Source organism: Ottowia thiooxydans DSM 14619, from assembly GCF_000422885.1.
Classification (GTDB): Bacteria; Pseudomonadota; Gammaproteobacteria; order Burkholderiales; family Burkholderiaceae_C; genus Ottowia; species Ottowia thiooxydans.
The window spans coordinates 1-44728 of the sequence record NZ_AUGX01000040.1; the positions used below are offsets into that span (position 1 = coordinate 1).

Consider the following 44728-nt stretch of genomic DNA (forward strand, 5'->3'; position numbering starts at 1 on the left):
GCACCAATGGATGAAACCGACCACGGTTTGACGCCACGAATCGCAGATTTGAAAGTGAACAGGAAAGTCAATGAAATCAACGATCTACCAACACCACCTCCGCGCCAGTGCTAGCTTTTCGTACCGTCACTTATTGCACTGAAAACGAGGAGACCCCTGGTAGCGGATGCGGTCTTCAATCTTTTGATCGCATCGAGTGCCTCACGACCCAGCCCCTTGTCATCGCAAAGAGTGCGCAACGTCATAAGGTCTTCGGCGTCTCCAAACTGCCTTGATACCGCCCGCTTGGTGGATCAACCTCGATAGAGGACACCCTGCGCAGGCTATGGAAGCTGAGCTTAGCCTTGCGCTCCGATGGCAATTGGCTGACTAATTCGTGCACGAACTTGGTTGTAGATAGGCAGGGCAACGCCTTCAGCGACCTCAAGTGAGACGCACAGGGCGAATTCAACGGGCTTCAACAGCCGACCAGCATCCGCGACACAATTGACTCGAACCAAGAGGTGCTGACCTGCTACAACCGGCACAGCGCCTTCGCCTTCAAAAGTCTCGTGCTGTAGTGTTCCCAACTGAAGTTGCCGCGCCTCGCCTTCCAAGCGAGTCAAATTCAGAGGATCGCTCGGTAAGTCCATCCACAGCTTTGCGGCGCGGTACTTAGAGTGCCGTGGATTAGGCGGCGTCAGCCATGCCAACGTTACAGTCAGCCGTCGGCGAACCAATGTCGCATTGAGTGCCTCGGGAATAGGTACTTTGAACTCCCAAGCCTTGTCATTTCGAAGTTCGCCCACGCCAAGCATAGTTGCGCGTTGCTCAGTGCAGGTCAGCGCACGCTGGACATCGGCCACGCCGTAACCTGCATATCTACTGACAAGGCGACGCTGCGCATGCCAATGCTCGACATCAGGGCGCGCGGCCAACACTTGTGACTGGATGTCCCCAAGATTTGCACCATGAGCGAGCAACGCCTTAATCATCACAGCGTCGTAGCGGTGAGGAAGGTTCTGAGGATTGCCCGCACGCAGGGCTTCCAGCACATCGAATGCTTGAGCGGCCCCGCGCGTCGCCAGGGCTGTCGCGTTGCTGGTGCCACGCGTGTAGGCCGTATCGCCAACCGCATCCGGGGGGGATGCCACGCGATGACCAGGTGGTTGCGGTGTGCTCCAAATGCCAGCGACATGTGTTTCATTCGCCGGAGAAACAGGTCGCTCTCGGTAAAGCGCGCGGCCTCCTGGCAGCAGAATTTCAGGCTTAATCGCTCGTTGGAAGCCCGGTCCGATGCGGGAGTACGGCGCTACACCTTGCTCTGGAAACAAGGTATGTCGTCCTGTCACAGCGGGAAAGATCGATCCGTCGCTGTAGCTTGCGCCGACAGTGAGCGCATTCACAGACTCCGCCGGTGAAAGCAGCCGACGGTGCATGTCCAGGTCCATCAAGGCCTGCATCGAATGGCCCGCTTGCTCCTCTGGCGGCATCGCTCCCAAGGAATCTCGCGCCACCTTCAGGATAAGGTCGTCTGAACAGTTACCACAACTGACGATGAAGAGCACTTTGTACTTGTGGCTCAACCAATCGAGCAGTCGCGCCCACGGCGACAGTTCGCCAGCAAATGGGCGGTAGCCGTCGCCGACCGAGAGGTTGATCACCTTCACCGTCGGAGCTGCAGCCGGCACTGCTGGAGTACCTTCAAACATACGGCGCACAGCGACATGTACAAGATCTATGAGCAGCCGATCATCAGGTGTGCATTCCACCTGCGAATTGCTACCCTGTTCAGGCCGCATGATGGGCCGTACGTAGATTGGCGCAGCCAACGCCCCACTTGCGCTATCAAGTTCACCCCAAGCAATGAGGGACGCCATGGCCGTCCCATGCACTCGTGCGGCTACTGGGTATGTGTCGGCCCATTGATCCGGGTCATCGACGATCAAGCGCCCCTGCAAGCGTGGATGGTTCGCCAAAGGCAGGCCATCCAGCATGGCCACTATCGGACTGCCCGAGGTCAATTGCTGAGGCACAGCAGCATCCGGCAGCTGCGGGGCTGTATCGGAAACCCGCGACATGGCCTGTCCTTGTGGTCGCAGCAGCATAACCCGCTCGGATCGCAGCAGAGGAGCAGGTACGGCGTCCAGCAATCGCTGAACGCCTGGTGCCGGCATTTCGACCAGGAACCCTAGGTAGGCGATGTCGCCGATCAACCGCTCGTCAAGAACCTGTCCCCCAAGCTCAGTGACGAGGGTTCTTATCTCGGCAGACGAAGCCGCATTCTTTGCGGCCGACGCAAAGCACCAGGCTTCGATCTCAAACCTCAGAGCCGGGGTGCCGTTCTCCAACCGAAAGCGCCAAGCTTGCCTAAGGTCGTCGCTCAGCCGATCTTGTGGCCCCCAGAAACGCACATCCTTCAGGTGTTTGAATAAGTCCTTCCAGGCGCTGAGACCGGTGCCCAGATTTCCTGTCGGCGTCTCCTTATATATGCCCCACAGGCGAACGACCTCGTCGAGCGCTTGCCTGTTACTGCCCATCAAGAACAACCTGCCACCGAGCGCTTTGGTGGCGTCTTGGGTCGAATAGAAGTCCTCATCGGGCTCAACTTGCGCGTCGACCATACCTGCCAGCCATTCAAGCCCCGGTATGCGTTCGGCCGAGCTGATGAAGTCGCCCACAGCACCAACCGTTTCAAAGACCACTACAAGATCGGGATCGCTGTTGTTTGCGGCAGTCTGAAGCTCGAGGCGCCGGGCCTCAAAGGCAGCCTGGAGAGTTTGAAATTGCGGCGTCAGTCGCTCTGCTTGGCGCCCATGGCCTGGCACATGCAGGGTGGGAACCATTCTCTGTCCGCCCTGCCGCCCAACTGCCGACGGTTGAGGGAAGATGAGTAGGGGCAAATGCCCGGTTGCGCCTTCTGGCAAGTTTTAGCGCTCGATGGCGTCGTCGATGGCTGCTCGCAGTTTCCACTGCACGATGCGTTCGGCAATGATTTCCTTGAGGTCACCAGATGGCAGCGCTAAAACATAGCGCCTGTGAATGTCCTGGCAGAACTGCTCCAGGTCGGAAAAGTTAGCCACCTTGAGGCGACTTGCCAAGGTCTTCGGAGTCATGCCAAGAGACACGCCGAGTCGTCGCTGGAATCGGTCAAACCACTGCGTACGCTGTTCAAGCGTGGGGGCTGGCAAGGTCAGTCGCAATTGGAAACGGCGCCACACCGCACGGTCCAGCAACTCGGCATGATTGGTGGCGGTCACTACGACCACATGGCTTGGAAGTCCATCGATCTGCAAGAGAAGCGAACTGACAACTCGCTTTATCTCACCGGTTTCGTGTGTATCCCCACGCTCCTTGCCAAGGGTGTCAAATTCGTCAAAGAAGAGGACGCAATGATGTGTACGCGCGAAGTCAAATAGCCGTTTCAGCCGCCCGCTTGTTTCGCCGAGGAAGCTGCCTACAACCGCCTCATAGCGCACGACGAACAGCGGAACCATCAATTCGTAGGCCAGGGCCTCAGCTAAAGTTGTTTTCCCGTTCCCCGGCGGCCCAGACAACAACACTTTATGGCGTGGCTCAAGTCCGTAAGAGCGAAGCAGATCTTGCCGCTGTTGCTCCTCGACCAGCTCCCGCGCCGCAGCCCTAACTTCTTCGGCAAGTAGGATCGACTCCAGGCTCCGTTTGGGCTGAAGTTCGTAGAGAAGCCCGCCGTGTCCGCCGTCAAATGTGCGAACGATCTCGGGCGCTTTCTGAGGCGCCGCGATAAAACGCAGGTTTTCTTCTAACCTGTCGGCCAGCAATGTATGGCGCTTAGCGCGCTCCTCGGCAGCGATGGCTTCAACGGTCGACCTGAACATCTTCTGATCGCCTTGTGTGCCAGCGCGCACAAGATTGACGATTAGATCGGCTCTGGGCATGTGTTAGCTGCTTAGTTTCGTCAGTATACCCACCGGGACGGGTCGACACTCGGTAGATGCCTTGGCTCAGTGGGCGAACCTGACTCAGTTGGGTGAGGTGAATGACATCTCACTGGGGCAGGCCAGGGACGCCCCTTGCCTCAACTCAGGTTCGAGCCCCATCAGCCGAGCTGACGCTCACCCCGCCGGCTTCAGCGCCTCGAACCGGCGATGCAGATCTTCCGGCCGGATGTTCGTGTACCCCTTTGCAGCAGTCGGTAGATGCTGGAACCGTCAAATTCGCGAATCCAAAGCAGTCATTGGCTGAGGTCAGCTCTTCGCCGAGACCGTGATTCCGCCGGTGCGCGCCGAAGCGGCCTGTCAGCGCGACATGGTGGTTCGAGAGTGCCCCCTATGAGCCCCTGAACTCGATCGGAGAGCGTTCAGGCTGTCCAGTGTTTCGGGTCAGGGCGGTGCTGTATGAAATGATGCGGTATGCCATTGAGTTCCGAAGACCTGCAACAAGTCGCCGCGCGCACCCTTGCGCACTACGAGCAGAACGCCCAGAGCTACTGGGAAGGCACGCGCGACCACGACGTCAGCCAGAACATCGCGGCGCTTCTGAAGCACATTTCCGGGCCACCGCCCTTTGACCTGCTGGATTTCGGCTGCGGGCCTGGGCGCGACCTCCACGCCTTTACCGCGCTGGGTCACCGCGCCGTGGGTCTGGAAGGCGCACCAAGCGCGGCGGCGCTGGCGCGCCTTCACAGCGGCTGCGAGGTGCAGGAGCAAAGCTTCCTGCACCTCAAATTACCCGCGCAGCGATACGACGGTGTGTTTGCTAACGCCGTGCTGTTCCATGTGCCCCGCCCGGCGCTGCCGCAGGTGCTACGGCAACTGCAGGCATGTCTGCGGCCGGGCGGCGTGCTGTTCAGCTCCAACCCGCGCGGCAATGGCCAGGAAGGCTGGAACGGTGCGCGCTACGGCGTGTTTTACGACTGGCCAACCTGGCGCGCCTTGGTGACGGCCGCCGGCTTCGACGAGTTGGATCACTTCTACCGTCCCTCGGGCCTGCCGATCGAGCAACAGCCCTGGCTGGCGAGCGTGTGGCGCAAGCGCTGAGACCTAGATACGACTGCTGTATGGCTGACAGTTTCGGCGGGCGGATGCTTGGTTTGGGTCGGCTATCGATCGTATTGGTCATGCACCGGTCCTGCGATACGGCGCATGACCCTGGACCGCTGTCGGGCTCACCAGCGAACTGACGGAGCCGGCCAAGAGCGATCGTCTGCCATGATGGGCTGAAATACGCAATCAATCGGCCGAAACGCCCGTTGAACGACTGTTCGTGTTACCTGTGACCAAAACGATGTTGCTTGGCGTTCGCGATGCGGGTTCCAGTTTCTGTGACTCGCTCGAAATCCTCGTTTCTCCACTCGACATCGGAGCCAGAGAACCTAGCGTTTAGACCAAGAAATGTGGATTCGGCTTGACTCACGACACCGAATGTCCTTGCAGGCCCGCTCCTGTAGAGGCCTACGAGCTGTGGCGGACCGCCCGACTGCCTGTCTTCAGCAGCGTTGAGCGCATCACAAAATGCCCTGAAAACAATGCGGCTCGTTCGCGACTGCGGATCATCAGCGACACGCGTTTGATGATTTTCGACCCACTTCTTCCCGGTCCCATCTGCGGCGATGTGCTGCGAATGTTCGTGCGGAGTTTCAAGATACTCACTGGTTAGGTGCACACCATCCCACGCAATGGTTTGGCAACCGAACCAAGATCCGAGGAATGGATCGAAATCGGGTCGCATCGCGGCCTTTTGCCTCGCTCTGCTGTCTGGCTTGGTGCCATTACCAATACGAGTTCCGTAGAAAATCACATATGGCCTAAGGTACTGCGTGGGATAGGCTTCATGGGCCTGACGCACCATATTTGACACCCATTGACAACGTGTCGTGAGCGAGGACCTCTCAGCCTCAATCACCAAGCAATCGTCGATCAACGTGCAAAGCCTACTAATCACGGTCACCGCGAACAGACCATCCCCTGTAAATGCGAAAAGATCCGGCGCGGAGCGGCAAGCGAATACTTTTCGACCTAAATCCCAATAAGGAGGATTGACAGACCAGCTAATTCTGCTGTCAGTCGCGAAATATAGCGACGACTGGCCGTGAGGGTCCATGCCTGCCCAGGCAACAAGCGATGTCATCGTTTCCCCAAATAGTCCGATCCGACTAGAATAAACGAGCGAGTCCGCAGTCCTCCACCAAAAGTGCAGGCCCCCCTGCTTTTTTGATGGGGGACTAGTCTTACTGTGTCACAAACGTAGTCGAACGTTAACCGTGGCGCAATGCGGGCAATGTCCCAGGGCGCCCGCGAGTGCGACGCTCAACTGAAGGCGCAGCGTCCTGATCGAGTCCGGGACGTGACGCTGCGCGCGCTGGGCTTCCCCGAGGGATGTAATCCGGGGAAACGGAAGGCACTTGGCGTTGGGCGAAGTTTTTTTTACCGCCGGCATCACTGCCGGCTTTCAGCCGCTGCGCCATCAGGAAGCCGTACGCCGCAATGCTGAGTGTCGCGTGGTGGTGAAATCCTCTCCATCCCCGTCCCTCATAGTGGCCCAGCCCCAGGTCCTGCTTGAGATCCTGGTAATCGCGCTCGATGCGCCAGCGCATGTGCGCGGCGCGTACCAGGTCGTTCAGTGCCGTGGTTTCGGGCAGCGTGGACAGGTAGTACTTCTCCGGCTCGACCTGATCTGCGGGCCACTCGATGAGCAGCCACTGCTGGGGCAGAAGACGCGCCTTGCCGACGTTGCCCCCGGCGCAGCGTACCCGCAGCGCCGCAAAGCGGCCCGTCAGGCGCTCGTTTGTGCCTTCGCGCCAACTGATGTTCTGGAATGCGCTGTCGGGCAAGGACTGCGCCAATGCCTTGACGCTCACCGGCTGTCTCTTGGCGGTGCGTCGTGGCATCACCGGTGGACGGCCCATGCCGCTGTAGGGCTTCGGTGGCAGGGGCTCCACTCCGGGTGGCCAGGCCACCACGGCCGAGGTGATCCCGACCACGTAGGGCAAGCCCAGATCGGTCAGCCCCTGACGAAACGCGTAGTCGATCCCGTAGCCGGCGTCGGCCAGCACGCAGTGCCTGGGTGCTCCTTCAGAGAGCAGGCCCCGTAGCTGTTGCAGGGCGATGTGAGGCTTGGTCGCAAACTCGATGTCTTCGGGAATCCCGGCCTTGAGTCTGCGCTCGGCGTCTTCGGCCCAGTTCCGGGGCAAGTACAGCTGCCAGGCCACCGGCAGGCTGCCTTGTTCGCAGGCCAGCGAGACGCTGACGGCCACTTGGCAGTTGTCCTGCTTGCCCAGCACACCGCAGTATTGGCGTGTCACGCCTACCGAGTGGACGCCCTTCTTGGGAAAGCCCGTGTCATCGACGATCCACCAGCCGCCAGCGCTGAAGTCCATGTGCGGGACCACCCACTGCGCCACGCGATTGAGCAGTTGCTGGTCGCTCCATTGGGCCTTGGCGACAAAGTGATGCAGGGCTTGGTGCCGGGCGCTGGCGCGCAGCGGATCGACGCGGGCGGCCATGGGCTCGACGCTCTTGCGCGACAGGGGCAGCATCAGACCGGTGCAATACCCGGCCAATCCTGCGTGACGGTCGGCATGACCCAGTCCGTCGGCTAGGTGGGCCATGTAGAGACCAAACTCTTTGGGTATGTCCATCGCACCCCCATCACAGGGAAAAGATGGACATATCATGCCTTACTTTTTATGACACAGTAAGACTAGGCGATAAGAGCTGAACCCCTATCCGGCGAAAGCCGGATAGGGCTGGCGGTAGCGCCATTGCAGTCGCATCGGGAGTTGACCCGCTTCGTCGGCATATCGAGCACCGAAATTGAGTGGAATGCAAAAGCTTTCGCAGCGCTTCGTGCGCGAGCACGAAGTTAAGTATGGCATTGCGGCAGTCTCGTGTGTATCGCGCTCACGCCAGCTAAGCGCGGCCTCTTGATGTCCGTTTCGGGTCGACAGTGTGAGTTCGGCCCTTCGAGCAGCAGACATTCGACCGCGAGTTGGCGGAGCAACCTGCGGCCTGCCACGCTGGATGACTGCAGTCCCCCCCGATACCTGTCGTTGATGCCCTCGTGCCGCTGGGTGAGCCGATGACGGCTTCGTGCCAGGCACCGTGAAAACAGTTCCCGGGAACGACCGACGGCTGTCGCTGCTGACCGGCCCGTCGATACTCGGTGTGCAGGTCAAGGCTGACTGCCGACATCCAGTCTTAGTGATCCTAGACAGCTCACACCGGTACCCGTCATTCGACTGCGCGCGGGCTGAGTGACCGCTACACATCCAGGACCTGACGGTCGACAGAATACGTCCCTGCGGCCGTGATCACGAACGCGTCCAAGCGGCATGATCAGGTTGTGTTGGTAGGAGAACGGCCGGTGCTTAGATGTGCCGAGTCAACTTCGGGCTGACACTACCGCCACGGCTCTTGGCCGTAGGGCATCGGTGCAATCCACAGGAGAGCCATTTCATGAGTTCGATATCCGCCGAGTTGCGTCTGCGTCCGACGCGCATTGGCTTTTTGGTAGACCCGACCGATGCCGCTTCGGTCCGGCTTTGTATGCAGGTCTGCGCCTGCCTCTGGGGCGGCGTCTACAACCCAATCATTCCTGTCTGCAGCACGATTCCGGACGCATGGGCGTCTGGGCTGTACGGAAACATGACTGGCGAAGATCTTGCCAAGGGCTACGTTCGTTTCTTTGAGCCCGACGTTTTCGTCGAGGCGACGCCTGGCCTTGCCGCGAGATTGGGTATCAACGATGTGGAGCTGGAATTCAGCCAGAAGCGAATCGGCCCGCTATCTGCATTTCTGGAGGCGGCGCCAGAGGGGCGGTCTTGGCCGCCTCTTGGGATTGGCGTCGTTGCGTTGTACAGGGCGCTCTATGAAAAGGAGTTCAAGTTCGTCGCACGTCAGAACCACCGAGTCGCACTGTGCAAGCCTTCAAATGACATCGACGCAGCGTTTGTCGATGCCGTGTTTGGCTCATTTCCCGTGGAAGGATATCTAGCGCACCACGCCAGAGACTATCAGGAAGCTTTCGACCCGATCACGATCAAGGCGACACCCAAGAACTGGGAGAAAGCGCTCCGCGAGGGCTATCGATTCCCGCTCAGCATGGGTCGCCATGGCCTTGAGCGGTTCGGACGTGGGGCCGGCATTGGCGGTCCGACGCTATTCATTGCAGATCCGTCCAGCATCCTGGATCTCATCGATCTTTGGAATCTTCGACTTTTCCAGCCCAACGTAGTCCCCATCAACTCGAGGTGGCTTGCTGCCTTTGCGCCGTTTATGGGCGAGTTCATCAAGGCGAACTACCGCGCGCTCCCTGGCAACCCCAACGGCGTCATGCTACGGACAACGGTCGAGTTTGCCAGGTCCATTGGTGAGTCGCGCGCTGATTCCATGAGGGAAGAGGCAAAGCTTTCCAAGTTGCCAACTGGGTCGTGGTCCTACAAGCTTTGGTATCAGCGGATTTGGGAAGAGAACCTGAGCGACGTTGTGTTCAGCCCCACGCGCGCCCGCATCACTGCACGAAGCGAGTCCCTTGACTTGGCCATCACCGACACCGAGCGAGAGCGCAAGGTCCGATTTCGTGGGCTATCGCCTGACTTTGCTCCTGAGTTCAGATCCAGTTCTGCTGGATGGGTGAATGTTCTTCAGTTCAAGTCGTATGGGGCGCACTCTGAATTGGCATTGAGTCTTCCAACAGACTTTCAGCCGGTCCGGACGTACAAGCTGCGAAGCGGTGGGGTCATCCTCTCATCCCGCGAGGGCTGGGTGCTTCCACAGCGCTACAGGGACCACACGGAGTTTTTCACCCTCTGTACCGGTCGGGAAGCGATCACGGACTGGCTAAAGCAGCATGGGATCACCGCGGACATCTCGAAGGCTGGACGCGTGGCGGAACAGGTGATTGGTGCCTTGAAAGGGTTGCACGGTGGCCGTCTGCTGGCGCACCGCGACACCATCCAACTGTTGGAACGAATGGCAAAGAGCGTCCGGCGGTATCCCGACGGAACGGTCGAGGAGTATCAAGATCGTACGGCCGCTGCCACGACCTGGACGGCGTTGATCGCGAAGAGGTCCAAGGAGGTCTGGTCGCGGAACCTGTCCCTCGACGACTTCGTTGAACGGAACATCCTCAAGCTAGGCTTGGGCATCCAATGCAGCCATTGTTCCAACTCGAACTGGTACAGCATCTCCGAGCTGAACGAGTCCGTGGTTTGCGACAGGTGCCGCAAGAGCTACCCGTTTCCGCAGGGAAGTATCGGCTTCACGAAGTCGCCGTGGAAGTTCCGTGTCGTCGGGCCCTTCAGTGTTCCGGACTATGCGGACGGCGCGTATGCCACGGTCCTAACGCTGCGCGTGTTCTCGCAGTCATTGACGGGCATGCACGCCACGGTTGTCTACACGCCAGGGCTGGACTTGGCAGTGGAAGGCGAACCTCCGATGGAGGTCGACTTTGCGCTCTGGTACAGCGGCGAGTCGATGGGACTCGATGAGAGCGAGGCCATCACCGTCTTCGGCGAGAGCAAGAGCTTCGGCACGAAGTGCTTCCATGAGGAGGATATCGCTCGAATGCGCAGGCTCGCTGAGCGGTTCCCTGGCGCGTTCATCGTGTTCGCTGCGCTCAAGGACGAACTCCACGAGGACGAGAGGAGGGCAATTGCCGAGTTCGCTGCATGGGGACGCGAGCCCATCCATAGCACGGGCAGGCCTCGTGCACCAGTGATGGTGCTGACGGGGATTGAGCTGTTCGCTCCATGGAAGATCGATGACGCCTGGAAGAGTCTTGGAGGGGTTCGGCAAGAACTCGCTGAAGCAGGGCACGTCCGACTTGAGAACCTGTGGGTGTTGGCGGATGCCACGCAGCAGGCCTATCTGGGGATGAAAGGACACTCTCAGGAACTAATGGAGCAGTGGGAAGCACATCAGGCGGCAACTCAGGCAGCCGTCCGGCCTCCATTCAAAAAGCAGAAGTCGGCCGCGCCGCGGAGAAAGCCAGCGTTGAAGAGGGCCGCGAACGGGCCTGCGACAACGGGAAAAGTGGCTGGCAAGCGCCGGCGTGCGGCCGGCGACTAGAGTCGGCCCGCGGCAGCGACCAGGATCGCACTCCGTGCAGCCGACGATCGCACCGTGCGCGATCGCGAATTCCAGCGACTGCTTGCTGGCTGTCAGCGTGAGTTCGCCCGCAGCGGCTGAAGGGCAGGAGCCGCTGCACTTCGGACTTTCAGGTAGTCCACCACGTCTGCGCAGGGTACGGCAATACTTCTGGCGAAAACCCCGCACTCGCCACCACCTGAGGCCATCGCTTCTCCAGCTTCAATTGATGGCTGAGCATATGGTTTCGTGCTTCATCTTTGTCCAACCCCAGCAGCACAGCGCACTCGAGCAAGTTGCTCAGGCTGGACGCGCGCGCTCCGCTTTTCGTCACACTGAGTGCATGGATGCCGGACGGCTTGTGGTACGGGGCGATGTCAAATGCAGGTGACAGCCCCCACTGGCCAGCGCTGTAGAGCAAGCCGTGGTTTCTCGCATGGTCATCGAAGTTGCCACACAAGGAGTTGTAGGCAACGCGGCGCCACAACTCGTGCTTCATTGCCGACATATCCACGCCCGCTCGGGCGCACCAACGCTGCAGCTCATGTGCGAGCACCACAAATGACCGATTGCGTGCGCCAGCTGCTTCCTTGTCCAATCGCAGCAAGGTGTGTGCACTGGCGTAGAGATGCCGCTGTACGTCCCCACTGGGCAAGACGTCCCGGTCAAATCGCTTGACCAGAACCACCTGACGATGGCCTTCAAGGTGGAATTGCACCTCCGCCGCATTGACCCCGCACTCCCGCGCCAGCGTCATGGCCACGTACTCTCGCAAGGGGTTGTTTGGTCCGTCGCCACGGTCCTGTAGCTTGGCAATCCACAACTGCCCCTGGTGCTCCACGGTCAGTTTGGGCCGCTCGCCCCCCAGGCTCGTTCCGTAAATGCCTTGCACTTCGCGAGCGGCCTGGCTGCTGGGACGCTCTTCGGGCAGGTCACGCAAGGCATCCAGCAATTGGCTCAGGTGCGGTGCTTTGAAGGCAGTCTTGCGCTCGATGTCGTCACAAACTTCCAGCGCACCGACTCCATCACCTTCTGACAGCTCCAATATCTCCATGTTGCCCAGGTCTTCGCGGGCATGGAGCTTTTCCAACAACGCCAGTCCGAAGCCCTCCGGACGTGCGTCACGTATCACCCCAAACAAGCCTTCTTGCCGCGTTTCCCTGGCCCAAAACTCAGATCGCTTCAGGGGCAAGTGCAGGGAGTCCAGTGCCACGGCATCGCCACGCTTGAGGTAATCGGCCACGTAGTGGAACCGCCCGACCTGACCCTGCAACTCGAATTCACCACACTGGGTAGGTTGTACCTGCCCGGGGAGCCAAACCCACACCGGCTTCAAGGTGTCGCTCATGAGCGTGTCCCACGAATCCGTTTCGGCAGTGAGCGCTCAAGCAGGCTCACCGCTTCTTCGGTTTTCCCCAACTTGGCCAACGCCGGCAAGAGTTCACCAATCAAATCCAAGGCCCACAGAATGTTCAACAGGTGCCCGATCCCCACGCTGGGCCGACCATGCTCCACATTGAGGACCGTCTTCTTGTTCACCCCCGCCTTGGCCGCCAAATCCTCTTGCGTCCACCCCAGCGTGCGACGCACGGCACTCACCCGTCCACCCAATGTGGTCAACCCCTCCTCGACCTCATAAGGAAGCATGACTGGATCAGGTGAATGTTTCATAAAAGAGGCTAGTTTGTCATTCGTTTCCATTTTTACGGACTTTATAAGCAAACCTGGGGCTGGTCAAGATCGCGTTGGTGCACTGGGCATCTCGATGGCACCTCCGCGCCACTTCGGACACTTTTGACTTTTTGTGCGGCTGGGTGGGCGCGCGCCTGCGTGAATCGGCTGGTCACTCTAGCCAAGGCGGATAGACTGGACGGCATACGCCGCGTCATTTTTGAACCCTCGTGGATTGCAGGTCTGAAAGTGCAAGCCGTAACTGCAGGCCCTGCCGGCGGCGGCAACTCAATGCGAACACATGCCTGACCTGCTGCTACCACCGCCCAAGAGATCCCGAAGCCGACGCCTGCGCAAGAAACTGCACATCGGGGAATTTCAAACGCTGGGCTTTGAATACGGGCTGTTGTGGTCCGAGTTGCCATCGGCCGAGGAGCAAGAACGGTTTATCGACCGGCTGCTGGAGGAGTTCGTTGGGCCACGCTCCCTGTCCGTCGGTGGCGGGATCAACTGCGGCTTCATCTCGGCTCGCCGCGGAAGCGCGACCGACGAAGACCGCGCGGGGTTCGAGTCTTGGCTACGGCAGTGGACCAATGTTTCTAGCGTTCAAATTGGCCCACTCCAAGATGCCTGGTACGACTCACGCCCCTGAAGCAGGCTCGGCTACGCCCGTCGCCCGTGGCGGGCTCCATCGCTGAAACTCAGACATTGAATGACTTCTTGGGTTATGCCCTTGCCACCGGCACATCGTCCCATCGCGTCGTGTACTGTGGCGTGCGCCGCTCCTGCCGCATGCCCCATGTCCGCTGAGCACCTGGCATCCCGGTAGACCCCACGTGCAGCGTGCCCTTGCCGAACCGCCCGTTGAGCGCGTCCATCGCCGCCATCAGCCTCGTCCGGTCACGCCCCTCCTCGGGCTCCAGTTCCAGCTCTCCCTGCTGCACGCTCGCTGGCTGCAGGTCCATCAGAAACACGCCCGCCTTGATGAGCTGAAACCCAGGCACGTACATGAACCGCATGCCATCGGCCGCCGCCTTGGCCAACAACCGTGAGTCCGCCGTGGGGCGCCTGAGCGGTACCGTCACGCTCCTAGACAGCTGCTGTCCGGCCCGATGCGGCGACGTGTGCATGAACACCTGCAACGCTCCAGCCTGACTGTTCTGTTTTCTGAGCTTTTCCGCAGCCCGGCTGGCGAACTCGCTCACCGCCTCCATCAACGGCGCCAGGTCGGTCACAGGCCGCCCAAAGGAGCGCGTGCAGGCGATTTGCTGCTTCGGCGCAGGCACATCGTCCATGTCGATGCAGGGGAAGCCCTGCACCTCACGCACCGTCCGCTCCAGGGTGACGTTCCAGCGCCTCCTGACCGTGGCCGTGTACATGCGGGCCAAGTCCAGCACCGTCTGGATGCCGCCTTCTCTCAACTGTGCAGCAATGCGCGGTCCCACACCCCAGACTTCGCCAACATCGGTGGCACCCAGGATGGCCTCCAGCTCACGTTGGCTCAGTGCCGCCAGATTGCACACCCGGGCCAGGTGCTCGGGGTAGCTCCCTGGCTTTCGCTCGGCCGTCTTGGCGATGAAGTTTGCCAGCTTGGCCAGGGTCTTGGTTGGTGCAATACCGATCCCGCAAGGAATCCCCGTCCAGCGCAGGATGCGGTCTCGGATGATGTGGGCTCGCCGGGTCAGATCCCCCCGCACCCCATGCAGCCCGATGAAGGATTCATCGATGCTGTAGATCTCCTGGGTAGGACCAAGGCCGGCCGCCAGGGTCATGATGCGGTCGCTCATGTCACCGTACAGGGTGAAGTTGGCCGAGAGGGCTACCAGTCCCTCCGTCTTCTCCAGGTGCCGGATCTGGAACCAGGGCGCCCCCATCTTGATGCCCAGATCCTTGGCCTCGTTGGATCGGGCGATGGCACAGCCATCGTTGTTGGACAGAACGATGACGGGCCTGCCCTGCAGCGAGGGCCGAAACACCCGCTCGCAGCTCACATAGAAATTGTTCCCATCGACCAGGGCGTACATGGCGGCGGCCGGTCCATGCGGCTCAGATTACGAAGCGTTTGATGCAGGAGCTCACCACGCCCCAGATCTCGACCGTCTGGCCGTCCTTGGGCTCGATGTCGGGGAACGTGGGGTTAGCGGCCTTCAGGCGCATCCGGCCCGCCCGCTGGTACAGCTGCTTCACAGTGAATTCCCCATCGACCACCGCCACCACGATGTGGCCATGCCGGGGTTTGATGGCCCGGTCCACCACCAGGGTGTCACCATCGTCGATGCCCGCCTCTCGCATCGAGGCGCCTGCCACCCGCAGCAGGAAGGTCGCCTGGGGGTGGGTGATGAGCAGCTGGGTCAAATCAAGCCGGTTGACCGCAAAATCCTCAGCAGGCGACGGAAACCCCGCCCGCACCGCCGCCACCGGCATGGGCAGCACCAAAGAGGTAGCGGTCAGTGCGGTAGGTGAGGACGATTGCAAAATACTGTTCATTCATCCAGTATAAATCCGGCTGACAACAAACTCACACCACCATGTGCTCCAACTACGACTCGGTGACCAAAACGGAGCGGCTCAAGCTGCACTTCGGGGTGGATGCGCCGCCAGGCATCAAGGGCCAGGTCTGGCCGCTGTACCACGGGCCCTTCATCCGCCGCCACCCGCACCACGACGTGGGCGATGAGGCCGTGCCGCCGCGCGAGGCGCTGGCTGGTCTATTTGGGCTGATCCCGCACTGGGCGGGTGAAATCGCGTTCGGCAAGCGCACCTACAACGCCCGCTCGGAGACGGTGGCGGAGAAACCCAGCTTCCGGGACGCCTGGCGACTGGGCCAGCACTGCATCGTGCCGGTAGAAAACGTCTACGAGCCTGACTGGCGCAGCGGCAAGGCTGTGCCCACCCGCATCCAGCGCAAGGACGACAAACCCATGGGCATTGCTGGGCTGTGGGCAGTCAACCGCAAGGCCACTGGAGAAGAAGTGATGAGCTTCACGATGCTCACCATCAACGCCGACAACCACCCTGTCTTCAACCAGTTCCACCGCCCCGAGGACGAGAAGCGCATGGTGGTGATCCTGCGGGAAGACCAGTACGACGAGTGGCTGGACGCCCCGGCAGCGCGCTCCATGGCCTTCATGCAGCCGTACCCGGCTCAGCTGCTGATGGCCACGCCGGAGCCCGAGCGGGGGCGCAGGAAGGCGTGACAGACCCAACAACATCACTGCGCATCACCCGCAAGCACCTGACGCGGCTGCGGGAGGTCTACCGATCCTCGGGCTGGCCCTGCCGCGACCCGCTGGAGGTGGACCTGATCGTGAGCGGGTTGGTGCAGCCCGAACGGGATGACCAGGGACGTGAGACGTTGCACCTGACACCAGACGGTCTGCAGGCGTTGGCCGGCGCACACGCCAGCAACCGGGCCAACCGTAGCGCGCACGACGAACTGGTGATGCAGGTGGCCCAGCGCATGCAGCAGGAGGGGCGCATTGCATGGACGCAGTTGCCGCTGCGCGCGCAGGTGGACGGAGCCTGGACTCAGGCCATCCCAGACGTGTTCAGCATCCGCCACACCACGGTGGAGGCGTATTTGGAGCCTGTCGTCCATGAGATCAAGGTCAGTCGGGCGGACTTGCTGGGCGACCTGAAGAGACCGGAGAAGCGAGCCGCCTACCTAGCCATGGCGTCGCAGGTTTACTACGTGCTCGGCCTGAACGCCAAAGGGCAGCCGATCGCGGAGGCAGACGAGGTGCCAGCCGAGTGTGGGGTGATGGTAGCCACCAGCAGCGGGTTGGAGATCGTACGGGTCGCGCCCAAGCAGCCCTTCACCGGCCTGCGTTTCGATGCGTGGATGGCACTGGCCAAGGCCGCACCAGAGCCGCGAAACAGCAATCAGGTGCAGATGCATCTCTAGGTTCCGTGGACAACCGATAGGTTGGGAGCGTTCGGTCGCGCATGGCAATCCAAGGACGGCCGCAAAACAGCCCTCCAGTCGATGCCCTACTGAAAAAGCTTGCCCCCTCGGCACTGAGCCACAAATGGGGGATGGGCACCATCACGCATCACGTCTATCATTTGCAAGGGCAATTCACAAACCAGACGCTCGGCCTGCATCCCACGCACCGCGGCGCACTACCAGATCAACCAGAACGATGGGTAAACGAAATCGACAATCCAATGCCGAATGGTTGATGGCGATGCTGGCGCATTTGCCCTGGTGGGCTTGCCTGCTGGTGGGTTTGGTGGGCTACATGGTGTGCGCGTCCGTCGCCCAAAGCCCAAGTCCTGCAATACAAGCCGGGAACGTGGCGCAAAGCATCATGACTGCGTGGATCAAGGGCTTGGCCTCCGCCGGGCAGTACATCTTTCCCATCATCGGTATCGCCGCAGGGTTTGTTTCATTCTTTCGCAAGCGACAAGGCAGGGCATTGGTCGGACAAGTCAAGGCCGCCCCTTCAAAGAACACCCTCAACGGCTTGAGTTGGCAGCAGTTCGAGCGCTTGGTGGCACAAGCATTTCGCCAGAGGGGCTACACCGTCACCCACATCGCCAGCGCCGGTCCCGATGGCGGCGTGGACATTGAACTGACGAAGGACAAGGAACGATTCCTCGTTCAGTGCAAACAGTGGCGCGCGACCAAGGTGGGCGTATCCGTGGTGCGTGAACTCTTCGGCGTCATGGCTGCGCGAGGTGCCGCCGGCGCGTTCGTGGTGACCTCGGGCAACTTCACCGATGAAGCAGCCGCTTTCGCCAAGGGGCGGAACATCACGCTGATCGATGGCGCGGCCTTGCTGAAAGAACTGGAAGACAAAGCCGCCGCGCCGCAAACCAGCATCCAAGCCAACGCAGACAGCAGCACGCCGATCTGCCCCAACTGCGACAGCCCCATGGTCAAACGCACCGCAAAACGAGGGGCAAACACGGGCTCGGCGTTTTTTGGATGCTCGCGGTATCCGGCTTGCCATGGGACCCGCCCCATCGCGTGAAGTCCGCAGGCGATTCATCACAACACGAGGCCCACGCATGCGCAAATCCATGGTGAAAATTTTTATGGGTTCCGTCGTGGGGGTGGTGGCGATCAGCGCATGGGCTTTTCAGATTGGTCCGCTTGGCACAGCACAAGAATCCCGGCTCACCCGGGAGCCGGACTCGTCGCTGGCGAAGGCGGCCGACAAGGTCGGGGTGCTCATCAAGGGCAAGGTGCATGAGGAGATCACACACATCGGGGCCGGATGCCAGATCGACCGCGATCGACTGGAGACAGACAAGTTTTGCTCGACATCTGAAGGCATGGCCGCATCGCCGTTCGTGATCTACGGCGTGCGCTGGAACGATTTGCCGCCCTTTGCCTTGTCCCCGGGCGAAGGCAACTGCCAACTGCTTGGCCAGGCCTATGTCTGCAAGCCACAAACCGTGCGCTTCAGCACCCAGCCGCTGTGCTGGTACTGCCTGTTCAAGGATGCCGAGAGAACCGCCCAAACCAAACGCATCGTGGGTGGGTGTGAGCGGTCGGCACCCGACACTGCGCGGGGCAACCTCATGACCCGTTCGCACTTTGGTGACCTGCAGTTTCTACACGGCATGGCCAGTCAAGATGGCATGCACCCGGTCTTGACCCGGGCGCAAATCCTCGACTGGATCAAGTTCGCCTGGAAGGTTTCGTCGCGCGAGATAAGTCCATCAGCGCGGCTGCGAGACGTGTCACTTCAAACCTTCAAGGACCACTTCGGCTGCACCGAATGGACTGTGGCCGACCTGTACCTGCTGGGCCGCCAGGACGCTTCATCTGGCCTCATCAGCCAAATTCGACAGATCGCCTTCGGCTCGGTGCTTCACACCGTGCAAGACTCGTTTGCGGCCGCACACGTCAACCGCGAGCCCGGCCCCAGCAGTCAAACCTGCGAGGGGACCCGTTTCATCAAACCGCGACCCATCGTTGAATTCCACACCTATGGCGCGCAGGACGGCACATTGCATGACCACGGCGATGAACGCGAAGCCATGATCGCAGGAGAAGGGCCCAACGACTGGCCCTCAGCCATTCTGGCTACCAGGCAGTTGTTTGAGCTGAACCAAGACGGCGCGAAATGGGCTGATGCCCGGACCTACGTGGAATGCTTGTTTGAGTTGAGTGAAAACAGAAAACCAGCATCGCCGGGGGACGCGTTTCGGCGGCGATAGGTCGATCGAGGTGAGGGGCAACAGGCAACCGGGCTGCCTGCACACGACGTAGACACCGACGGCAGTCGTGGAACACGGTGCATGGAGGTTGACCAGAACCAACGCTGCACCAACAACACCGGCGGACACACCTCACACTCAGCTGTTGGGCTGCTTGTGAACAGGCAAACAGTCTGAGAAAGCGCTGTGAAGCTGCGTCACCCTGCCCATAAGCTCCTGGCTGCCCGTCAAGGTCGCGAGCAAGCGGTAGGCGAGATGCATCAGTCCCGCGGAGAACCTGAGGACGGTTTCGGCCAGCTCCGCCGGGAAACCCGTTCGAACGCGTGCGAGCGGATGGATGCCCACGTGGACAAAGGAATTCAGTGCGTGTCGGGAGAACTGGTTGAACTGGGCCAGCGGGGCGAACAGGCCAGGTGGCGCGATTTTCTCAATCTCTGCCAACATGCCCAGGTTACCCGGGAGGTTCTTTGCTCCCTTCTCGGCCGCAAGGCTCAGCGGCATGGCGAGCTTTTCGACTTGTGCAGGATTCGCAGCAAAAAGCAACCACGCCGCCCGCAGCAGTCCCTCGTACTGCATGCGCAAGACCGCGGCAGCCGAATTCATTGCGCCGACCTGAGCTGCGGCTCTGACCGCCAGCGCATGCTCCAAGGCAACCAGCACCGCAGCGGCGGAGAGCTCATACCGTGGATCGCTGGTGGGCAGCGCCAACTCTTGCGCCGGGAATTCGGCAAGCAACGCATGTTCGAACTCGGTCATTCGCTGCAGGAGCTGGGACAGAAGAGGGGCAGACATCTGGAGGATGGTATCGGTGTCGCGCAACCCTTGGTGAGCGCCAACACCTGTGTCCATGCAGACTTATTCAGAACCTGTCGTCTTGGGAACCACCTGGCTCAGTCACACATCCTCCTGCAAGGCGAGCCGGGCAATGGCAAAACCGTCCTGGCCGAGGCCCTGGCAGGCGAGCTGTGCATCGCCTTCCTGGAAGTCACCTACGGGCCGGTTGCCTCCAAATGGGTTGGCGAGCTTGCGGCCCTGCTCACCCGCATCTTCGCCCTGGCCCGCGCTAGTGCCCCGTGTGTGCTGTTCATCGACGAGATCGACTCGTTCCTCAAAGCGCGTGACGCCCAAGGCAGCTACGCGGAAATGCCGGTGGTCACCAACGTCATGCTCACCGAGATGGTGGCACTTCGCCGCACGGGTGAATGCAGTCATTCACGTTCGACGGGCTGAACAACTGCTTCGGTCATGACCAGCCAATCGACGAACGACTCGTCAGTGGTGTATGGCACGAGCCCGCCCAAAACCCCTGCGATACTTGATCTGGTGTGGTTGATTTCCCTATCCGTTGGATTCGCCTGACCCCCTTTTATGCGACAGCCCTGCATGCCCACCACTCTCACGCCGTCCGCAAAGTTGCTGCAACTGCTCCCCGAGGCGGTCGTGCAAACCGATGCGCTGTGGGAGATCACTTACCTGAATCCGGCGTGGACCACGCTCACCGGCCATTCGGTGGAGGCAGCGCTCGGCAGGTCTTTGCTTGAATTTGTGCACCCCGGCGACGTGGGCACCATGCGCTCGGGCATGCCGGTGTTCCGGTTGCGATTTGCCGACGCGGACTACCGCTGGGTGCGTCTGAATCTCCACCCGGAGATGGATGCGGCGGAGCGGGTGATCAGCCGCCAGGGTGTCCTGATCGAGATCACCGAGGTCACCGAGCAGGTGCTGGTGGAGATTCGCCAGCGCTTTTTGCGCTTGCTGGAAACCATTGATGGTGTGGTTTGGGAAGCTGAAATCGGCGTGGGCAATACTTTCCTCAGCCCGCAGGTCGAACGGTTGTTCGGTTACTCCGTGGACGAGTGGCGGTCTGACCCGGGCTTTTGGCGGGCGCATGTGCATCCCGATGATCTGGCGCAGGCCGTGCTTATCGATGATGCCGCCTACCACGCCACGCACAGCTATCCCTACGAGATGAGTTATCGGCTGATTGCAAAATCCGGCAAGGTCGTGTGGGTGCGCGATCTGTGCCGCGCAGTGGTCGAGCCAGGGCGGCCGAACCGCATGATCGGCCTGATGATCGACGTCACCCAGCAGAAGAACACCGAACTCGAGTTGTTGCGCTCCGAAAACCGCTATTCGCTGGCGACCCGCGGATCCAATGACGGCATCTGGTACTGGGACCTGCGAACGGACGCCCTGCATGTGTCCGCGCGCTTTCACCAGATCGTCGGGCTGGGTAGCGGCGATCATGTGCACGACGGTGGCTGGAGCTTTCTGGAGCAGCTCATCGATCCCGAAGATCGCGTGCGCGTGCAGACGGCCTACCGCAGGCACCTGTCGGGGAGCAGCCCGAACTTTTCGGTGGATTTCCGCGCGTTCCACGCCGCTGGACGGCTGGTGTGGGTCAATTGGCGCGGACTCGCCGAGTTTGAAGACGGCGTTGCGGTGCGCATGGCGGGCTCGTTGAGCGATCTGGCTGACCGTGGCAGTTCCTACGATGCGCTGACCAGCTTGCCCGGCCGGCCGTTGTTCCGGGATCGCCTCGCGAATCTCATGGCGCTGCACCAGAACGAGGCAGCGAATGGTGATGGCGTGCCAACACGCGATGGAGCCACAATGTTTGCCGTGCTGCTGCTGGATCTCAACGGATTCAAAGCCGTCAATGACAACTACGGGCATCATGTGGGCGACCGGCTGTTGCAGCAGGTGGCGCGGCGGCTCGAATCCTGCGTGCGGGCGGTTGATCTGGTCGCCCGCATGAGTGGCGACGAGTTCAATGTGCTGTTGGAGTCCATTGATCCCGCTGAAGCCAGCAACCGCGCCCAACAGATCGCCGCCGCCCTCGCAGCGCCTTATGTGGTCGGCGAACACACCGTGATCAGTGGCGCGAGTATTGGAATGGTCAGCAGTGCATCCAGGCTGGCGACGGTGGACGACTACTTGCGCGCCGCAGACGCCGCCATGTACCAGGCCAAAAGCGAGTCATTGGGCGTGTGCGTGTTTCAATAAAAGGTGTCCGAGACGATTTCCTGCGCGGCTGTCGCATGGCTCGTTTCCCTCCTCCCCTTGTGGTCCGGACAGGACATGAACCTGCCCCAGTTCTATACCAAATAGGGGGGGCGTGCGAACGTTTTCTTGGACTGGTTTATCCCGTAGGTCCAAGACTCTCTCGATATTCGATGGGGCTGAGATAGCCGAGGGAGATCTTGATCCACTTCTCGTTGTACCAGCTTACGTAGGAATCAACCACCTTGGGCATACGTTCCTGAATCAAGCTTTTTGGCAGTGATGGTCAACGCCTCTCGACCGGTGCGAATTCGTCGGACACCTCAGATCCTCAAACCTGAGGTCAACCTACCTGTCGCTCCTGAAGGTCAGTTCATGGTGCCTAGAGCGACCCAACCGCGCCTATCTGACGACCGGCAGCAACCTCTGCAGAGGAGGCATCCCAGGTCAGCCTAGCCAATGCGGACAGGCTGTCTGGGTGCGGACTACACGCGACGCAGTCGTTCAGCAAGCGCATCGGCCATTGGAGCCGTCAGGCCAGTCTTGCCGTCCACCAGAAACAAGAATGGATTGAACGGCCGAAAGAGCCAAGAACGGTCGTCAACCGCCAGCCACGGCGCCAGTACACGTCCGTTATCTCGCAACCACGCGTTGCATTCAGCCTCACGCTCATAGCCGAACAATACGTCAGGCACATCCTCAAGGCGACTGAATCGCGGGGTCACACCGATCACCCTAGGCTGGATGTCGGAAGAAAAGCGATCGCGCAGCACCTCAATCGGATACTGGTGGCGCCAGGTGCTCGTCACCACGACGTCATATGCCGACACTTGACGCAACACCGCCTCCAGCAATGGCAGGCAAGAAAAGTGTCTGGACTCGTGACAAAACTCGGGATGCAACACCCCGTCGAAATCCAAAAAAAGTGTGCGCACAGGATCAGTATAGGTCGGACACAAGCCAGCCTGACCTCTCGCTTGTGCACAAACAGCAGTGGGTCACGAATGGTCTTTCGTAGGTTGGCTCCCGGGCTGGAGATCTTGCGCGTAGCGCCCAAACAGCCGTTCAACGACATGAGTTTGATGTCAGGATGACGATGGCCAAGACGGCGCGACCGCGAACGAAGCTCGCAGATGGGCGAACGTGCCTTTGATCGTCGCGAGCTACGTTCCACCGAAAAAGCCGGCAAATAAGCGAAGACCAACCGGTGACGTCGGGGAGATGACCCCGCGACGTCATATGCCGGCACTTAAAGCGACGACACCAACCGAAGTAAACAAACGGCTAGATCACTCATCGGCCACGCCTGCAAAACTGTCACTCCGCCGATTCATGCGCTTGCTGACAGCGGTCATCCATTGGCAGGACTGGCTCGCGAGGCCGAGGAGGCTCATCCGGCCTCCCCCAGATTTGCCACAGCGCATTAATCGAGTACCAGTAGTCCATTTGAGTATCCCACGCCAGCCCTTCAGTGCGCTGATGTTTCCAAAAGCTCACCACCGTGCTCCCCCCTACCTGATCAGGATGGCGCGCGCCTTTGGTCTCGGCAAACTTCGCGAATACCAGCATGCGCACACGCTTACGCCGCCGCTCGGGCTTGTTCTGCTTCGATACCCAATGATGCGTATCCATCTCGACACGTTGACACAAACTCATGCCCGCCCCCCGACATATTCAGCGACCACGTCGATACGGCCATGACCAAGCTCGCGCGCGATCGTCAACCGAGCGGCAAGATCGACGGCGCGATCTTGAATCCGACCACCTGCGCAAGGCGCGAGATGGCCCGTCAAGGCAAAGTAGCGCTCGCATGCGTAGGCCGCCCTCAAATCGTGAAGGCCACCACCGGTAGCCTTGTTAACCAAATCACGGGTTTTCCGCAAAGGACCTCTTACCCAGTTCTCCCACGACAGTTCTGGAGGGATCATAGAATAGTCACTTCCTTGTGAGATTGCGGCACGCTCCAACACCTCCATTTGTTTTTCAGAAATGATCGGCACGTCGCGTGGACGCCCACCCTTCGTACCCTCAACAATCCTCACGCTACGATATGAGTTCGCCTCTCGCATTGCCTTCTTTGCATCGATCAAACTTCCCTCTTTGGAGCGCAGGCCAAAAAGCATGCCGAACTCGATCACAGCCAATGCCCGAGGCCCCATTTTTTCAAGTACATCAATGCACGCCTGACTGTACCCATCCCAATTAAGGGCGCCGGGGGGATTTCGACGCACCGCTGACCGCCTCTGAATACCACAGTCTTTCACAGGAGCAACCGACTGCCAACGACCTCCCGTAGCAAAAGACATAACTGAATTAACAGCGGAAACAAGATTTTGAGCATAAGACGGCGTCATCTCTTCCGCATCCACCAATACCGCCTTCTCACACCCGTATTGCCACACAACATCCCAGCTCACATCCTCCATTTTCTTAACATCAAATTGAGCCGCCCATCTACAAAATAAATTCCAACGTATCCGATAGTCACCAACGCTCGCAAAAGCCAAAATGTGACGATCAGCGTAACCCTGAAGCGCTATCCCTGCGGCATATTTAATGCACCGCGAACCAAGACCGAAATTTCTTGACATATCCATCCTTATAAAAGCATTGTCAAGATCACTCGCAAGTAATCTTGAGAATGCGCACTATTCGAGTGCGCAAGCATAGAAATTGCCGCTAACGAACAAAGTCACACTCAGCAGGCTGCGTGCAAATCCAATCAACGGCAAAGCGTCTAAATCCTCCCGGCCCACAAAATCGGTAAATGTTGCGCACGAGTCAAGTACTCGGCAACCTATGGGGAGGTATCGATTGAGGGCGCGCTGAGACGCGACCAATCGGGGGGTGTGCACTCGCAAGTTGCTCCCTCGTGGTGGAGGGCATTCCTGTAGCCTTTGGCCAAATGCCATTGGCGACCAGTCCTAAGGAGCGGGAAGCAGTGCTGTGAACGCCGGCCGCATGGGCCGAGTCGTACTGTCGTCGTAATTTTTCGTCGGGTCGAAAACTTACGGAACCCGCATGGCTGTTGGCTTTGCGGAGTTTTTATAGACCTGTCTCTTTGCAAGGGGCTGCAACGAACGGGCTAGTTGGAGTCTCTTCGATCACCTGCTGGAGCACATGATCCTGCCGCCGACCTCATGGCCAGAGGTACCTCACGGTACGCCAGCGGGCAGCTCTACAGCGGGCGGAAGAAGACACTTGATTGCTGACTGCAATGCAGCAGCCGAGACGAACGCCCGACAAAGCGTACGCCAGATGCACAGGCACTGAAAGAACCTGTGGAACAGGACCAGATTGACTCTGCCTGCTCATATGCACTCGGCACTCTATGTAGAGTGAGAGTGAGAGAACCTACAGGGCAGGACCAACTTGACTGGTGCCTACTCATTTTCAAAACTCACTCTTTGTGAAGAGCGAGTAGGGGGCGCCGCAGTCACGAGGGAACAGCAGCAGAATTAAGTCCGAAGACTGGTGCATCCTCTGTAAATCGCTTGCCAGCGATACTGGATATGAATCAATCATTCCACCGGAGTGGGTGTAGTGTACCAGATGTCGTATGGTCACAGGTGCACACCACTTGGTTGGTGATCGCTCGTCATGCTCCGTGCCCCATCAGGGACTCACACGTCCACACACGTGGCGGGCATCGCTGTGTCATCCTTGTGACCTGGCAAACGGAGTTGGCACTGCAAGGCAAAGCACAGACTCTTGTCTGAATGCAACCCCAGTTTGCCCAAGAATAGATGCTCGCGCTTCACGGAAACCAAGAAGTTGACTGGAAAATTGCCTTGCTAGACCGCGCTCGAAGAAAGTGAGCGTTCATCGATGCTTTTGCAAAGCATCTCCCCAAGTTAGTGCCCTTTCAGGACTGCATATATGGGCCAGAACGCAGGGGAGGTCGTTATCCAAATAATTTCCACGAAGACAGCAAATAGGTTCAATGCATCGATCAACGCGAGAGCGATGCAGTTTGAGGGCGACTTGGATTCCTCAACCTGACCCTACGTTCAGTGCGATCCGTAGACGTATCCACGATACGCGCCCCATTCTCAGCCCGCCGAAAACTGCGATCAATTCCATCCAACCTACAAAATATCTTCACCCCTCAAGGGCATCTCAAATAACGCGTCAGAAATTCCGATCCGCAGTCATTATGAATTTTTGCACCCAAAGGCAAAATCTCTTGCATCAAAGCAGACGAGAGAAGGCCAACGATTTTGCAAAATCCCCGGAGACTGATCTTTTGATCAAATAAATCTTCTTCGAGGCGCCCTCCTATCTTCTCGCTTGTTTTCGTGAAAAAATTCCGACTTGGGATCACATGCAACTCATGGAGATAGTCTTCTTGTTGAGGGCTCGATAACATTAAAACTCGAACGGCGCTATCGCCACACACCCGCCGCAATGGTTCTCTCTGAACCACTCCATAAATGCATCTGAACTTGATGCCATAGCCATAGCCATAGCCGAAGCCGAAGCCGTACATACGCCACAAATGTGACTTCAGGTTTCCGATTGCTCAGTCTGCAATATCGGCTTGCGAGTCAGATCAATTGGATAATTTTGCTTATTTTTCGATGAAAGTGAGTCAATGAAGACGCCCCCAGTGATCGACCCAATTTCTCATGAGCGACCATGCACCCCTCCAGAGGAAAAACAGTGGGCATTGCACGCAGAAAGTGGATTTCACTTCATACTAAGTAACTTAAGACTTCGGCGGGAAGTCGCTTTGCAGGGTCAGTCGCAAAAAGCGATCACTCATTGTCCATCGACCACCGCACTGCGACAGAGCCATCAAAAGATACTTTGTTGGCAAAGCCGGCAAGATCCAGTCCGTCTTCGGCACCTCCCGCACCTGTTGTGGGCCAAGAGGCTGGTCATGCGCAACAAGCACACCCAAACGCAGGCCACCATGTGCAATGAAGCGCGGCGACGAAGTTGCGCGTAGTTTGGTCCGGGCAGTTTGGATGGCATCTCTTGCCAGGCGCAGAGGGGTATCCGTCTGGCAAAGTCATCCTGACGGCCAGCACGAGGTCGGCGCTGCACCTCAGGTGGCTGGCGGGGGGGGGCAGGTCACATTTGCTGAACTGAGCCAATCGAAACGGATTGACCAAGCAGCAGCCCATCCCGACACAACTTAAGGCGTACGGGGTGGCGACCAAAAACTCCGTTTATTCAGTTGTGCCAGCAGCACCACTAGATTATCCAGCGTCTCAGGTTCGTTTTCCATCTCTGATGCTTGAGGTGATTTTGAGGATGCACTTCCGGCTGCTTCCTGGGCACGCGTCAGCACTTGGTTGAGCAAGCTGGTCCGGGGCACCAACACGCAATGCACGTCGCAATCCATGCCGTCAGCAAGCCGACTGAGCGTCTTCAGGGAAATCGAACCGTCCGCTTCGGACTGTTCCAGCTTGCGCACGCCCTGTGCGCTCATCCCCAGTCGATCACCTAGAACTTTGGAGCTCATGCCCAACGCCAACCGAACGGTTTTCACCCACCCGCATAGGGGTGTGACGTGGCTTCGCAATACGGCAAACTTGCAGAACTGACGGTCCAGATCTGCCAGGCGTGCTAGGTTCAGGTTGGTCTTCAAAGCAACTCGAAAATTGAGGGGTGGGGCAACCGGTTGGTTGTTTTCAAGAAGAAGTCCGGCAACCAGCAACTTTCCATCGACGCCATGATGGCTGGGAAGCCTGTGTCCCACCCGCTTGGTTGGACTATCCTCGCGACCTCAATCTTAATGGGACCAAGTAGTCTCATTCTTCTCGAGGTCATAAATCATGCTGCGTGTCGATACATCTACGCTTGGGCCGTTTGGGCTAACAGAGCTGGAGGCGCTGGTCAAGGCCAAAGGCTGGGAGGCAATGTTGCCCGGTGCACTGAGCGACGCTGAGCTGCTCCAGCTGTCTGACCAGCTCGTTGATTTTTTGAGAAACGACGGTCTGGCTATGGAGCCAAGGCGAGACCGAGCAGCAATGTCAATGACTCTGCGACTTCTCATAGAAGCCGGAGCTAAGCATCAAGACTTTGTGGACAACTTACCCCTGTACTTCTACGCCATGATGGCGCTTGAGCACGCAGTTGATCGAGAGATCGCAAAACGGGTCACTCAGCGCGAAAGTTTGCCCGCTGACTCGGAATTGATGCAGGTTTTGAGGGATTTGGTGAGTGAAGCTCGGTCAAAGGCCGCGGCCTGAACTATCGATTGGCCACCGTTTCGAGCTCGGCTTGCACAGCTCGCAGCAGCTCCTGCGCCGCCTCAAGAGTGCCCTCTGGGCAATAGCTTGCGACCAAAAGTGTCAGCGGATGAAGGTCGAGGCACTCAGCCAAACTCTCGACGACGCGAATACTGGGCGTTTGATGCCCCTGTTCAATGCGGCTCATGTGTCGCCTGCTGGTGGCCATGAGCATGTCTTCTTGGGTAAATCCACGGGCGGCACGCAGCTGCTGGAGCGCGACACCGAAGTTGGCATGGCGGGAGATGTTGTTTCGAGGCATTGCCTCGATTTCCGCGCAATGAGACCAAAAAGGCCACGACCAAATAGTCCCATATCGTGGGTCTAGGTCCAAATTCCTCGCCTATGACGACACACTGTTGTAACCAGATTAGGATCCGCCTTGTGCGTTGTGGCGCGATCCTGCACTGCGGTTTTCGCCAAAAAAACGCGGTCAGAAGGCGTGCTCGGACCATTGCTTTCCGCAACTGAGGCCGTTCGCGCTCATAGACCCGACTTGAAAGCCGCAGCCTTGGACGGAGCAGTACAACATGCACAGTAACGAGTCGGCCCGATATCAGCGAGGTACCCGATGAAGAAAGAGGAAGACTGGCTGAACGCGGTACCTGTGGGGCGAGAATTTGGCAGCCCCGACCATGAACGCTTGATGGACTTGGACCAGGCCGCCTACACCCGGTTTCGATCCAGGGAGAAGGCGCGAAACTGGTTGGACACCCCTTGCGAGGACCTGGATGGGCTCAGTCCCGAAGTGGCGTCCACCACCCCGCAGGGGATGGCCCAGGTCATGATCTTGTTGGACACCCAGGCAGTAGACCGTGACCTGCGTACCGAAGCGCGCGCGTCGCTGGAGACGTTCCTCTCGTTGCCTGGAGATTCGGATGACCAGCAATCAGCATCGCTGCCTGGTGAAGGCGTTGTACTTGAACAGTCGGTGAAACTGGACAGCTTCGCCCCGCTCGCCTCAGCCATCGGGTATTCAATCATCACGCGAGGTGTGCCTAGCGCCATTCTGGAGCCTCTGGGCGAATACTTGGACCTGACGCCAAGCGCCCTGACCAACCTTCTAGGACTTGACCTCAGAACGACCCAGCGAGCGGCCATCACAGGCCAAAAACTGCCCGTACAAGTCGCGGAGTGCGTGTTGCGACTGTTGGAGATGAACCAACTTGCCCGCGATGTATTTGACTCGGACGAAACCGCTTTGGCGTGGCTGAACCGTCCACACCCCATGCTGGCGGGACGGGCGCCGTTCGATTGGGCCAGGTCTGCCTATGGGAGCGAGCGCGTCAAAGAGATCTTGATTGCCTGCAAACACGGTGGGGCCGTTTGATGCCAGTGTCGCAAGACGTTGCCTCACAGGCAGAGGTACAAACGATTGGGGTCTACAGCCATGGGACAAAAAGGGCAGAGGGTCTCGTCTTCCGAGCGATCGCCAACGGATACGGCACCACCCATCCGCGGCGGAACCACTGGGCGCCCTCCAAAGTCACTTTCTCTGCTGTGTCGGCAACCCCTAAACCACCGCTGGTACCTACCGTTTCAGATGCCAGTGAGGGGTCTGAGGTAACACCGCGCCGCATGGCCGACATTGAAGGGCCGCCAAAGGACTGATAGGACAGCCATCAAGCGCTGCAGCAATCCACCGCACGCGCGTACCCAACTCCACCTACAATTTTCTTTTGGCGGTATGTACGTAAGTTACCCTCATCGCCAGTGACCCCGGATTGGCCACGCCAACCATGCAAAGAAAAAATGGACTTGTATTTGGGCATGATCATCTTCGGTGTCTGCGTGATTGCGCTGAGCCTGTGCATGCCTCAGCTCGAGGCGCTGATCCAGTACCTTGAGGGTTTGCGTGATCAAAGAAAAGATGAGCCCGGCAAACAGCAAGATTGAACGCCAGACTGCCCGGCCCACAGCAGATTTGATTCCTACGTGCCAGGCATATGTGGCGCATTGACGGTTTCTGTAGGTCCTGGGTAGAGTGTCAGCCACCGTACGCTGGAGGGTGCCATGAAAACGGTCATACGCGAAAAGCTGCTCAGAGAACTCGCCGAACTGGAGCGACAGTCCAATAGAGAGGTCTGGCGTTCAGAGAAGCCGACGGTCAACATCGGAGTCAAACGCATTCCAGTGGTGACCCAAGATCAATGGGAACGCCTCGGGAAAGCCGCGCGCGATCCGGCCATCAAAATGCGCCGCGTGGCCATGCCCCCCATCGACTGAAATTCCGAGTTTCTGCGCTCGCATCATGGTGATATCCGTCCTCGACGCCCACGGAGACTGCACATGCCCCAAACTGGGCTGAGCCGCACCAGCGTCTTTGACATCTGCAAGCGCCATGAGCAGGCCGGGGCGAAAGCTCTGCGCGATGCACCCCATGGGCGCAAGCCTGGCAATGGTCGCCTGCTGGACGCCAAGCAGGAAGCCTTGATCCAGAAGCTCATTGCGGACAAGACACCGGACCAGTTGAAGATGCCCTACGCGCTGTGGACGCGAGCGACAGTGGCAGAACTGATTGAACATCGCCTTGGCATCCGCTTGCCCGTACTCACGATGGGCCTGTGCTTGGCGCGCTGGGGGTTCACGCCGCAAAAGCCCATGAAGAAAGCGTACGAGCAGTCGCCCGCTGCAGTCAAGAGGTGGCTCTACGAGGACTACCCGGTGATTGCCGCTCGCGCCAAGGCCGAGGGTGCCGATATCCACTGGGGAGACGAGAGCGGCCAGCGCAGCGACGCCAGCATTTTGAGTCCCTGGGGGTCAGCGCGCGGGACATCGAGATGCTCAGCGCCAGCATTGATCGGCCGTTCCTGGTCGAACAGCGCCGGTGGGCCCAAGGCTAAGGTTGGAGCACCGTCGGCAGGGCTTGCGGCGACAGGTCCGGCCAATCCCGGTTGAAGTGCAGACCCCGGCTTTCGTGGCGTTGCTGAGCACAGCGCACGATGAGCTCAGCCACTTGCACCAGGTTGCGCAGTTCCAGCAAGTCGCGGCTGACCCGGAATTGGGCATAAAAAGCCTGAATCTCAGACTGCAGCAGAGCGATGCGGTTGGCCGCACGCTCCAGCCGTTTGTCCGTGCGCACAATGCCAACGTAGTCCCACATGAAGCGGCGCAACTCGTCCCAGTTGTGTGAGATCACCACGCGCTCATCCGGATCGGTCACGCGACTTTCGTCCCACGGACGCACGTTCGGGGTGGACGATGGGGCGGTCTCGCGAATAGCCGCAGCTGCAGCTTGCGCAAACACCATGCACTCCACCAGCGAGTTACTTGCCAGGCGGTTGGCACCGTGCAGCCCCGTGTTGGCCGTTTCGCCCAACACATACAGCTGGGCCACATCGGTGCGTCCGGCCAGGTCCGACACCACCCCACCGCAGGTGTAATGGGCCGCCGGCACCACGGGGATGGGTTCGCGGGTGATGTCAATGCCCAGCTCGGCGCAGCGCGCCAGGATGTTGGGGAAGTGCTCTTGCAGGAACTCGGGGGGTTGGTGCGAGATGTCCAGGTGCACACAATCGAGGCCGTGTTTTTTCATTTCGGCGTCGATGGCACGTGCCACCACGTCTCTGGGCGCCAGTTCGGCGCGCTCGTCGTGCTCGGGCATGAAGCGCCGGCTGCCGTGGGCGGGTGGCAACTTGAGCAGTCCCCCTTCACCACGCACCGCTTCGCTGATCAAAAAGCTCTTGGCGTGCGGGTGGTATAGGCACGTCGGGTGGAACTGGATGAACTCTAGATTGGCGACCCGACAGCCCGCCCGCCAGGCCGCAGCAATGCCGTCACCGGTGGCGGTGTCCGGGTTGCTGGTATAGAGGTAGACCTTGCCGGCGCCACCGGTGGCCAGCACGGTGTGACTGGCGGTGAAGGCGATGACCCGGTCATTTACCTCATCCAGTGCGTAAGCGCCCAAGCAGCGCCTGGGGCTGGGCAGGTCGGCGTGCTTGTCGCTCAGTATCAGGTCCACCAAGGTGTGGTGTTCCAGCACGGTAATGGAAGGCGTTGCCCGGACGCGCTCGACCAGGGAGGCCATCACGGCCGCACCGGTGGCATCGGCCGCGTGTACCACCCGCCGTGCGCTGTGTCCCCCTTCGCGGGTAAGGTGCAACTCACCGTCTTCTTCAGAAAACGGCACGCCCAGGTCCTGCAGCCAACGGATGGCGTCGGGCGCGCCCGCCACCGTGGCGCGAGTGGCGTCGATGTCGCACAGGCCGGCGCCGGCCACATGGGTGTCGCGCTCGTGGTCTTCCAGGCTGTCGCCCTCGGCCAGCACAGCGGCAATGCCCCCCTGGGCCCAGTTGCTCGCGCCGTCGGTCATGCCGCGTTTGGTCAGCACCGCCACGCGGTGGGTGGGGGCCAGGTGCAGTGCCGCCGAAAGACCGGCGAGGCCGCTGCCAATGATGAGGACGTCGAAATGGGATTCCACAATCAACCCTAAAAACAATTGCTCAAACGGAATGGCACACGTGGCACCGCCCACCCTCTCGGAGGCGATAGCAGTCAAGGTGCCCGGCGAGCAAACAACACGCACACGACATACACACCGCGTGCGAACGGGCGTGCTCAGGACCCCATTTCGGGGGAGGGGTATGAAACGGGCTGTGATCGCCATCCCGTTGTTTGGCAAGACGCTTCGCGTGTGGTGCGGGTGAACACCACCTGCGCGGCCGACCGTCGAACGAAGGCAAGTTCCCTGGCCGGGACAAACCGTCGGCGTGGCTCCAAATTGGCGCGGATTCTAAGCGGGCCAGGCTGCGTCCCTGTGCACAATCCGCGCATGCAATTTGCTCCCGACCGCGATCCGCTGCGTCCGACCGCCCTCATCGATTTCCGCGCACCCGACGCGCACAGTTCCCCCCTTCACCTGGCCTTTGGTCAACCCAAACAGTGTTTGGTCGCGCGTACCGTGGATGAGGTGATCGCGGTCATCGAGCAAGCCGATGCGCTGGCTCGTGCCGGGGCGTGGTGTGTGGGCCACATCAGCTACGAGGCGGCACCCGCATTCGACCGGGCTTTCGAGCAAGTGTTCCATCGGACGTTTGAGCGTCCGTTTCAATCGCCATCTAGACCTGCGGGCGACGGCGTCTTGGCCCGCTTCTTCGTCTATGACAAGCCACTGGACCAGAAGGCGGCAGAGCAAGCTTCGCGTGTCGGCGAAAACGCCACTGCATCGGTGGATTGGGACGACGGTCCCCGACGGTCCGACTTCGACAGCGCGTTCGATGCCATCCAGCAAGCCATCACAGACGGCGAGCTCTACCAGGTCAACCTCACCACCCGACAGACCGGCACTTTCCAGGGCGATCCCTTGTCCTTGTTTGATCGACTCCGTGCGGCACAGCCCAACGCCTATGCGGCCTACATCGCTGACATAGCGGCTGCCGTGGGGACTGACCAGGGCACCGACACAAACTCAGGTGGCACCATCCTGTCCGTGTCACCCGAGCTGTTCTTCGATTGGCGAAACGACCGCCTGCTGTGCTCGCCCATGAAAGGCACCGCACCCCGTGGCCACACGGCCGAACACGATGAGGTGCTGCGGCAGAAGTTGCTCGCCTCGCCGAAGGAACGCGCAGAGAACGTCATGATCGTGGACCTGCTGCGCAACGACATGTCCCGCGTGGCCGAACCCCACTCGGTCAAGGTGCGACAGCTGTTCCAGTCACAAGCCTGGCCCACCGTCTGGCAATTGACGTCTGACATCGAAGCACGCACCCGCAGCGGGACAAGCCTGGTCGATGTGCTGCGAGCCCTGTTTCCCTGTGGCTCGGTAACCGGTGCCCCCAAGTTGCGGGCCATGACACACATCGCAGCACTGGAGCCGCAGGCGCGGGGAGTCTACTGCGGCGCCATTGGGGTGTTGCAACCGGGTGGTGCCGCCACCTTCAACGTGCCCATACGCACCCTGGTGCTGCGGGGCAATCAGATCCACTATGGCGTGGGAAGCGGCATCACCAGCGACGCCACCGCGGACGGGGAATGGGCCGAGTGGCGGCACAAGCGGGCTTTTGCGGAGCGCGCCAGCCAGCCGTTTGAGCTGTTGGAAACCCTGCGCTTGAGCCAGGGCACGCTGATTCACCTGGAGCCGCACCTGGACCGCATGCGCGCCAGCGCCGCGCACTTTGATTTTGTCTGGGATGACAACACCCTGCAGCAGGCACTGCGCGATCTGCTGGACGGGCACCCTGTGGGTGAGTGGCGTGTGAGACTGCTCAGCCACCGCAATGGTCAGGTGCAAGCCCAGGCGTTCCCGCTGGAGGCCTCGCCAGCGGAAGTCACGGTGCAGTTGGCAACACGCCACGCAGTGGGTTGTGACGGCGATTTCTTCCGGCACAAGACCACCCGCAGGGCGCACTACGACGCGTTTGCACCGACAACGCCTGGCGTCTTCGACACCCTGCTGTGGAACGAGCAGGGGCAGTTGACCGAGTTCACACGGGGCAATGTGGCGCTGAAGGTGGCTGGCGAGTGGCTCACGCCGCCTTTGAGCTGCGGGCTTTTGCCGGGTATTGGCAGGGGGCAGCTCCTGAAAAAGGGCGAGCTACGAGAAGCCGTGCTCACCACGGAAGACCTGGACCAAGCGCAAGCCATCGCTTTCTTCAACAGCTTGCGCGGGTGGTTGAACGCCAAGCTCGTCTGAACCGGCGAGCTTGACGTTATCAGGGGCCGGCGCGTGGGGTCGGCAACTGAGTGACCCAAGGCGCAAATGCTTCAAACACTCGCAGCGGCTGGCCCTTGCGCCAAAACACGGAGCTGCGGCCCCAGGTGGGTTGCTCGAGCGGACTTTCGACGTGCCCAGCCACCACGGTGGACTGTCGAACCCAGCGAGACTCGGGGCCATGACGCAACAGCCGATGGGGAACAAGCGCATCCCGATCCAATGACCTGCCCTGGAACAGCAATTCAGCCAGCGGTCGGGTCCCCAAACCGGCCAATGATTTCCAAGCGCCATGAAAAGCAGGCAGTGGTGTCACGCTGCGCGCCCACACCGCCGCTCGGCCGTTGAGCAGCAGGATGACCTCACGGGCGTAGACACAGCGGCAGGTCAGATCACGTCGCTCTGCCAACCACAGCGCCAAAGCGCCTTGCCTCACCACGACCACCTCCACCGTTCCATGCGCGCGCAATCGCGCGGTCAAAGACCCACCGGCAAACAACCAGGCTTTGATCGATGTGTCGGCAGATCGGGGCACCTGCGCACCCGTGCGGTATCGATACTGGCTCATGGCAGGGACGGTACGGGAACGCGCAAAGGAGCAGCGAGACGCAGAATGTGAAAAAGTCGGGAGCGGTGGGCAGCCCCAGCCATCAAGGCTTGCCGGCCTCTGGCGAATTGCCGGTCACCCCTGCGCCGCTGCGCCACGCGTCTTTGTCTTCAAATTGCCTTCCACAGCCATCACACACCAGCGTGGTGGTCGGTCGCATGACGCCCGCTGGGTCACGGGCGAGCAGGTGGTGGTAGCTGGTGGCCGCGCAGAAGTGGCAGCGGTTGGCGGGGTGGGGCGAGTCCGAATTCATGTCGTCGCGGTTATACCGCAGCACCAAATCATCCGGCCAGGGATCCGAACAGGCCACCGGTCGTATCACCACGAGCGCTCGGATGCACAAATGTGGGGCATGTCGTGCAAACGGTCTCGACCTGTGATCTTGAGCTGTGGTTGCGGCAAGGCCACTCCCCGCTACCATCACCTCAGACGAAGCCCGCAACACAACCCTCCAGTCACAAGCACGCCATTCCCCATGAACGCCCATGAACGAGAACAGGCGCTGCTCGAAATGCGCCGCACCGCCGATGCCTTCTATCGCAGCGCGGTCAAGATCGGCAACCACCCCTTCATCGAGTTCGCCGGGCTGATGAACGAATACATCGCGGCCTGCCAGCTCGCGCACAAAGACGGGGTGGATTTTTCTGAATGCAACGTGCACAACGGAAAAAACCTGCCGCTGAAACCGTTCATGTCGGACTACATCAACGAGAAACTGGAGTGCATCTTCTCTGGGGCCAAGGTGATGGCCACACCGGTGGAAACCAGCGGAACTTGATTGTCTGAAACGGGTGACATCCACCGATTCGATGCGTCGAAACAGTGTTGATTCAGCTGCCGCTACGTAAAATGGCGCCGATATCTTGAGCACGGACATCCTGGCATCGCATCACAGCCGCCACGCCAGGGAACAGTGCGCCGTCGACACAGTGCCGTGCGCTCTGCGCCGCATCGTCAGCTGAACGTATTGAAGGCCCACCGCACCCCTGTATTCCCCTGTGCCCACCACCCGCAACCGATGAGATTCAAGTCAGATCGCCCCGCCAACAAGCGCCCGCCGGCGCCCACCCGCAGCGAACCCCTGAACGACCAGCGTTTTAACGATCTGATCGGCAAAGCCAGCGCATTCTTTGCCACGTTCGAGCGCGACCTGCAGGGAGATCGGGCCGCAGCCATCGAGGAGATCAATGCTCGGATGGTCGAATACGGGTTGACCTTGGCAGACCTCATGGATCCGGCTGAAACAGCTTCACTGCGTCGCGTTGGCTCGCCGCACTGATACTCTATTGAGATCGCGTTGAAATGACCGATGCGCTGCCTGGGGTACATGACAAAGGCACGTCGAATGGAACACCGGATGGTGCGCTCACTGCGGAGGTGGTCAAGGCCTTGATCGAGGCGCTCAGCGATACCGCGTTGCGCAGTCTCGCCGGCAAGGTCGTCTTTGGTCGCGCCAAAGACTATGTGACCTCCAACGCCATCACCGTCATAGCGGAGGAGGGCGGGGTCATCCCCACCATCTATGCCGAAATCATCGGCAGCGATATCTACCTCACAGAAGTCTCGGTCAGGGACGGGTCGGTTGGTGGTGGGTGTGACTGCCCACACGCCGAAGACGGCACGTTCTGCAAACACCAGGTCGCGCTGGCCATGGTCTGGCGGGGCCTGTTGGGCACACAGCATTCCACGCCGCGCTCTGGTGGTTCCACAGGGGTTGCAGCAGACGCCCCCATGCCGAGTCCGATCCTCTCGGACCGCACCGCGCGCCTGATCGCCGAAGAAGTCGCTCAGCACCAAGCCCTGGAAGCGTTTTTGAAATCGCGCCAGGTCAGTGAGCTGGCATCGAAACTGATGGACCTGGCCAACCGGGATTCGGGCATTGCCAAGGAGCTGAACCAGTGGATGCGCCTGGACCAGCCTGTGGCGTCGGTGGCCGAACACAAAACGCTGGTCACCGAGATGCTGGCAGTCGGGCGCAGCTTTGTGCCCGCGAGCCAAAGCCACAAGTACGTGCAACGGGCGGAATCTGTTTTGCCCGTACTGGATAGCGCGCTGAAAACCGACCCAGCCGGTGCGTTGGCCCTGACTCAGCACGCCATGCGGCGAACCTGGGCAGCGTTTCAACAAGTCGATGACTCCTACGGCAACGTGGGGGAGCTGTGCCGTTCTGTTGCCGCGCGTTGGGTCAAGGCTGTGCAGGCCAACGGGCCCCAACCAGCGGCCTTTGGTGCGGCCTACCTGAAGCTGCGGCTGGATGACCCGTTTGGGTGTTTTGACACCGATGCGGTGGAGACAGCCATGGGAGCTGCCGCGCTGACCCGGTTCCGTCAGAAGCTGCGTGAAGCCTGGAGAAAAGCCAAGGACGAGGTGTTGGCGCACCGCCCGTCGGCTGGTGGCCGGGCGTCATCCCAGTACATGGCTGCCCTCCAAGATGTGCACTCGCTCAGCGACAGCGCACAGCTCTTCACGCTGGAGTGGATGCACCTGCAGCAACTTGAATCGCAGGGCGATTTCGAGGCGGCCCTCTCTGTCGTCAAAGAAGACCTGAACACCGGTACCGAGCACGTCCGCGTGGTTCAGTTTCTCGAACAACACGGGCGGATGCGAGATGCCTTTGCCCATGCGGAGGCAGCGATCAAGGCGTTCCCGGACGATTGGTTGGTTCAGGACTGTGCATTGCGGGCCTACGAGCGCGACGGCTGGGCGGCAGAAGCCTTTGATTTGAGGATGCGGCGGTTTCGGGCGCGCCCTGGACCGGAGACTTACCTGGCGATGCTGACCGCTGCGGGGCAGGCTGGCCAAGATGTCGAGGCGACGCGGGCAACCATCCTCGGCGCCATTGCCGAACAAGAGATCGAACTGACCCAGTCTCGGACACAGCGCACCGGGTATACCCGCTTTGGAGCGCAGCGTTTGTTGGGACCGGGCCCGAATGAACGCGACGTCAGTTTGCGGGCTTCACTTTTGTGTGCCGAGAACCGTTGGGACGAGGCACTGCAATTGGTTCAGCCGCCGGCGTACTGCATCGAGCATCTGTTGGAACACATCGCCCTCCAACTGCACAGCACCCATTGGGAGCAGGCTGTCGTGTTGCTGCAGCGGGCATTCAACTCGGCCATGCAACGCGCCACCAGCCCATACCGCCACGAACTCGATCTGGTTCGCAAAATCCTCCTTCGCATGGGCAACGACACTACCCGCCGCCACTGGCTTGCGCACCTGGCGTCTATGCACAAGGCCAAGCGCAATTTCGTGCGTGATCTGCCAGTGGTGTGAAGCGCCGCAGCCTATGTCCTGCGATGTACCCAGTCTCGCTGCCGAGGCTGGTATGGTTGAGGCGGCAGTTGATCTCAGCGATGTAGGACGAACACCATGAGCGATGTGGAATACCGGCATTTTTTGAGCAAGGCGCGCGCTGCCAAGGAAGGCGGTGACGCCGCCTGGTCCGTGCAGTCCACCGGCGAGAAAGTCGCAGTCGCACTGGCCCTGAACCGCGCCGACTGGCTGGCGTCGATCAACTACACCATGGCGGAAGCGATTGAGCGCGCTGGTCCGGTTTGGATTTCCTTGCTGCCGCGGGTCATACGTGCCTTGGAGACCGACGCCTGAAACAACCACGCTGATGCGTCAGTGAACACCGGTAGGTGGGTGCCGCCCCCCCCCGGCCGGATCTCACGCTTCGTCTGGGAACCAGTCTCGAATGTCGGCCGCATCCTGGTTCAAGCCCAGAATGCCCCAGGACAGCCAACCACATACTGCTGCCGACGGCTCTGCTTATTCGACAGACACTTGGCACTGGAATAACGACGAAAATTTAACTTCTACAGGGTGCTATTTCACGATTCTCGTTTGATTAAAAATCGCATTGCTTGATCGAAAGTCGTGCGTATATTAAACTGGCCGCCCATGAACCAGTCTGACCACATCCTCGAACTGGCCAGGCATCGGCACATGCTGCGAGCGAAGGATGTGCGCGAACACGGCTGGTCACCACAACTTCTGATCCGTCTGCACCAAGCTGGCAAGCTGCAGCGGCTTGGCCGTGGTCTGTATGGACTGCCCGACGCAGAAATCACCGAACACCAGACACTAATCGAGGTCTGCCAACGCGTGCCCAAGGCCGTGCTGTGCCTGCTGAGCGCACTGCAATTCCATGACATCGGCACGCAGCTGCCGCACGAAGTGTGGATCGCGTTGCCTGAAGGCAGTCAGACCCCGGCGCTAAGCTACCCCTCGCTGCGCGTCACGCGCCTACGCGGCACCGCGTACACCGACGGCATACAGACCGTGACCGACCGCGGCGCCCCCATCCGCGTGTACAGCGCCGCCAAGACGGTGACCGACTGCTTCAAGTTCCGCAACAAGATCGGCCTGGACGTGGCGCTGGAGGCACTGAAAGACGCTTGGCACAGCCGCAAGGTCACCATGGCCGAGCTGAGCCACTTCGCAAAGATCAACCGGGTCGAACGTGTCATGCAGCCCTACCTGGAGGCCATGACCCAATGAGCGGCAACCTCTCCGCATCGATCCTGGCCCGGCTGCTGACTCTCGCCAAACAGCGCGCCGACGACTACAGCCTGCTGCTGAACCGCTTCGGCATGGAGCGCCTACTGGCCCGCATCAGCCTTTCACCACATGCCGACCGCTTCCTGCTGAAGGGCGCTCTGCTTTTTACGCTCTGGTACGACTCCCCGCACCGACCGACAAGGGATGCCGACTTGCTCGGCTTCGGCCCCGACGATGAGGCGAACCTGATCGCCACCTTCCGCGACATCGCCGCTATAGACCTGGGCGATGGCATCGTGTTCGACCCCGACTCCGTGAAGGCTGGTGCCATTCGCGAAGACACCACCTACGGTGGCACCCGGATCACGCTGGTGGCACGCATCGGCTCTGCACGCTGCGCGCTGCAGATCGACGTCGGCTTTGGAGATGCGGTCACACCGGGGCCACAAACAGCGTTCTACCCCATATTGCTACCCGATTTCCCAGCCCCAACGCTGCGGGTCTATCCGGTCTACACCGTGATCGCGGAGAAGTACCACGCCATGGTGATGCTGGGGCAAGCGAACAGCCGCATGAAGGACTTCTTTGACCTCGGTGTGATTGCACGCCGCACAGAACTGGATGGCGGTACGCTGGCCGCAGCCATCGGCGCCACCTTCACCCGACGCCAAACCACCCTGCCCATAGAGCGTCCCTTGGCGCTGACCCAACGGTTCAGCGAAGATACGGCCAAGCTGCGCCAGTGGCAAGCATTCCTGAACAAGAACCGCATCGAAGCAGCCAGCCTGGGTGACACAGTCGCACTGTTGCACGACCTGCTGTGGCCACCGACTCAGGTTGCCGCCGCTGGCACCCAGGCAACGGCAACTTGGCGCCCGGACGCACTGCGCTGGGTCTGACGCGATGGCTCCCTACAACATTGACTGTTGTATGCTCAACACGCACTAAACAGCAGCATTTTGAGATGACCCAAAGTGAGGAGCAGTTGGCCAGTTTGAACCTGCTGCGGGAGGCTTTGAACTACCTTGAGCGACTGCCGGCCCATCCCATGACATACGCGATGGCGCTCAAAATTCGCAACCACCTCAACAACCCGCAGACTCTTGCGCTAGAGCGCAGGCATCATGAGGTCGAAGCGGCAGAAAAGTTTTCACGCCACGGTCACAGCGCCAGTTTTGGATTCACCAATGAAGGCCTACCGACCCTGACCACCAGTTTGCTGGATGACGTGCTTACCCTGAAATCACCAGCTGCGGCGCAACTTCCTGAAGAAGAACTAGAGGGGTTTTCTCGTCGATTGACGACCTTGCTGGCGGAAGGGATCGAAGTCAGGCTTGCCCCAGTCCAACTAAAGTCAAACCGTGCTGACACCAAGTGAGTGGCTGGAGCATGGGGTGAAAATCGTCAAACCTGTACTGCATGGCCATTCCAGACGCCGGAATGCATCAAAGCAACGAAACGAACCATGCTCGCAGTGCCGTCACGAGACCACAGTCGCCAACTTCAGCGGCGCGATCAAGAGGCGCGAATATTGTTGGTGGGCAAGTTCGCGCAGTGCCAGGGTAACGTTGCTCGGGTGGTCGAGACCGGGTAGGAAACTTGGGTTCAGAGCTGCGGCCCTGCTCAGCCACAATATTCCCCGATTTTCGTTATGTTAAATTAAAAGTGGCAAGTGGCTGAACGAGGGAAGCGAATGCGGTCACCCTCTTGGAAGCAAACCTGCCTTGCCGCCATTTCGAAGCGTCAACTGAACGACAGGTGACTAACAACCATCCTGATGTCCGATGAGCCACCATCTTTGCTTCCCATCGACGACAGCCTACCGGCTTCGCCTCCGTTCTGCGGTTGGTGGCCACTTACAGCTATCCACTCATAGTGGGGTTGCCGGACGTACTCATCAACTTTTGGATGTCTTGCGTCGGGTGAGCGCGCCAGACGCTACTGTCGCACAACGTTGAATACGCCCTTGGGATGGTGTTCAAAACACATTTGGAGCCACCCGACAGCCCTTTTGGCTGCTCTGGTCCAATATTTGCTGCGCAGCTAACTTAGGGTTACGTGCTATATTTGCTGCGCAGCAAAGATTAGCCGTGAACGACCACACCCCCGCCCTCCTTGACCGGTTCGTATCAGCGTTGCACGAAGCGACCTCGATATCGCTCGCCCGTAGGGATTTGGAGGTGGCGTTTGCGACCGGCGGCAGACGGGGCAGGCTCGATGCCTTGCTGAGCATGACCCTACCTATGGGTGAAAAAGTCGAATTGGCCGTCGAAGTCCTGAGGGCAGGATACCCGCGCGACGTCCGGCTGGCGGTCCATCAGCTCCATTCCTATCAGGCGGCACGCCGAGACAGCACAGTGCCGCTGGAACTGTGTGTCTTGGCCGACTACCTCAGTCCGGGCTCTCGAAAGGAGTTGCAGCAAGCCGGCGTCAACTATTTCGACGGCACTGGATCGTTGCGATTCAAGCACCGAACCATTCTGGTGCTCGTCGAGCGCGAGACACGTACCCGGACGCCGCGTCGGGCACAGAAACTGTTCTCGGGTGCACGAGAACAAGTGGTCCACGCCTTGCTTGAACACTGGCGCCAGACCGATGGCCAGGACTATATCTCTGGTGCCGAACTGGCTGAACGAGCACAGACTTCCCCGTACACCGTATCGCTCACGATGCAGGAACTTGATCGGGAGGACTGGGTGGAGACAACCGGCAAAGGCCCTGCCCAACGCAGGCGCGTGCGCGATGCCGCCGGACTGCTTGATGCCTGGGCCGCCGACTGGACTTCACGCCGCGAGCTAATAACCCGCTGGTACACCTACCCGCCACAGTCCAGTCTCACAGACACACTGTTGTCTCGTTTGGCTCATCGTGAAGGCTGGGCCATCACCGGCGCCACTGCAGCCAATGCAGTGGTGCCTCATCTCACCCATGTAGATCGCGTGCAGGTCATCGTGCCGCCGGGTGAGGCCGAGGCCTGGGGCCGTGACTTGAAGCTCAAACCGGTCGACAAGGGAGCGAACGTCATCTTCATTGAGCGCGACGGCGCGTCTCTGATGTTCCTCGATGAGCATCCTGAACGGCCAGGCTCGCGCTTCGCGAGCCGTTTCATCCAATACCTGGACCTGCTGGACAGCTACGGCCGCAACAAAGAGTTGGCCGATGAGTTCCGTCGCAGGGCCTTAAAGATCATGAAGGCGCCTACGCCATGAGCGAGAAATTCAAGACCGCTGCGGGTTACAACCCAGATCTGACCCGCGACTGTGAAACGGCACTGGTTGTGCTGTTGCAGGCGTTCGGTTCCCTCAAGACCACCTTGCGACTTGTCGGCGGACTCGTGCCGCGCTACCTGACGCCTGCACGCCCGCCTGAGATCCCGCCGCATGCAGGTACCACAGATGTCGATGTGGTCTTGAATGTGTCAGTACTGGCTGACAGTGGCGTTTACGACAAGTTGCGCAGGCAGCTCAAGGACAACGGCTTCGTGCCGTATGAACCGGCACCTGGCAAGGTCAGTAGCTGGCAATGGGTGTACCAGCTGAATGGCCACCCGGTGCGCATCGAGTTCCTTCAGAACACCGACGATCCGGACCAGAGCGGCAAACTGGGAACGGTTGACGGCGAAGGGGTCTCAGCCGTTCAGTTTCTCCATGCCGGCGTCGCGCACGAATGGTTCCACGAACATGCCGTAACCACCGAACTGCCAGGTGGCAATGGCGTGGTAACCGAAGTGGTGCGATTCGCTGATGTTGTGGCTTTCATGGTTTTGAAAACGGTGGCCTTTCATCAGCGGCACGAACACAAAGACGTGGCCGACCTTGTTCATGTCATGCGTTATTGGGGGCCGATCGATGATCTGGCATCACTCTATGCGCAGCGGCAGTTGAACAGCCCACTCCGCGGCATTTTGCATGAAGTACTGCAGCTTCTTGAGGCGCATTTCTGCGATAGCGAAGACATCGAGGGTTGGCGCAAGGACGGACCGGCCAAGTTCGCGAACTTTCATCAGATCGGACAACCCGGCAGTGACGAATTCGTACGCGAGCAGAGGGAGGTGAGTTCCATGGTGGACTATTTCATCGGACGAGTGCGTGAACAGTTTTCTTCGCATTCGGAGCCCTGATCGGTATGGCAAGACCTTGACGGTTCTATATGGCATTGACGTGCCTGATGCTGAGGACGAGGACGACGAAGATCGTCGCATCGACTCTTGGACGCCGCGCTTCAGGTAAGCAGGGCGTGTCCGAATTTTTGTGTAAACGGTACGGACCTCAATTGACGGAGATGCGGTCTCCGAACTGAATGGTAAAGCGGGTCAGCGCAGCCTTCCAATCCCGGATGGGCAGGGTCCACTTCTGGCTGATGTTGCGCAGGGCCAGGTAGAACAGCTTGGTCAGCGCCTCGTCGCTGGGGAACGAGCCCCGGTTCTTGGTCAGCTTCCTCAGGCTCATGTTCACCGACTCGATGGCATTGGTGGTGTAGATGACCTTGCGGATTTCTGGCGGGTAGTCAAAGAAGGGGTCTCCTCGTTTTCAGTGCAATAAGTGACGGTACGAAAAGCTAGCACTGGCGCGGAGGTGGTGTTGGTAGATCGTTGATTTCATTGACTTTCCTGTTCACTTTCAAATCTGCGATTCGTGGCGTCAAACCGTGGTCGGTTTCATCCATTGGTGCCAGTTATCGATGCATTTGGCCGCGAAGGCAGGATTTGGTCAGCATAGCGGTCAACCGGGAAGCGAAACACACCCCGCAAGTTGATGCTCTCCAGCCTGGTGGGCGCAATCTTCCCGATCAGTTCCGGTGGAATGACCTGGCGGCGGTTCGACCAGCGATCCAG

41 protein-coding genes and 3 pseudogenes are annotated in these 44728 nt (G+C 59.8%); 24 read left to right on the forward strand and 20 right to left on the reverse strand.

Annotated features, from left to right (window positions below):
- Positions 1 to 338: 338 nt before the first annotated feature.
- Positions 339 to 2825 (reverse strand): S8 family peptidase, encoded by a 2487-nt coding sequence (locus tag G518_RS0122550; protein ID WP_084652146.1) that lies wholly within the window; start codon positions 2823 to 2825, stop codon positions 339 to 341.
- An 84-nt stretch (positions 2826 to 2909) separates the two neighbouring features.
- Positions 2910 to 3896, reverse strand: coding sequence for an AAA family ATPase (locus G518_RS0122555; protein ID WP_028604467.1), 987 nt, complete (start codon positions 3894 to 3896; stop codon positions 2910 to 2912).
- 474 nt (positions 3897 to 4370) lie between these two features.
- Here G518_RS0122555 and G518_RS0122560 point away from each other — a divergent pair, with 474 nt between their 5' ends.
- Positions 4371 to 4997: a class I SAM-dependent methyltransferase gene (locus G518_RS0122560; RefSeq protein ID WP_028604468.1), complete on the forward strand. Its 627-nt coding sequence runs from the start codon at positions 4371 to 4373 to the stop codon at positions 4995 to 4997.
- A 229-nt stretch (positions 4998 to 5226) separates the two neighbouring features.
- Here G518_RS0122560 and G518_RS0122565 read toward each other — a convergent pair whose 3' ends face one another.
- Positions 5227 to 6087: a hypothetical protein gene (locus tag G518_RS0122565; protein WP_028604469.1), complete on the reverse strand. Its 861-nt coding sequence runs from the start codon at positions 6085 to 6087 to the stop codon at positions 5227 to 5229.
- Positions 6088 to 6214: 127 nt separating this feature from the next.
- Entirely contained in the window at positions 6215 to 7597 is a 1383-nt protein-coding gene (locus tag G518_RS0122570) for an IS701 family transposase (RefSeq protein ID WP_028604470.1), read from the reverse strand.
- An 817-nt stretch (positions 7598 to 8414) separates the two neighbouring features.
- Between G518_RS0122570 and G518_RS0122575 the strand changes: the two genes are divergently transcribed.
- Complete coding sequence (locus tag G518_RS0122575; protein ID WP_028604471.1) at positions 8415 to 11027, forward strand: hypothetical protein; 2613 nt, start codon at positions 8415 to 8417, stop codon at positions 11025 to 11027.
- Positions 11028 to 11175: 148 nt separating this feature from the next.
- Here the strand turns inward: G518_RS0122575 and G518_RS36450 are convergent, their stop codons facing one another.
- Together G518_RS36450 and G518_RS36455 are read right to left on the reverse strand one after the other, a co-directional pair.
- Positions 11176 to 12393, reverse strand: a complete 1218-nt coding sequence (locus G518_RS36450; protein WP_051237289.1) for a type II toxin-antitoxin system HipA family toxin — start codon at positions 12391 to 12393, stop codon at positions 11176 to 11178.
- Positions 12390 to 12716 (reverse strand): helix-turn-helix domain-containing protein, encoded by a 327-nt coding sequence (locus G518_RS36455; protein ID WP_051237291.1) that lies wholly within the window; start codon positions 12714 to 12716, stop codon positions 12390 to 12392. The genes G518_RS36450 and G518_RS36455 overlap by 4 nt, the downstream gene beginning before the upstream one ends.
- Before the next feature lie 301 nt (positions 12717 to 13017).
- Here G518_RS36455 and G518_RS0122590 point away from each other — a divergent pair, with 301 nt between their 5' ends.
- On the forward strand, positions 13018 to 13368 hold the full coding sequence (locus G518_RS0122590; RefSeq protein WP_028604472.1) for a 50S ribosome-binding protein YggL: 351 nt from the start codon (positions 13018 to 13020) through the stop codon (positions 13366 to 13368).
- Positions 13369 to 13441: 73 nt separating this feature from the next.
- Here G518_RS0122590 and G518_RS0122595 read toward each other — a convergent pair whose 3' ends face one another.
- Positions 13442 to 14740, reverse strand: a complete 1299-nt coding sequence (locus tag G518_RS0122595; protein WP_028604473.1) for a Y-family DNA polymerase — start codon at positions 14738 to 14740, stop codon at positions 13442 to 13444.
- A 22-nt stretch (positions 14741 to 14762) separates the two neighbouring features.
- Positions 14763 to 15203: a LexA family protein gene (locus G518_RS0122600; protein ID WP_028604474.1), complete on the reverse strand. Its 441-nt coding sequence runs from the start codon at positions 15201 to 15203 to the stop codon at positions 14763 to 14765.
- A gap of 41 nt (positions 15204 to 15244) precedes the next feature.
- Between G518_RS0122600 and G518_RS0122605 the strand changes: the two genes are divergently transcribed.
- The 4 genes from G518_RS0122605 to G518_RS36465 all read left to right on the forward strand — a co-directional run bounded on the left by G518_RS0122605 (position 15245) and on the right by G518_RS36465 (position 18887).
- Entirely contained in the window at positions 15245 to 15913 is a 669-nt protein-coding gene (locus tag G518_RS0122605) for an SOS response-associated peptidase (protein ID WP_028604475.1), read from the forward strand.
- Positions 15910 to 16620, forward strand: coding sequence for a hypothetical protein (locus G518_RS36460; protein WP_245598086.1), 711 nt, complete (start codon positions 15910 to 15912; stop codon positions 16618 to 16620). Before G518_RS0122605 ends, G518_RS36460 begins: the two co-directional genes overlap by 4 nt.
- 238 nt (positions 16621 to 16858) lie before the next feature.
- Positions 16859 to 17692, forward strand: a complete 834-nt coding sequence (locus G518_RS0122615; RefSeq protein ID WP_028604476.1) for a restriction endonuclease — start codon at positions 16859 to 16861, stop codon at positions 17690 to 17692.
- A 37-nt stretch (positions 17693 to 17729) separates the two neighbouring features.
- A complete protein-coding gene (locus tag G518_RS36465) occupies positions 17730 to 18887 on the forward strand; it encodes a hypothetical protein (RefSeq protein WP_245598088.1) in 1158 nt (385 codons plus the stop codon).
- Between the two features lie 138 nt (positions 18888 to 19025).
- Here the strand turns inward: G518_RS36465 and G518_RS40490 are convergent, their stop codons facing one another.
- Entirely contained in the window at positions 19026 to 19679 is a 654-nt protein-coding gene (locus G518_RS40490; RefSeq protein WP_169457991.1) for a DUF6988 family protein, read from the reverse strand.
- Positions 19680 to 19712: 33 nt separating this feature from the next.
- On the opposite strand from G518_RS40490, the gene G518_RS40495 reads away from it, so the two are divergent.
- Both G518_RS40495 and G518_RS0122640 read left to right on the forward strand, forming a co-directional pair.
- Positions 19713 to 20117 carry an ATP-binding protein gene (locus G518_RS40495; RefSeq protein WP_169457992.1) on the forward strand — a complete coding sequence of 135 codons (405 nt, stop codon included), beginning with the start codon at positions 19713 to 19715 and terminating at the stop codon, positions 20115 to 20117.
- A gap of 153 nt (positions 20118 to 20270) precedes the next feature.
- Complete coding sequence (locus G518_RS0122640; RefSeq protein WP_028604478.1) at positions 20271 to 21893, forward strand: sensor domain-containing diguanylate cyclase; 1623 nt, start codon at positions 20271 to 20273, stop codon at positions 21891 to 21893.
- Positions 21894 to 22029: 136 nt separating this feature from the next.
- Here the strand turns inward: G518_RS0122640 and G518_RS39475 are convergent.
- The 6 genes and pseudogenes from G518_RS39475 to G518_RS41465 form a co-directional block, all read right to left on the reverse strand.
- A pseudogene (locus tag G518_RS39475) lies at positions 22030 to 22137 on the reverse strand (IS3 family transposase); the annotation flags it as partial.
- Between the two features lie 238 nt (positions 22138 to 22375).
- Positions 22376 to 22825 (reverse strand): HAD domain-containing protein, encoded by a 450-nt coding sequence (locus G518_RS0122645; RefSeq protein ID WP_156909505.1) that lies wholly within the window; start codon positions 22823 to 22825, stop codon positions 22376 to 22378.
- Between the two features lie 382 nt (positions 22826 to 23207).
- Complete coding sequence (locus tag G518_RS0122650) at positions 23208 to 23522, reverse strand: hypothetical protein (RefSeq protein ID WP_028604480.1); 315 nt, start codon at positions 23520 to 23522, stop codon at positions 23208 to 23210.
- A gap of 20 nt (positions 23523 to 23542) precedes the next feature.
- Positions 23543 to 24481: an integrase domain-containing protein gene (locus G518_RS39480; protein WP_036595726.1), complete on the reverse strand. Its 939-nt coding sequence runs from the start codon at positions 24479 to 24481 to the stop codon at positions 23543 to 23545.
- Between the two features lie 1517 nt (positions 24482 to 25998).
- A complete protein-coding gene (locus G518_RS0122665) occupies positions 25999 to 26379 on the reverse strand; it encodes a hypothetical protein (RefSeq protein WP_028604482.1) in 381 nt (126 codons plus the stop codon).
- A 651-nt stretch (positions 26380 to 27030) separates the two neighbouring features.
- Positions 27031 to 27597, reverse strand: a complete 567-nt coding sequence (locus G518_RS41465) for a helix-turn-helix domain-containing protein (RefSeq protein ID WP_342663783.1) — start codon at positions 27595 to 27597, stop codon at positions 27031 to 27033.
- Between the two features lie 76 nt (positions 27598 to 27673).
- On the opposite strand from G518_RS41465, the gene G518_RS0122675 reads away from it, so the two are divergent.
- A complete protein-coding gene (locus G518_RS0122675; RefSeq protein ID WP_028604484.1) occupies positions 27674 to 28090 on the forward strand; it encodes a hypothetical protein in 417 nt (138 codons plus the stop codon).
- Position 28091: 1 nt separating this feature from the next.
- Here G518_RS0122675 and G518_RS36475 read toward each other — a convergent pair whose 3' ends face one another.
- Entirely contained in the window at positions 28092 to 28391 is a 300-nt protein-coding gene (locus G518_RS36475; protein ID WP_084652156.1) for a helix-turn-helix domain-containing protein, read from the reverse strand.
- A gap of 309 nt (positions 28392 to 28700) precedes the next feature.
- On the opposite strand from G518_RS36475, the gene G518_RS38720 reads away from it, so the two are divergent.
- From G518_RS38720 to G518_RS36485, 4 genes and pseudogenes are all read left to right on the forward strand, one after another.
- Positions 28701 to 29459, forward strand: a complete 759-nt coding sequence (locus G518_RS38720; RefSeq protein ID WP_051237299.1) for an antitoxin Xre/MbcA/ParS toxin-binding domain-containing protein — start codon at positions 28701 to 28703, stop codon at positions 29457 to 29459.
- A gap of 422 nt (positions 29460 to 29881) precedes the next feature.
- The gene (locus tag G518_RS40125) at positions 29882 to 30025 is read left to right on the forward strand and encodes a hypothetical protein (RefSeq protein ID WP_156909507.1); all 144 of its coding nucleotides are present in this window, start codon (positions 29882 to 29884) and stop codon (positions 30023 to 30025) included.
- A gap of 117 nt (positions 30026 to 30142) precedes the next feature.
- Complete coding sequence (locus tag G518_RS0122695; RefSeq protein WP_028604486.1) at positions 30143 to 30355, forward strand: hypothetical protein; 213 nt, start codon at positions 30143 to 30145, stop codon at positions 30353 to 30355.
- 69 nt (positions 30356 to 30424) lie between these two features.
- Positions 30425 to 30865: pseudogene (locus tag G518_RS36485) on the forward strand (winged helix-turn-helix domain-containing protein); the annotation flags it as partial.
- A 103-nt stretch (positions 30866 to 30968) separates the two neighbouring features.
- On the opposite strand, the gene nadB reads toward G518_RS36485, so the two are convergent.
- A complete protein-coding gene (nadB, locus tag G518_RS0122705; protein ID WP_028604487.1) occupies positions 30969 to 32549 on the reverse strand; it encodes an L-aspartate oxidase in 1581 nt (526 codons plus the stop codon).
- 351 nt (positions 32550 to 32900) lie between these two features.
- Here nadB and G518_RS0122710 point away from each other — a divergent pair, with 351 nt between their 5' ends.
- Positions 32901 to 34763 carry a chorismate-binding protein gene (locus G518_RS0122710; protein ID WP_051237301.1) on the forward strand — a complete coding sequence of 621 codons (1863 nt, stop codon included), beginning with the start codon at positions 32901 to 32903 and terminating at the stop codon, positions 34761 to 34763.
- Positions 34764 to 34782: 19 nt separating this feature from the next.
- Here G518_RS0122710 and G518_RS36490 read toward each other — a convergent pair whose 3' ends face one another.
- Together G518_RS36490 and G518_RS0122720 are read right to left on the reverse strand one after the other, a co-directional pair.
- The gene (locus tag G518_RS36490) at positions 34783 to 35349 is read right to left on the reverse strand and encodes a chorismate--pyruvate lyase family protein (protein WP_051237303.1); all 567 of its coding nucleotides are present in this window, start codon (positions 35347 to 35349) and stop codon (positions 34783 to 34785) included.
- An 82-nt stretch (positions 35350 to 35431) separates the two neighbouring features.
- Positions 35432 to 35641, reverse strand: coding sequence for a hypothetical protein (locus tag G518_RS0122720; RefSeq protein ID WP_156909508.1), 210 nt, complete (start codon positions 35639 to 35641; stop codon positions 35432 to 35434).
- A 222-nt stretch (positions 35642 to 35863) separates the two neighbouring features.
- Here G518_RS0122720 and G518_RS0122725 point away from each other — a divergent pair, with 222 nt between their 5' ends.
- From G518_RS0122725 to G518_RS0122765, 9 genes are all read left to right on the forward strand, one after another.
- Positions 35864 to 36166 (forward strand): hypothetical protein, encoded by a 303-nt coding sequence (locus G518_RS0122725; protein ID WP_028604490.1) that lies wholly within the window; start codon positions 35864 to 35866, stop codon positions 36164 to 36166.
- A 240-nt stretch (positions 36167 to 36406) separates the two neighbouring features.
- Entirely contained in the window at positions 36407 to 36667 is a 261-nt protein-coding gene (locus G518_RS0122730; protein WP_028604491.1) for a hypothetical protein, read from the forward strand.
- 23 nt (positions 36668 to 36690) lie between these two features.
- On the forward strand, positions 36691 to 38664 hold the full coding sequence (locus tag G518_RS0122735; protein WP_028604492.1) for an SWIM zinc finger family protein: 1974 nt from the start codon (positions 36691 to 36693) through the stop codon (positions 38662 to 38664).
- Between the two features lie 96 nt (positions 38665 to 38760).
- A complete protein-coding gene (locus tag G518_RS0122740; RefSeq protein ID WP_028604493.1) occupies positions 38761 to 38997 on the forward strand; it encodes a hypothetical protein in 237 nt (78 codons plus the stop codon).
- Between the two features lie 297 nt (positions 38998 to 39294).
- A complete protein-coding gene (locus tag G518_RS0122745; protein ID WP_028604494.1) occupies positions 39295 to 39894 on the forward strand; it encodes a type IV toxin-antitoxin system AbiEi family antitoxin domain-containing protein in 600 nt (199 codons plus the stop codon).
- Complete coding sequence (locus G518_RS0122750; RefSeq protein ID WP_028604495.1) at positions 39891 to 40793, forward strand: nucleotidyl transferase AbiEii/AbiGii toxin family protein; 903 nt, start codon at positions 39891 to 39893, stop codon at positions 40791 to 40793. The genes G518_RS0122745 and G518_RS0122750 overlap by 4 nt, the downstream gene beginning before the upstream one ends.
- Before the next feature lie 65 nt (positions 40794 to 40858).
- Complete coding sequence (locus tag G518_RS0122755; RefSeq protein ID WP_028604496.1) at positions 40859 to 41272, forward strand: hypothetical protein; 414 nt, start codon at positions 40859 to 40861, stop codon at positions 41270 to 41272.
- 712 nt (positions 41273 to 41984) lie between these two features.
- The gene (locus G518_RS0122760; protein ID WP_156909509.1) at positions 41985 to 43103 is read left to right on the forward strand and encodes a helix-turn-helix domain-containing protein; all 1119 of its coding nucleotides are present in this window, start codon (positions 41985 to 41987) and stop codon (positions 43101 to 43103) included.
- Positions 43100 to 44014, forward strand: coding sequence for a hypothetical protein (locus G518_RS0122765; protein ID WP_028604498.1), 915 nt, complete (start codon positions 43100 to 43102; stop codon positions 44012 to 44014). The genes G518_RS0122760 and G518_RS0122765 overlap by 4 nt, the downstream gene beginning before the upstream one ends.
- Before the next feature lie 148 nt (positions 44015 to 44162).
- Here G518_RS0122765 and G518_RS39485 read toward each other — a convergent pair.
- A pseudogene (locus tag G518_RS39485) lies at positions 44163 to 44411 on the reverse strand (transposase); the annotation flags it as partial.
- Positions 44412 to 44728 lie beyond the last annotated feature (317 nt).

Coding starts and splice junctions, on each gene's coding strand:
- G518_RS36450 (WP_051237289.1), bottom strand. CDS start 12,393: ATGAGCGACACCTTGAAGCCGGTGTGGGTTTGGCTCCCCGGGCAGGTA.
- G518_RS36455 (WP_051237291.1), bottom strand. CDS start 12,716: ATGAAACATTCACCTGATCCAGTCATGCTTCCTTATGAGGTCGAGGAG.
- G518_RS0122590 (WP_028604472.1), top strand. CDS start 13,018: ATGCCTGACCTGCTGCTACCACCGCCCAAGAGATCCCGAAGCCGACGC.
- G518_RS0122735 (WP_028604492.1), top strand. CDS start 36,691: ATGACCGATGCGCTGCCTGGGGTACATGACAAAGGCACGTCGAATGGA.
- G518_RS0122575 (WP_028604471.1), top strand. CDS start 8,415: ATGAGTTCGATATCCGCCGAGTTGCGTCTGCGTCCGACGCGCATTGGC.
- G518_RS0122555 (WP_028604467.1), bottom strand. CDS start 3,896: ATGCCCAGAGCCGATCTAATCGTCAATCTTGTGCGCGCTGGCACACAA.
- G518_RS0122720 (WP_156909508.1), bottom strand. CDS start 35,641: ATGAATTCGGACTCGCCCCACCCCGCCAACCGCTGCCACTTCTGCGCG.
- G518_RS40125 (WP_156909507.1), top strand. CDS start 29,882: ATGGACTTGTATTTGGGCATGATCATCTTCGGTGTCTGCGTGATTGCG.
- G518_RS0122560 (WP_028604468.1), top strand. CDS start 4,371: ATGCCATTGAGTTCCGAAGACCTGCAACAAGTCGCCGCGCGCACCCTT.
- G518_RS36490 (WP_051237303.1), bottom strand. CDS start 35,349: ATGAGCCAGTATCGATACCGCACGGGTGCGCAGGTGCCCCGATCTGCC.
- G518_RS0122640 (WP_028604478.1), top strand. CDS start 20,271: ATGCCCACCACTCTCACGCCGTCCGCAAAGTTGCTGCAACTGCTCCCC.
- G518_RS36465 (WP_245598088.1), top strand. CDS start 17,730: ATGCGCAAATCCATGGTGAAAATTTTTATGGGTTCCGTCGTGGGGGTG.
- G518_RS0122765 (WP_028604498.1), top strand. CDS start 43,100: ATGAGCGAGAAATTCAAGACCGCTGCGGGTTACAACCCAGATCTGACC.
- G518_RS0122595 (WP_028604473.1), bottom strand. CDS start 14,740: ATGTACGCCCTGGTCGATGGGAACAATTTCTATGTGAGCTGCGAGCGG.
- G518_RS0122745 (WP_028604494.1), top strand. CDS start 39,295: ATGAACCAGTCTGACCACATCCTCGAACTGGCCAGGCATCGGCACATG.
- G518_RS0122600 (WP_028604474.1), bottom strand. CDS start 15,203: ATGAACAGTATTTTGCAATCGTCCTCACCTACCGCACTGACCGCTACC.
- G518_RS0122730 (WP_028604491.1), top strand. CDS start 36,407: ATGAGATTCAAGTCAGATCGCCCCGCCAACAAGCGCCCGCCGGCGCCC.
- G518_RS0122695 (WP_028604486.1), top strand. CDS start 30,143: ATGAAAACGGTCATACGCGAAAAGCTGCTCAGAGAACTCGCCGAACTG.
- G518_RS0122615 (WP_028604476.1), top strand. CDS start 16,859: ATGGGTAAACGAAATCGACAATCCAATGCCGAATGGTTGATGGCGATG.
- G518_RS0122570 (WP_028604470.1), bottom strand. CDS start 7,597: ATGGACATACCCAAAGAGTTTGGTCTCTACATGGCCCACCTAGCCGAC.
- G518_RS0122650 (WP_028604480.1), bottom strand. CDS start 23,522: ATGGATACGCATCATTGGGTATCGAAGCAGAACAAGCCCGAGCGGCGG.
- G518_RS0122750 (WP_028604495.1), top strand. CDS start 39,891: ATGAGCGGCAACCTCTCCGCATCGATCCTGGCCCGGCTGCTGACTCTC.
- G518_RS36475 (WP_084652156.1), bottom strand. CDS start 28,391: ATGCCTCGAAACAACATCTCCCGCCATGCCAACTTCGGTGTCGCGCTC.
- G518_RS0122740 (WP_028604493.1), top strand. CDS start 38,761: ATGAGCGATGTGGAATACCGGCATTTTTTGAGCAAGGCGCGCGCTGCC.
- G518_RS0122710 (WP_051237301.1), top strand. CDS start 32,901: ATGCAATTTGCTCCCGACCGCGATCCGCTGCGTCCGACCGCCCTCATC.
- G518_RS0122725 (WP_028604490.1), top strand. CDS start 35,864: ATGAACGCCCATGAACGAGAACAGGCGCTGCTCGAAATGCGCCGCACC.
- G518_RS40490 (WP_169457991.1), bottom strand. CDS start 19,679: ATGTCTGCCCCTCTTCTGTCCCAGCTCCTGCAGCGAATGACCGAGTTC.
- G518_RS0122550 (WP_084652146.1), bottom strand. CDS start 2,825: ATGGTTCCCACCCTGCATGTGCCAGGCCATGGGCGCCAAGCAGAGCGA.
- G518_RS0122565 (WP_028604469.1), bottom strand. CDS start 6,087: ATGACATCGCTTGTTGCCTGGGCAGGCATGGACCCTCACGGCCAGTCG.
- G518_RS0122675 (WP_028604484.1), top strand. CDS start 27,674: ATGCTGCGTGTCGATACATCTACGCTTGGGCCGTTTGGGCTAACAGAG.
- G518_RS0122755 (WP_028604496.1), top strand. CDS start 40,859: ATGACCCAAAGTGAGGAGCAGTTGGCCAGTTTGAACCTGCTGCGGGAG.
- G518_RS38720 (WP_051237299.1), top strand. CDS start 28,701: ATGAAGAAAGAGGAAGACTGGCTGAACGCGGTACCTGTGGGGCGAGAA.
- G518_RS39480 (WP_036595726.1), bottom strand. CDS start 24,481: ATGTCAAGAAATTTCGGTCTTGGTTCGCGGTGCATTAAATATGCCGCA.
- G518_RS0122665 (WP_028604482.1), bottom strand. CDS start 26,379: ATGTACGGCTTCGGCTTCGGCTATGGCTATGGCTATGGCATCAAGTTC.
- G518_RS0122605 (WP_028604475.1), top strand. CDS start 15,245: ATGTGCTCCAACTACGACTCGGTGACCAAAACGGAGCGGCTCAAGCTG.